General features: G+C 69.0%; 46 protein-coding genes and 3 pseudogenes (2 of these 49 only partly in view). 27 read left to right on the top strand and 22 right to left on the bottom strand.

Annotated elements, in window-relative coordinates:
* Together DID98_RS14360 and DID98_RS14355 are read left to right on the top strand one after the other, a co-directional pair.
* Positions 1-569, top strand: the 3' portion of a protein-coding gene (locus tag DID98_RS14360) for a MarC family protein (RefSeq protein ID WP_044843309.1). 106 nt of this gene lie to the left of the window's left edge; only the last 569 of its 675 coding nucleotides appear in the window; the start codon falls outside the window, past its left edge; it ends in the stop codon at positions 567-569.
* 324 nt (positions 570-893) lie between these two features.
* A complete protein-coding gene (locus DID98_RS14355) occupies positions 894-1874 on the top strand; it encodes an aldo/keto reductase (RefSeq protein WP_124570923.1) in 981 nt (326 codons plus the stop codon).
* A 46-nt stretch (positions 1875-1920) separates the two neighbouring features.
* Here DID98_RS14355 and DID98_RS14350 read toward each other — a convergent pair whose 3' ends face one another.
* From DID98_RS14350 to DID98_RS14340, 3 genes are all read right to left on the bottom strand, one after another.
* Positions 1921-2787, bottom strand: a complete 867-nt coding sequence (locus DID98_RS14350) for a CPBP family intramembrane glutamic endopeptidase (RefSeq protein WP_124570922.1) — start codon at positions 2785-2787, stop codon at positions 1921-1923.
* 94 nt (positions 2788-2881) lie between these two features.
* Entirely contained in the window at positions 2882-3538 is a 657-nt protein-coding gene (locus DID98_RS14345; RefSeq protein WP_124570921.1) for a VC0807 family protein, read from the bottom strand.
* Positions 3539-3750: 212 nt separating this feature from the next.
* The gene (locus tag DID98_RS14340; RefSeq protein ID WP_124570920.1) at positions 3751-4815 is read right to left on the bottom strand and encodes a 2,3-butanediol dehydrogenase; all 1065 of its coding nucleotides are present in this window, start codon (positions 4813-4815) and stop codon (positions 3751-3753) included.
* A 564-nt stretch (positions 4816-5379) separates the two neighbouring features.
* On the opposite strand from DID98_RS14340, the gene DID98_RS14335 reads away from it, so the two are divergent.
* The gene (locus DID98_RS14335) at positions 5380-5862 is read left to right on the top strand and encodes a DUF3331 domain-containing protein (protein ID WP_124570919.1); all 483 of its coding nucleotides are present in this window, start codon (positions 5380-5382) and stop codon (positions 5860-5862) included.
* Between the two features lie 21 nt (positions 5863-5883).
* On the opposite strand, the gene DID98_RS14330 is transcribed toward DID98_RS14335, so the two are convergent.
* Positions 5884-7083, bottom strand: a complete 1200-nt coding sequence (locus tag DID98_RS14330; protein ID WP_124522066.1) for a GNAT family N-acetyltransferase — start codon at positions 7081-7083, stop codon at positions 5884-5886.
* Between the two features lie 197 nt (positions 7084-7280).
* On the opposite strand from DID98_RS14330, the gene DID98_RS14325 reads away from it, so the two are divergent.
* A complete protein-coding gene (locus DID98_RS14325) occupies positions 7281-8753 on the top strand; it encodes a PLP-dependent aminotransferase family protein (RefSeq protein ID WP_124570918.1) in 1473 nt (490 codons plus the stop codon).
* A 75-nt stretch (positions 8754-8828) separates the two neighbouring features.
* Here DID98_RS14325 and DID98_RS14320 read toward each other — a convergent pair whose 3' ends face one another.
* A complete protein-coding gene (locus DID98_RS14320) occupies positions 8829-10082 on the bottom strand; it encodes an MFS transporter (protein WP_124570917.1) in 1254 nt (417 codons plus the stop codon).
* Positions 10083-10223: 141 nt separating this feature from the next.
* Here DID98_RS14320 and DID98_RS14315 point away from each other — a divergent pair.
* Positions 10224-11098 (top strand): annotated as a pseudogene (locus DID98_RS14315) (LysR family transcriptional regulator).
* Positions 11099-11342: 244 nt separating this feature from the next.
* Positions 11343-12929, top strand: coding sequence for a trypsin-like peptidase domain-containing protein (locus DID98_RS14310; protein WP_185640850.1), 1587 nt, complete (start codon positions 11343-11345; stop codon positions 12927-12929).
* A gap of 189 nt (positions 12930-13118) precedes the next feature.
* On the opposite strand, the gene DID98_RS14305 is transcribed toward DID98_RS14310, so the two are convergent.
* Positions 13119-14087, bottom strand: a complete 969-nt coding sequence (locus DID98_RS14305) for a GlxA family transcriptional regulator (protein WP_124570915.1) — start codon at positions 14085-14087, stop codon at positions 13119-13121.
* Between the two features lie 490 nt (positions 14088-14577).
* On the opposite strand from DID98_RS14305, the gene DID98_RS14300 reads away from it, so the two are divergent.
* Together DID98_RS14300 and DID98_RS14295 are read left to right on the top strand one after the other, a co-directional pair.
* Positions 14578-15663 (top strand): helix-turn-helix domain-containing protein, encoded by a 1086-nt coding sequence (locus DID98_RS14300; RefSeq protein WP_260428073.1) that lies wholly within the window; start codon positions 14578-14580, stop codon positions 15661-15663.
* A gap of 302 nt (positions 15664-15965) precedes the next feature.
* Positions 15966-16568: a J domain-containing protein gene (locus tag DID98_RS14295; RefSeq protein ID WP_124570913.1), complete on the top strand. Its 603-nt coding sequence runs from the start codon at positions 15966-15968 to the stop codon at positions 16566-16568.
* 183 nt (positions 16569-16751) lie between these two features.
* Here DID98_RS14295 and DID98_RS14290 read toward each other — a convergent pair whose 3' ends face one another.
* The gene (locus DID98_RS14290; protein WP_011549124.1) at positions 16752-16985 is read right to left on the bottom strand and encodes a hypothetical protein; all 234 of its coding nucleotides are present in this window, start codon (positions 16983-16985) and stop codon (positions 16752-16754) included.
* Positions 16986-17309: 324 nt separating this feature from the next.
* Between DID98_RS14290 and DID98_RS14285 the strand changes: the two are divergent.
* A pseudogene (locus tag DID98_RS14285) lies at positions 17310-17618 on the top strand (MFS transporter); the annotation flags it as partial.
* A gap of 188 nt (positions 17619-17806) precedes the next feature.
* Here DID98_RS14285 and DID98_RS14280 read toward each other — a convergent pair.
* The 6 genes from DID98_RS14280 to cobA form a co-directional block, all read right to left on the bottom strand.
* Complete coding sequence (locus tag DID98_RS14280; protein ID WP_124484634.1) at positions 17807-18505, bottom strand: fumarylacetoacetate hydrolase family protein; 699 nt, start codon at positions 18503-18505, stop codon at positions 17807-17809.
* Between the two features lie 129 nt (positions 18506-18634).
* Entirely contained in the window at positions 18635-19576 is a 942-nt protein-coding gene (locus DID98_RS14275) for a helix-turn-helix transcriptional regulator (RefSeq protein WP_044843331.1), read from the bottom strand.
* Between the two features lie 203 nt (positions 19577-19779).
* A complete protein-coding gene (locus tag DID98_RS14270; RefSeq protein ID WP_124570912.1) occupies positions 19780-20379 on the bottom strand; it encodes a uracil-DNA glycosylase family protein in 600 nt (199 codons plus the stop codon).
* A 119-nt stretch (positions 20380-20498) separates the two neighbouring features.
* Positions 20499-21542 (bottom strand): CmpA/NrtA family ABC transporter substrate-binding protein, encoded by a 1044-nt coding sequence (locus DID98_RS14265; protein ID WP_124522048.1) that lies wholly within the window; start codon positions 21540-21542, stop codon positions 20499-20501.
* 5 nt (positions 21543-21547) lie between these two features.
* Complete coding sequence (locus tag DID98_RS14260) at positions 21548-22144, bottom strand: ANTAR domain-containing response regulator (protein WP_124484638.1); 597 nt, start codon at positions 22142-22144, stop codon at positions 21548-21550.
* 171 nt (positions 22145-22315) lie between these two features.
* Entirely contained in the window at positions 22316-23077 is a 762-nt protein-coding gene (gene cobA, locus DID98_RS14255) for a uroporphyrinogen-III C-methyltransferase (RefSeq protein WP_124570911.1), read from the bottom strand.
* A gap of 703 nt (positions 23078-23780) precedes the next feature.
* Between cobA and DID98_RS14245 the strand changes: the two genes are divergently transcribed.
* From DID98_RS14245 to DID98_RS14230, 4 genes are read left to right on the top strand one after another with little or no spacing between them, the layout of a single operon-like run.
* Positions 23781-25106 carry an MFS transporter gene (locus DID98_RS14245; protein ID WP_124570910.1) on the top strand — a complete coding sequence of 442 codons (1326 nt, stop codon included), beginning with the start codon at positions 23781-23783 and terminating at the stop codon, positions 25104-25106.
* Positions 25107-25127: 21 nt separating this feature from the next.
* Positions 25128-27701, top strand: coding sequence for a nitrite reductase large subunit NirB (nirB, locus tag DID98_RS14240; protein WP_124570909.1), 2574 nt, complete (start codon positions 25128-25130; stop codon positions 27699-27701).
* A gap of 38 nt (positions 27702-27739) precedes the next feature.
* Positions 27740-28087 (top strand): nitrite reductase small subunit NirD, encoded by a 348-nt coding sequence (nirD, locus tag DID98_RS14235; protein ID WP_124570908.1) that lies wholly within the window; start codon positions 27740-27742, stop codon positions 28085-28087.
* A 16-nt stretch (positions 28088-28103) separates the two neighbouring features.
* Complete coding sequence (locus DID98_RS14230) at positions 28104-32291, top strand: bifunctional nitrate reductase/sulfite reductase flavoprotein subunit alpha (RefSeq protein ID WP_124570907.1); 4188 nt, start codon at positions 28104-28106, stop codon at positions 32289-32291.
* Positions 32292-32466: 175 nt separating this feature from the next.
* On the opposite strand, the gene DID98_RS14225 is transcribed toward DID98_RS14230, so the two are convergent.
* Together DID98_RS14225 and DID98_RS14220 are read right to left on the bottom strand one after the other, a co-directional pair.
* A complete protein-coding gene (locus tag DID98_RS14225) occupies positions 32467-33243 on the bottom strand; it encodes an SDR family oxidoreductase (protein WP_124484644.1) in 777 nt (258 codons plus the stop codon).
* A gap of 4 nt (positions 33244-33247) precedes the next feature.
* A complete protein-coding gene (locus tag DID98_RS14220) occupies positions 33248-33688 on the bottom strand; it encodes a heme-binding protein (RefSeq protein ID WP_124484645.1) in 441 nt (146 codons plus the stop codon).
* Positions 33689-33785: 97 nt separating this feature from the next.
* On the opposite strand from DID98_RS14220, the gene DID98_RS14215 reads away from it, so the two are divergent.
* The 3 genes from DID98_RS14215 (at position 33786) to DID98_RS14205 (ending at position 38967) form a co-directional block, all read left to right on the top strand.
* Positions 33786-34724 (top strand): LysR family transcriptional regulator, encoded by a 939-nt coding sequence (locus DID98_RS14215; protein ID WP_124570940.1) that lies wholly within the window; start codon positions 33786-33788, stop codon positions 34722-34724.
* A gap of 374 nt (positions 34725-35098) precedes the next feature.
* Positions 35099-37693, top strand: coding sequence for a bifunctional lysylphosphatidylglycerol flippase/synthetase MprF (gene mprF / locus DID98_RS14210; protein ID WP_124484646.1), 2595 nt, complete (start codon positions 35099-35101; stop codon positions 37691-37693).
* Positions 37690-38967 (top strand): virulence factor family protein, encoded by a 1278-nt coding sequence (locus DID98_RS14205; RefSeq protein WP_124522033.1) that lies wholly within the window; start codon positions 37690-37692, stop codon positions 38965-38967. The genes mprF and DID98_RS14205 overlap by 4 nt, the downstream gene beginning before the upstream one ends.
* 73 nt (positions 38968-39040) lie before the next feature.
* Here DID98_RS14205 and DID98_RS14200 read toward each other — a convergent pair whose 3' ends face one another.
* The 4 genes from DID98_RS14200 to DID98_RS14185 form a co-directional block, all read right to left on the bottom strand.
* Positions 39041-39505 carry a DUF934 domain-containing protein gene (locus DID98_RS14200; protein WP_124570906.1) on the bottom strand — a complete coding sequence of 155 codons (465 nt, stop codon included), beginning with the start codon at positions 39503-39505 and terminating at the stop codon, positions 39041-39043.
* Positions 39502-41286 carry a nitrite/sulfite reductase gene (locus tag DID98_RS14195; RefSeq protein ID WP_124570905.1) on the bottom strand — a complete coding sequence of 595 codons (1785 nt, stop codon included), beginning with the start codon at positions 41284-41286 and terminating at the stop codon, positions 39502-39504. Before DID98_RS14195 ends, DID98_RS14200 begins: the two co-directional genes overlap by 4 nt.
* Before the next feature lie 247 nt (positions 41287-41533).
* A complete protein-coding gene (locus tag DID98_RS14190; RefSeq protein WP_124570904.1) occupies positions 41534-41935 on the bottom strand; it encodes a hypothetical protein in 402 nt (133 codons plus the stop codon).
* Positions 41936-42036: 101 nt separating this feature from the next.
* A complete protein-coding gene (locus tag DID98_RS14185; RefSeq protein WP_124570903.1) occupies positions 42037-43470 on the bottom strand; it encodes a PLP-dependent aminotransferase family protein in 1434 nt (477 codons plus the stop codon).
* Between the two features lie 563 nt (positions 43471-44033).
* Here DID98_RS14185 and DID98_RS14180 point away from each other — a divergent pair.
* Both DID98_RS14180 and DID98_RS14175 read left to right on the top strand, forming a co-directional pair.
* Positions 44034-45155 (top strand): extracellular solute-binding protein, encoded by a 1122-nt coding sequence (locus tag DID98_RS14180; RefSeq protein WP_044845699.1) that lies wholly within the window; start codon positions 44034-44036, stop codon positions 45153-45155.
* A complete protein-coding gene (locus DID98_RS14175; RefSeq protein WP_124484653.1) occupies positions 45152-46927 on the top strand; it encodes a sensor domain-containing diguanylate cyclase in 1776 nt (591 codons plus the stop codon). Before DID98_RS14180 ends, DID98_RS14175 begins: the two co-directional genes overlap by 4 nt.
* A 100-nt stretch (positions 46928-47027) precedes the next feature.
* Here DID98_RS14175 and DID98_RS14170 read toward each other — a convergent pair whose 3' ends face one another.
* Together DID98_RS14170 and DID98_RS14165 are read right to left on the bottom strand one after the other, a co-directional pair.
* Positions 47028-47327 carry a DUF4148 domain-containing protein gene (locus DID98_RS14170; protein WP_124484654.1) on the bottom strand — a complete coding sequence of 100 codons (300 nt, stop codon included), beginning with the start codon at positions 47325-47327 and terminating at the stop codon, positions 47028-47030.
* Between the two features lie 273 nt (positions 47328-47600).
* Complete coding sequence (locus DID98_RS14165; RefSeq protein WP_006760082.1) at positions 47601-47861, bottom strand: hypothetical protein; 261 nt, start codon at positions 47859-47861, stop codon at positions 47601-47603.
* 265 nt (positions 47862-48126) lie between these two features.
* Here DID98_RS14165 and DID98_RS14160 point away from each other — a divergent pair, with 265 nt between their 5' ends.
* Both DID98_RS14160 and DID98_RS14155 read left to right on the top strand, forming a co-directional pair.
* Complete coding sequence (locus tag DID98_RS14160) at positions 48127-49023, top strand: LysR family transcriptional regulator (protein ID WP_124570902.1); 897 nt, start codon at positions 48127-48129, stop codon at positions 49021-49023.
* 136 nt (positions 49024-49159) lie between these two features.
* Positions 49160-49792: a LysE family translocator gene (locus DID98_RS14155; protein ID WP_124570901.1), complete on the top strand. Its 633-nt coding sequence runs from the start codon at positions 49160-49162 to the stop codon at positions 49790-49792.
* 204 nt (positions 49793-49996) lie between these two features.
* Here the strand turns inward: DID98_RS14155 and DID98_RS14150 are convergent.
* Positions 49997-51681 (bottom strand): annotated as a pseudogene (locus tag DID98_RS14150) (purple acid phosphatase family protein).
* 305 nt (positions 51682-51986) lie between these two features.
* Here DID98_RS14150 and DID98_RS14145 point away from each other — a divergent pair.
* From DID98_RS14145 to DID98_RS14115, 7 genes are all read left to right on the top strand, one after another.
* Positions 51987-52286: a YXWGXW repeat-containing protein gene (locus DID98_RS14145; protein ID WP_124484658.1), complete on the top strand. Its 300-nt coding sequence runs from the start codon at positions 51987-51989 to the stop codon at positions 52284-52286.
* A 217-nt stretch (positions 52287-52503) separates the two neighbouring features.
* Entirely contained in the window at positions 52504-53268 is a 765-nt protein-coding gene (locus tag DID98_RS14140) for an RNA polymerase sigma factor (protein WP_124570900.1), read from the top strand.
* Complete coding sequence (locus tag DID98_RS14135) at positions 53265-53684, top strand: hypothetical protein (protein ID WP_124484660.1); 420 nt, start codon at positions 53265-53267, stop codon at positions 53682-53684. Before DID98_RS14140 ends, DID98_RS14135 begins: the two co-directional genes overlap by 4 nt.
* Positions 53681-54184, top strand: coding sequence for a periplasmic heavy metal sensor (locus DID98_RS14130; protein ID WP_124570899.1), 504 nt, complete (start codon positions 53681-53683; stop codon positions 54182-54184). Before DID98_RS14135 ends, DID98_RS14130 begins: the two co-directional genes overlap by 4 nt.
* A 75-nt stretch (positions 54185-54259) precedes the next feature.
* Positions 54260-55105 (top strand): GNAT family N-acetyltransferase, encoded by an 846-nt coding sequence (locus DID98_RS14125; RefSeq protein WP_124570898.1) that lies wholly within the window; start codon positions 54260-54262, stop codon positions 55103-55105.
* A gap of 229 nt (positions 55106-55334) precedes the next feature.
* Positions 55335-56729, top strand: a complete 1395-nt coding sequence (locus DID98_RS14120; RefSeq protein ID WP_124570897.1) for a DUF1800 family protein — start codon at positions 55335-55337, stop codon at positions 56727-56729.
* A gap of 2 nt (positions 56730-56731) precedes the next feature.
* Positions 56732-57671 carry the 5' portion of a DUF1501 domain-containing protein gene (locus tag DID98_RS14115; RefSeq protein WP_124570896.1) on the top strand. 224 nt of this gene lie beyond the right edge of the window, so the window shows 940 of its 1164 coding nt (coding positions 1-940); its start codon is at positions 56732-56734; its stop codon lies beyond the right edge, outside the window.

The raw sequence follows: 57671 nt of genomic DNA, 5'->3' as shown, positions 1-57671 counted from the left end.
CGCTGACCGAGCACGAGCGCAACCTGCTCGCGAAGAAGGTGGCGTTCAACGCGTTCATCGTGTTGCTGGTCGCGTTCTTCGCCGGCACACCGGTGCTGCATTTCTTCGGGATCTCGATGGAAGCGCTGCGGATCGGCGGCGGCTTCGCGGTCGCCGTCGCGGGCTGGCAGATGCTGAACGAGCCGGACGGGCCGGCGGGCGGCGGCGATACGCCGATCAAGCCGATCGATGCGAACGCGATCATGACCCGCGCGTTCTTCCCGCTGACCGTGCCGCTGACCGTCGGCCCCGGCTCGATCGCCACCGCGATCGCGCTGAACGCGAACCGCACGCACAAGCTGTCGGAATTCATGCTGTCGAGCATCGTGTCGATCTCGGTGTCGGCGCTCGTCGCGGTCGTGATCTGGCTGACCTACAGCCGTGCCGCGCTGCTCTCCCGCTATCTCGGCACCGAAGGCACCAAGGTCGCGAAGCGCGTGTCGGCATTCCTGCTGCTGTGCATCGGCGTGCAGATCATGCTGACCGGCTTCTCCGAATTCCTGCAGCCGCTCGCCGACCAGATCAAGTAAGCCGTTCGTCGTTCGCGAGTAATCCGTTCGTTCGTCGACGCGGCAACCGGCGCGGCGCCACGCCGCGCATTCTGATCATGGATGCTGCGTGGCGCGCCGGTTTGCGCCGTCGAAGCCTTGCTCGAGTGCGATCGGGCTGCGGTTCCGGCGCGTCGGCGTTCCTGCGCGACCCGGCCGGGCAGCAGGCCGTCGCGTCGACTACGCGTTCGCGCGCTGCGCGATACCATGCGACGTCTGGCCGATGCAGCGCACGGCGTTCGTGCCCGGTGCACCGAACCGGGCCGCGCATCCGGCCGCAACTCCACTTCAATGACGAGGCGAGCGATGGAATACGTGAAATTCGGGTCGACCGGGATGGACGTGTCGAAGCTGGTGCTGGGCTGCATGACGTTCGGCGAGCCGTCGCGCGGCACCCACCCGTGGACGCTGCCGGAAGCGGAAAGCCGCCCGATCATCCAGCGCGCGATCGAGGCCGGCATCAACTTCTTCGATACCGCGAACATGTATTCGGACGGCACGTCCGAGGAGATCGTCGGCCGTGCGTTGCGCGACTTCGCGAAGCGCGACGACGTCGTGATCGCGACCAAGGTGTTCTACCGGATGCGCCCGGGGCCGAACGGCGCGGGCTTGTCGCGCAAGGCGATCATGACCGACATCGACCAGAGCCTGAAGCGGCTCGGCACCGACTACGTCGACCTGTACCAGATCCACCGCTGGGACTACGGCACGCCGATCGAGGAGACGCTCGAGGCGCTGCACGACGTCGTGAAGGCCGGCAAGGCGCGCTACATCGGTGCGTCGTCGATGTTCGCGTGGCAGTTCGCGAAGGCGCTGTATACGTCGAAGCAGAACGGCTGGACCCGCTTCGTCAGCATGCAGAACCACCTGAACCTGCTGTATCGCGAGGAAGAACGGGAAATGCTGCCGCTGTGCGAGGCCGAAGGCATCGCGGTGATTCCGTGGAGCCCGCTCGCGCGCGGCCGGCTGACGCGCAATTGGGACGAGTCGTCCGGCCGGCAGCAGAGCGACGAGGTCGGTCAGCGGATGTACGACGCGACGGCCGGTGCCGATCGCGCGGTCGTCGAGGCCGTCGCGGCGATCGCCGCCGCGCGCAACGTGCCGCGTGCGCAGGTCGCGCTCGCGTGGGTCGCACACAAGCGCAGCGTCACCGCGCCGATCGTCGGCATCTCGAAGCCGCATCATCTGGACGATGCGCTCGGCGCGCTGCAGCTGAAGCTGACGGACGATGAAATCGCGACGCTCGAAGGCCCTTACGTGCCGCACGCGGTAGCCGGCTTCAACTGAGTTCGACCGCGCGAAACCGGCGGGATGCCGCCGCCGCGCACGGCGTTCAGCGTGCGGCGGCGAGCATCGGATAGGTGAACAGCGCGAAGTGGATCACGTTCAGCCCCGCATGCGCGAGCGCGGATGCGAGCAGTCCGCCGCGCCGCCATGCGAGGCCGTAGCCGATGCCGGCCACCGTGCCGAGCACGATCCAGGGCCAGCCGCCGGCCGCGTGCGCGGCGCCGAACAGCCCCGCGCCGATCGCGAGCGCGGCCCACGGTCCCCAGCCGAACCGGCCGAGCACACGCGTGAGCCCGCCTTGCACGTAGCCGCGGAACAGCGCTTCCTCGGCGAGCGTGACGAGCAGCACATTGTTGACGAGCCACATCCAGCCCGACGCCGGCCATTTCGGCGCCCAGCCGACCATGCCGAACGCGAGCGCGCCGGCCAGGCAGGCCGCCGCCGTCGCGACGGCCGCCACGGCGCCGGTGCGCAGCGCGCGTGCCGGGGCGACGTCCGGCGCCACCCACGGCAGCACCCACAGCAGCCACAGGCCGACGAGCGGCTTGTCGAAATTCAGGTACATCGTGAACGGCACGGCATCCGGCGTGAAACGCGTCGGCTCGATCACGCGCGGATTGTGGAAGCCGGGAAGCAGGTGCAGGCTCAGCGCGATCGCGAGCGCGGCAAACACGACGTGCGCGACGATCCGCAGCGCGAGCGGGCGGCCCGGCGCGACGCCCCAGGCGGCGGCCGCGAGCAACGCGAGCGGCGCGAGCACGATCGGTTCGAGCTTGCCGAACGCCAGCGCGCCGGCATAGCCGAGCGCGGCAACGGCGATGCTCAGGCCATGCAGCGGGCGCTGCCACGCGAACGCGGCGGCCGCGAACAGTGCGAGCCAGATCGTGGCACACGGGAGAAGCGAGAGAGACATGGGGCGATGCAGGCGGCGAACGAGAGCCGCGCATCATACCCCAGCGGCCGTGACGGCCGCCGGGCCGGCCGCGCGGGGCGGACGGGGCGGGCGCTCAGCGGCCGGCGATCTCGGTGACGCCGTCGCGGGTCGGGATGTCGACGCTGTTGCGCTCGCGCATCCGCCGCCGGTACCAGAAGGTCCACAGCAGCAGCGTGCCGAACACCGTGTAGCCCATGATCGGCGACACGACGAGCACGCGCTCGACGGGCCAGGTGACGACCATCCACAGGCGCAGCAGCATCTCCAGCGTCATGCAGGCGCCCCACACGAAGGTCATCAGGCGCAGCATCAGGCGCAGCCCCGGCTGCTCGGCCCAGACCGTCTCGAAACGCGCGGCGCCGCCGGCCATCTCGCGGGCCACCGTCGCGCGCGCGAGATAGAAGATCAGCGGACGATCGCGGAACAACGACAGCAGGAACACGACGCCGATCGTGCCGGACGCGAGCGATTCGCGCATCAGCAGCGTGCGCGCGCTGCCGCCGAGCGCCATGCCGGCGATCGACAGCGCGATGCCGAGCAGCACGACGGCGGCCACCGCATCGATGCGGCGCGAGCGGATGAATTCGACGACGGACCAGACGATGGGCGGAATCGCCGACGCGTACAGCGCGCCGGTTTCGCCGAAATACGGATGCGCGACCCGGTACGCGACCCAGGGCAGCATCAGGTTGACGAAGAGTTCGAGGATCAGGCCGGCTCGTGGTTTCACGGAAGCGGGCGCGCGGGTGGCGCGCGGGGCGGTGATGTCGCTTCGAGTATATCGAAGTCCGACCCCGCGCGCCGCACCGGCGCGGTTGTGCACGCACCGAAAACGGGCGGAAACATGCGGCGGCCCGGGCGGGGCCGCGCCCGGGATGCCCCGGGACCGTTCGGCGCCGCGTCCGGCCGCCGCGCGGCCGTCATCGTCCGGTCAACGGTTCGTCAGGCGGCCGCGGGCTGGACGATGATCTTCACGTTCCGGTCCTTGTGTTTGACCAGCTCCTCGAAGCCGTGCGTGACGATGTCGCCGAGCGTGATCCGGCCGGTGATCAGCGGCTGCACGTCGATGCGGCCGTCCGCGATGAAGCGGATCACGTCCGCGAATTCGCCGTTGTACGCGAGCGAGCCGATCACTTCCTTCTCGGTCGACACGATGTCGAAGAAGTTGAACGACGTCGGCTCCTCGAAGATGCCGACCATCACCGACTTGCCGGCCTTGCGGATCACGTCGATCGCGAGCTGCGCGGTGGCCGTGTGCCCGATGCACTCGAACGACACGTCGGCGCCGTAGCCGCCCGTCAGCGCCTTGACTTCCGCGACCGCGTCGGACGCCTTCGGATCGATCACGATCGTCGCGCCGACCTCCAGCGCCTTCTGCTTGCGCGCGGCCGACATTTCCAGCGCGATCACGCGTCCGGCGCCCGCGGCCTTCGCGCACATGATCGTGCACAGGCCGATCGTGCCGGCACCGACCACGACGACGGTCTGGCCGACGATGTTGCCGGCCTTCTTCACCGCATGCAGCCCGACCGCGAGCGGCTCGATCAGCGCGCCGGCCTCCGTCGGGAAGTTGTCGGGCAGCTTGTACAGCAGCTCGGCCGGCACGTTCACGAATTCGGCGAACGCGCCGTTGTTCATCAGCCCGGTGAACGCGAGGTTCTCGCAGATGTTGTACAGCCCGTGCCGGCAATACCAGCAGGTGCCGCAATGCTGGCAGGCGTCGGCCGTCACGCGCTCGCCGACCGCGAAGCCCGTCACGCCGGCGCCGAGCGCCGCGATCTCGCCGCTGAACTCGTGGCCGAGGATGCACTGGCCCTTCAGGCCCGTCAGCGGATGCGGTGCGTCGACGGGAATGAACACGGGCCCGGCGACGTACTCGTGCAGGTCGGAGCCGCAGATCCCGCACCAGTGCACGCGGATCTGGACCCAGCCGGCCGGCGGATGCGCCGGAACGGGAACCTCTTCGACGCGGATGTCGTGGCGGCCATGCCAGACGGCGGCCTTCATGCTGGGAGCGGTGTTCGATGCCGGTGTACTCACGTTGCTGTCTCCGTCAGGTTGTCGTCGGACGCGCGACCCAGGGGGCCGGTTCGTCCGTCGCGCGATTGCGCGAGCGACCGACATGCAGGAACGGGGCCAGCTCGAATCGGCGCTCGGGTGGCGAAGGCGCCGGGCGGGCCGTGTGCGATGCAGCAGGCCGCGCTGCATCGACGTCAGCCGGGGCCGGGCGAGTCAAACGCGAAATTTGCTGCGATTGCGACGGGACGCGGCGGGTGAGACGCCGGGACATTCGTCTCAGCCGTTTGAGACGAAACGCGAGACGCGCGGTTCGGTCGTGGGCGTCGTAGCCGTGGTCGTTGCGGTCCATTGTGGCGATCAGCGAAACGCATCGTTGCGCATGTTTCCCCTTTACTTGAAGTTAACTTCAATTTGTATCATCTGCGGCAATGTCCGATCGCCATGCGTGCATGGCGGTTGCACCGGAGGCGGGGTGCATGACCGAATCGGTCGTTGCTGCCGTGCGAAGGGCCGAGCGCGGCTCGTCTCAATCTTCACGGAATGTCGTCAAGCATGCCAAACGTTATCGAATGCCTGATCTGCGAGTATGTGTCGTACCACATGCTGGTAGCCGAAGAGCGGGACGCGATGCCGTTACCGGCAGACGTCGGGATGGCGCGGCCACAGGAGCGTGCCGATCGCGCGCCGACTCCGGAGCCTGTCGCACCTGGCGTTTCACCGTTGCGGCCGCAACTGTTCGTGTCGGTTCTGGAAGCGGGCGACGACGGCTTGCTGGTGCGCTGGAGCGAAAGCGGGCGCTGCCATTACGGCGAGCAACGCTGGCGCTTGCGCGTCGCGTTGCAGGCGGGCCGCTGCGCGATCTCCGGGCAGGCGATCGAGCCGGGCGAACCGGTGTACCGGCCGGTGCGGCGGCCGGTGCCGGTCAACGGCGACGAGATGATCCACCCCGCGTCGGTGCCGCCTGCGGCTGGCGCCGCGTGTCGCGCGGCACCAGGCCGCGGCGAGGCGACGGATCCGGTCGATGCCCCGGGCTGAGCGACCGGTTGCACTCTCGCGTTACTTGAGATCCTTCCGGTACTGGATGAACCCCGCGTTGTTCGCGAGCTTGTCGTACAGCGCGCGGGCGGTCGTGTTGGTTTCGTGCGTGAGCCAGTACACGCGGCTTGCGCCGGCTTCGCGGGCCCGCTCGTACACGGCTTCGATCAGTGCGCCGCCCGCGCCTTGCCCGCGGGCGTCCGCCGCCGTGAACAGGTCCTGCAGATAGCAGTACGGCCCTTCGGTCCAGCACGAGCGGTGATAGATCGCGTGCACGATGCCGACCAGCGTACCCGACGCGTCGAAGGCGCCGAGCGCGAACATCGGTTCGGCGGGATCCATCAGGCGCGCCCATGTCGTCGCGAACACGGCGTCGCTCAGCGCGGTCTCGTAGAAAGTCTGGTAGCCCTGCCACAGCGGGCGCCACGCGGCTTCGTCGGAGGCCACGAGCGGCCGGACCGTGACGCGCGTCGCGTCGTTCGCGCGGCCGGCCGCGTCGCGCGCACGCGCCCGCGCGTGGCGGATCGCGACGAGCGTCTCGCGCTGCGTACCGCTGGCGTCGAAGTTCTCCGGCGCGAGCCAGGCTTCGAACGCGGCGCGCACGTCCGGCCATTCGCCGTCGACGATCGAGAACCATGCCGTGTCGCGGTTGCGGCCCTTGTAGATGATCGCCTGCCGGAACGTGCCTTCGTAACGGAAGCCGAGCCGCGCGGCCGCCTTGCGCGACGGTTCGTTGAGGTCGTCGCACTTCCATTCGTAGCGCCGGTAGCCGAGCGTGTCGAACGCGTACTTCATCAGCAGGTACTGCGCTTCGGTCGAAATCGGCGTGCGCTTCAGTAGCGGCGAGAAGGTGACGGAACCGACCTCGATCACGCCGTTGGCCGGGTCGATGCGCATCAGCGCGAGCGTGCCGACGGCGCGGTTCGTCGCGCGGTCGATCACCGTGTAGTGCAGCGGATCGGCGCTGGCCGCCGCGCCGCGCGCGTAGTCGCGGTAGCTCGACTCGTCGGCGTACGGCCCGTGCGCGAGATAGGTCCAGTCGCTGCCGTCCGGCGCCTGCGCGTACGCGGCGTACAGGTCGGCGGCATGGCGGTCGGCGTCGAGCGGTTCGAGGCGGCAGTAGCGGCCCTCGAGCACGATGCGCTCCGGGCGAGGGCGCGCGGACCAGTCGGGGACGGGGTGGCCGATGGGCTGCTGGAAGTCGTTGGTGAGCGTGGACAAGGTCGATCTCGCTTCGGTTGGCGGCCGGCGACATGCCGGCATGCAGACGATCGTAGTCCCGGCGAGGTACCATGAGAAGCGCCAGCCGACAGCAAATTTATGGTGCCACGAACGCGCCACGAACGCGCCACGCCGGTGCCATGCCGGCGCCGCGCTCGACGCGCCATGCCCCGAGGCTTCCACACTGCGATATCCCGATGACGACTGCCTTTTCTTCCGGCGACGCACCGCTGTTGCCGCTCGACGCGCCGCTCGCGCGCACGGCCGGCGCGCCTTCGTTGCAGCGGCAACTGCTGCGCCGCGTGCGCGACGCGATTCTCGGCGGCGCGATGCCGGCCGGCACGCGGCTGCCCGGCACGCGCGCGCTGGCCGAGACGCTCGGCGTGTCGCGCAACACGACGGCGGCCGTCTACGAGCAGCTCGTCGCCGAAGGCTTCCTGCAATCCGATCGCCGCGGCACGCGCGTGGTCGGCCTGTCGCGGCCGGCCGCGCCGCGCCGGCGGGCCGCACCGCCGGCCGTCGCGCAGCGGCTCGGCCGGATCCGCCCGAGCCTGATCGGCGCCGGCGAGTCGGAAGGCTTCCGGCCGGGCGTGCCCGCGCTGTCGCATTTCCCGGTGGATGCATGGCGGCATGCGATCGACCGCGCGCTGCGCCGAGCCGGCCACGACCTGCTCGCGTATGGCGACCCGCTCGGCGAACGCGCGCTGCGCGAGTCGATCGCGCGCCACCTGGCCGTGGCGCGCGGCGTGCGCTGCGATCCGGAGCAGATCGTGATCACCGAAGGCGCGCAGGGCGCGATCGCGCTGTGCGCGCAGTTGCTGACGAACCCCGGCGACACGGTCTGGGTCGAGGAGCCCGGCTATCGCGGTGCGCGCACCGCGATGCAGGCGGCCGATCTCGACGTCGTGCCGATGCCGGTCGACGCGGAGGGGCTGCGCGCGGCCGACACGGACTGGCGCGAACGGACGCCCCGGCTCGTCTACACCACGCCGTCGAACCAGTTCCCGACCGGCGCGGTGCTGTCGATCTCGCGCCGGCTCGCGCTCATCGACGCCGCACGCCGGCATCGCGCGTGGATCATCGAGGACGATTACGACAGCGAGTTTCGGCATACCGGCGAGCCGATCGGCGCGTTGCACGGGCTCGCGGCCGATTCGCCGGTCGTCTATCTCGGCTCGTTCAGCAAGACGATGTTTCCGGCCTTGCGGATCGGCTTTCTCGTGTTGCCCGACGCGCTGCTCGCCGCGGTGCGGCCAGCGTTGCCGGAGATGCTGCGCGGCGGGACGCGCCACGTGCAGCTCGCGCTCGCCGATTTCATCGAGACGGGGGAGTACGGGCGCCATCTCGGGCGGATGCGGCGGCTGTATCGCGACCGGCGGCGCTCGCTGCTCGCCGCGCTGGACGACGCGTTCACCGTGCCGCATCAGGTCGAGGGCGGGCCGTGCGGGCTGCATCTGGCGTTGCGGCTGCCGGCCCGTTATCGCGACCGCGTGATCGTCGAAGCGGCGCGCGCGCACGGGATCGGGCCGTTCCCGCTGTCGGGGTTCTCGATCCACGCGACGTCGCCGGCCAACGGGCTCGTGCTCGGGTTCGGCAATACGTCGGCCGATGCGTTCGCGCCGATGCTGCGGACGCTGTCGACGATCGCGCATCGGGTCGCGGGCGAGTGAGGCGCAGTCGCATCGCCGCGAATTCACCGCAAATCCGCCACAAATCGCCGGAAGGCGCAGCGGGCGAGCCGGTGCTTACCGCACGCGTTCTACGCGCATGATCCGGTGCGCCGCTGCAAGGCTGAGCACGAGCAGCACCGCGACATACGCGACGACCGCGCTCCACGCACCGTGTTGCCAGAACGAGCCGCCGATCGAGCCCAGCACGCTCGACCCGAGGTAATAGGCCAGCAGGTAGAGCGACGCGGCGTGCCCCTTCGCGGAACCGGCGAGATGCCCGACCCAGCCGCTCGCGACCGCATGGGCGACGAAGAAGCCGATCGTGATCAGCACGATTCCGACGATGATCGCGACGAGCGAATGCGACAGCGTCAGCGCGAGGCCGGCCGCGAACACGAGCATGCCGCTGACGAGGACGGGCGCGCGCCCGAGACGATCGGCGAGCGCACCGGCGCTCGACGAAGACACCATCCCGAACAGATAGGCGCCGAAGATCAGCCCGCAGGCGGTCGCACTCAGGTTGAACGGTGCGGCCGTCAGCCGGAATCCGGCGTAGTTGTAGACGGTCACGAACGCGCCCATCACGAGGAAGCCGATCGCGAACACGAACGGCAGCCGCGCGTGATGCAGCTGCGCGTTCCACAGCCGCAGATGGTGACGCAGCGTCAGGTCGGTGCGCTTCACGAAGCGTCGCGACTGCGGCAGCAGCATCACGAACGCGACCGCCGCGACGAGGTCGACCACGCCGATCGTCAGCATCGCGGTGCGCCACGAGAAATACTCTTCGAGCGCGCTCATCCCGATCCGCCCGATCATGCCGCCGAACGCGGTGCCGCCGACGTAGAGTCCCATCGCCAGGCCCAGCCCGTCGGCGGCGATTTCCTCGGCGAGATAGGCCATCGCCACCGCCGGAACGCCGCCGAGCGCGAACCCTTCGAGCGCGCGCCAGAGCAGCAGCAGGTTCCAGTTCGGCGAAATCGCGGCGAGCAGGTTGAACAGCGCGGCCAGCGTCATCGACGCGAACATCAGCCCGCGTCGTCCGACGCGTTCGGACAGCGCGCCGGCGCACAGGATGGAGACCGCCAGCAGCCCGGTCGACAGCGACAGGGACAGCGAGCTCGACGCCGCGCCGATGTTGAACTCGCGTGCGAACGCGGGCAGCAGCGGCTGCACGCAGTACAGCAGCGAGAAGGTGGAAAAGCCGGCGAGGAACAGCGCCAGCGCGATGCGCTTGTAGGCTGCCGAGCGCGGCGACACGCCGATAGGCAGCGCATCCGGCGCGGCGTTCGCGGCGCGATTCGTGGCGGGTGACATTGCGGGAGTGGACATGACAGGTGCCCGATGGGTCAGGGAATGCCCGAATTCTTGCGCACGCTCATGTATATGTCCAATATATGAAATGAACCGTAGCGATACGTTTTTCGACTGGCTCGAACGCCGCCTCCATCTACCCCGGGATCACGTCAACGCATGGAACTTCGGCATCTCCGATACTTTCTGGCCGTGGCGGCCACATCCAACTTCACGAAGGCCGCGGAAACGCTCGGCATGGGTCAGCCGCCGCTCAGCCAGCAGATCAAGGCGCTCGAGAACGAACTCGGCGTGGCGTTGTTCAAGCGGACCGCACGCGGTGCTGAACTGACCGTGGCGGGAGAGTGTTCGCGGAAGAGGCACGGCGCGTGCTCGACGACGCGGAGCGCGCGGCGCGGGCGGCAAGACGGGCGGCGCGCGGGGAGATCGGGCAGTTGCGGGTCGGGTTCACCGGGACGGCGGCCTTCAATTCGAAAGTAGCGGACCTGATTCGCCGCTTTCGCGAAGCGTTTCCCGATACGGATCTGACGTTGCAGGAGGCGACCTCCGGCGTGCTGCTCGACGCGCTGGCGGCCGGGCGGCTCGACGTCGCGATCGTTCGTCCGGAACGCCGCATCGCGGACACGCTGCAGGCAGCGGACTGGGACGAGGAGCCGATGTTCGTCGCGATGCCGGTCGCGCATCGGCTCGCGCAGCGGCGTCGGATCGATCTGGCGGAGCTGGCCGACGAGGCGTTCGTGCAGGTGCCGCGCGAAGCGGGCAGCGCGCTGTTCGACGACATCGTCGCCGCGTGCAATGCCGCCGGCTTCCAGCCGCGCATGGCGCAGCCAGCGCCGCAAATCGCTTCGGCGGTGACGCTCGTCGCGGCCGGGCTCGGCGTGTCGATCGTGCCGAAGGCGATCACGCAGGTGCAGGTCGCGGGCGTCGTGTATCGGCAGGTCGCGGGAAACGGGCTGCGCGCGAGGCTCGCGATTGCGTCGCGGCGCGACGATCCGTCGGCGGTGGTGCGCAATTTTCTGGCGCTGGCCTGGTAGCGCGGGACGCATTGCGTCGCGCCTCGCCGCCGCGTCGGGGGAATGTTCCGATTGACGAACCGCGAACTTTGTCCGGAACGAACGCTGTCGCGGTTCCGCCGCTGCCCGACCACCCGGCATGCGGGTTTCGATTCGTATGTTCCCGAGGTGGCGTGGACTATAAATGGAGGGGTGTACCGGTGCTTGTCGGGCGTCCGCGCGTCTCGCGCGGGTCGGCGCTGCGACTGCCCGGGGGAGGTGCACCGTGGTTCGCCAGACGCTTGCTCGCGCCGTGCTTCGCACCGCGTTGATCGGGGGCGTGTTCGCCCTGGTTTTGGCGGCGCCGCCGGCCGCTGCCGGGACCGTCGCGCCGCCCGCCACGCCACCGGTGATGAAGAACAGGCCTGCCGCACGGTCTTACTCGATGCCGGTCGACTTCTCGGCGATCGTCGATCGCTACGGCCCGACGATCGTGACCGTCATGACCGCGGCGACCGACCAGCAGGCCGGCGGGCCGTCCTTCGTGTACCTCGATCCCGACGATCCGCTTGCCGCGTTCTTCCGCCGCGGCGCGCCGCTGCCGCCCGCGCAAGGCGCGCAGGCGCCTGCGCCTGATACGTCGCCGCGCGCGATCGCGGGCATCGGTTCGGGCTTCATCGTCGGCGCCGACGGGGTGATCCTGACTTCCGCGCATGTCGTCGCCGACGCGACCGATGTGACGGTGCGACTGGCCGATCGTCGAGAGTTGAAGGCGACGGTGGTGACCGTCGATCCGCAGAGCGACGTCGCCGTGCTGCACATCGACGCGACAAAGCTGCCGGTCGTGCATATCGGCGATTCGTCGCGGGTGCGTGCCGGCGAACCGGTGATGACGATCGGCGCGCCGGACGGCTCGGGCAACACGGTCACGGCCGGCATCGTCAGCGCGACGTCGCATGCGCTGCCGGACGGCAGCGCGTTTCCGTTCTTCCAGACCGATATCGCGGTGAACCCCGACAACTCGGGCGGCCCCGTGTTCAATCGCGCGGGCGACGTGATCGGCATCGCGGTGCAGGTCTATACGGATGCCGACCGTTATGCGAGCACGACGTTCGCGATTCCGATCGCACTCGCCATCAAGGTGCGTGCGCAGGTGCAGGCGCAGATGCGGGCCAATGCTCAGGCGCAGCGTGCGTCGTCCGGCAATGCGCTGGGTGTCGACGTGCAGGATGTCGGCGTCGGGCTGGCCGCGGCGTTCGGCCTGCCGCGTCCGGCGGGCGCGCTCGTCAACGGCGTCGATGCCGGCTCGCCCGCCGCCGCGGCCGGCGTGAAGCCCGGTGACGTGATCGTGAAGTTCGGCGGCAAGCCGATCGGACGGTCGGCCGAGCTGAATGACCTGGCCGCCGCGTTGCCGCCCGGCGCAAAGGCGCCGCTGCGGCTGATCCGCAACCGCACGCCGATGATGCTGACTGTCACGGGAGCGGGAGTTGGGGCCGGCGACGCGATCGACAACGCGGCCGCGACGGGCAGCAGTGCGGGCAGCGCGGGCACGGTTGGCGTGGCCGGTGCCGCCGGCGTGGCGATGGCCGCCGCGCGGCCGGCAGACTCCGGCGATCGGCTCGGGCTGACGATGCATCCGCTGAGCGACGCCGAACGGCGTTCGACCGGGCTCGCGGTCGGGATGATGGTGGATGCGGTGCACGGGCCGGCCGCGAACGCGGGCATCCGGCCCGGCGACGTCGTGCTCGAACTCAACGACACGCTGCTCGAAACGCCGGACGACGTGCAGGCGCTCGAAGCGAAAGGCGGCGTGATCGCCGTGCTGATTCAGCGCGAGAACGCACGCAAGTTCGTGTCGGTGCGGGCGCGGTAGGGTGTCGACGGGGGCGCGGGGAAGAGCGGCGGCGCTCCGTCGATTCGTCATGTGGACGATGCAGCGCATGCGACGGCTTGACCGGAAACGGCGAACAGGTTGCGACGCGCTTCATGGGCGCCCCTGATCGCGACGACGCGCAACGCGTGGCACCGGAATCGAGCGCACGTCGGCCGATGTACGTTGCACTCACGCCATGCCGGTGGTCGCATCGTTACGCATGCGATATTCAGTCGGCGTTGTCGACAGGTATTTCCGGAACAGCCGCGCCAGTTGGGCGCCACTGTTGATGCCACAGCGACGCGCGACCTTGTCGACCGGCAAGCTCGATTCCACCAGCATCCTGCAGCTCATGTTCAAGCGCGCGCGCTGCAGGTAGTCGGATGGCGTCATGCCGATCTCGCTCTTGAACCTTCTCAGGAAGTTGCGCGCGCTCATGGCCGCGACTTGCGCCGCAGCATCGATCGAGACGGGCCGGTCGACGTTCGCCTCCAGCCAGCGCGCGGATGCCGTGATCTGCTCGCTCACACGTGGCGCGTTGCTCGCCGCAACGAACGCATCCGACGGTGCAGGCGCCGGCATCGCCAGAGACCCGGACACTTGCCGCGCGAGCTCGCCGCCCAAATCGTCTTCGACCACGCGCAACGCAATGCGAATGGCATCAGGCTCGCCGCCCGGCGATCTGGCGGCCTGCATGTCGGGCGTGTCGTTGGCGGCACGAAATCCGCTCGGAAGACCTGCCGCATCCAGGAGAAGCTTTCCGTCTGCGATCGGATGAACGGTTTCGCATAGCGGATGCTGGCGGCGCAGCCAATCGATCAGCCGCTTGTCGCGACAGGCCGGATCAGCAGCCGCTCCGCCTGCGACGAACATGATCTGCTTGCCTTCCACGCGCCGCCGCGAATCGATGCTTTCCGTCCAGACGAAGACCGATGAAGAGGCGGCAATTCGGCCGCCGGCAGCGGACACCAGCGATACGTCATAGCGCGCCTCGCCGGACTGGCGAGCTGTCGTCAGCGCACTTGCCTTATGAAAGATCTCGATGATCGCCGCGACGTCGTGCAGTGCAAATCCGTTGGACAGCACAATGTCGACTCGCGTCGGCGCCCCTGCGGTGGGCATCCGCGAGCGAGACATGGTGGAGTGCTCCGATTCCATCGGTGATTCCCCAAGGATGTTGTTGACCGGCAGCGGCCCGCTTCGGGCTCTGCAACTCGAAGCCGTTGACGCATGCCTTACAGGCGGCCTTCGACAACTATCGCGTGGCCGGATTCGACAGCCTGTGGCCGCCTGAAACAGGCAAGCACCCGCGGACATGCGGCCCCGAGAATTCTAGAAAGGGCGGTCGGGTCGGCTTGACACTCCGTCTCAAAAAAACGGAACTTCTATCGGATGCGCTGGGCCCGGTCGAATTGCCGGAAGCACGAGCGATCAGGCTCGCCTTCGCGCAGGTGGTGAAATCGCGATTCGCAAACGATTGCGTGATGCTGAAGAAGCGGGAGGGGACGCGCCGTGTGCTACGGCAAAGCACGTACTGGTATGCTTCCCATGCTGCACTAGCGCGTTCCGGGCGAGCGATTGGATCGATATGGCGTTCAGGAGTGCTGGGCAGATCAAAGCCGGACGAAAATCAGCGAAGAGCGCCGCATTGAACGACGACCCACTACACACTGCGATACCGCCAGGCCGCCTGTTGTTGCCGCCGGAGCGGCCGGTGCTCGCGCCCGGCATCGTGCACAGCAGTTTCAGCGTTCAAGGCGACGCCCGTCGAAGCTTGCTGGCCTGGCAAGAGCGCATGAGTCCCGTCTACGACATATTGCCTTCGTCGAAGCAAGCCGAGGATACGTTCGATGCATCGATGTCCCGTTACACGATCGACAATCTGAGCATCTTCGACTTTCGCACGGGGCCGAACCTGGCCGTGCGATCGTTGGGTCGGGTTTCGACCGAGAGCGTGCGGGACGTCTCGTTCAGCATATACCTTGAAGGATCGCCGGGGCAGTTCCTGGGCGGCAAACCACGGTCCGACGCGCCGCACGTGCCGCACGTGCCAAGTATCCTCGCCCTGGACATGGATCAGCCGTGCACGGTCCGGAGTTTTCATAGCCGGATACTTCTCCTGTTTGTGCCACGCGCACTGGTGGAAAAGTCATTCCCTGATGCGGCGTCGCTGCATGGCCGCTGGATTCACGCTACCGATCCTCTGACGCGCATGCTGATCGAGCATCTGGTGGCGCTCAATAAAACCATCGTCGGACTGAGCAAGGACGAAGCGCATCGGTCCTTGCTCACGGCGGTAGAGTTGATCGTTGCGGCCTTCTGCCGCCAGGCGGGTCTTGCCGGCAATGCCCGCGCGGCGGTCCGCGCTGCTGTATACGGGCAAGTGCGGCGGCACGTCGAGGCAAATCTGCATGATCCGAATCTGTCGCCCGACAGCGTGTTGGCGTCGCTTAATCTCTCACGCGCCAGCGTGTACCGAATATTCGAGCATGAAGGGGGCTTGGCCGCTTATATCCGCAACCGCAGGCTGCGAATGGCGGCCGATGAACTGGTGCGCTTTCCCAATGTGGAGGTACAGGACGTTGCCTCGGGGTTGGGCTTCAATGATGCATCAAGCTTTACTCGTGCATTCCGTCGAGCCTTCGACATCTCGCCGCGAGATTTGCACGAGTACGCACCGTTGTTCCAGCATGGAGATACAAAACGGGAGCGCTTCACGAAGAGGCAGGGTTGAACGGATTGGCTCGTCGACTACGACGAACCTGGGTGGCAGCCGTGTTTCGATAGCCGCTCGAAAGCGGCCACTGACCTTGGCCATCGGGGTGAACGATTGCTGCATGCTCATTCGGACACTCGCGCGACCGCTCCAGTCGGCAAACGGCCGTTCCGACGAGAATGATTCGGATCTCGTCATCTGCCAAAGCGCCCCTGACCTGCAGTCAGGATGTTCAGTACCTGGTGAATTCTCAACCCGGCGGATTGGCGCCGCGGCGACATGCTACGATCAATGCGATCCGACTTTCATCCCGACGCACCATGACGACAATGTATGAATTGCTCGGTGTGCGCGAGAACGCCACCGACGAGGAAATCAAGCGCGGCTACCGGAAAGCAGCGATGAAAGCACATCCCGACCGCAACGTCGGGTCCGAAGCGGACGCGCATGCGCGATTTCAGGAGATCAAGGAGGCATACGCGATTCTCTCGGACCCGAAGCTGCGCCGCGTCTATGACACCGTTTACGCAGAGGAAATGCGCCGTCACGCACGGCTTCGCGAAGAAGAGGAACGCCTGAAGGCAGAGCGCGAAGCGGAATATGCGCGGTTCGTGGCATTGGCGATGCGCTTCGCCGAGCAAGGGCACAACCGCGACGTCGTGTTCGGTGTTCTGCTCGGCCGTGATTGCGATGTTCAACTCGCCGAGCGCATTGCCGGCAGTGTGGTCGAGCTGCATGCGTCGCGCCAGCCGGGCGCATCGCGGGACGGGCAGCGTGATGAGCAGATGCCGCAAGGCGACGAGAGGGCGACACAGGAGGCATCGGAGCAGGCGCCAAAGAGCGACGCACGAAGGAGTGACGAACACGCGCATACGGATTTTTTCAGCGCTCTGTGGCACGGCGTGTTCGGGCTGCGCCCGTGAGTCCTGGTGGGGGACCGGTTTTGCAAACGCGGAACTTGGCCGCGGTCGGTGGCATCTTCGGCGGAGGTTCTTCGATCGACTGCTTTATGAATTGACGGCTAGTTGGGCAGTGTTCGGCCACAAACGGCCGTTCGACACAGCTTTTTAGATCGTCGACAATCGGTGCAGATAAGGGCGTGGTCTTTAGCGGTTACCGTCGATCAGATCGTTCAGCAGCGCATCGAACGCGGCCTGTGCGTCTTCAAGTTCCTGCAGGGCGGCATCAAAGGTTTGCAGCGCGAACGGCGAGGGCTCGCCGCTGCCTTGCGGCGGAAATTGCTTCTGCATCGAGGCGAACGTACTCTGCACGCGCAGCGTGGCGGCCACCATGCGCTCCATCGCCTGGGTTTCTTCGGCTCGGGCCTGTTCCGGATTCATTCCTCTCTCCTTGGATGGTTTTCTTGAAGACCAGATCGTACACGCTGTGTCCGTTCTTGCCGCCATTGGCAGAACGACTCCGTTGAAGGTTCCGACGGCACGCTGCGGGAGAAGCAATTTAATCGGGCATGATTCCGCAGTCGCGCCGAGGCCAAGATACTCATCGAGCGTGGCTACAAAATCCCGCTGCAGGTCACAACGATTGGCCGCTTTGGATGAATCTGAAGGGCCGTTCAGGGTCGACAACCGACCTCCCCGGAAATCCACGAAGAACGTCTTTTGCATTGCGCACGTCCACGCGACGCGTGCGGGGTGGGCACCCGCTTGCATCCAAACTTGCCGATCGCTTCCGAGCCGGCTGCACCGCGACACGCAACGCTGATCCTGCTGTGCGCGTTCTCGGTGCTGCCGTTGAGCCTGTTCCTGCCGTCGCTGCCGGCGATCGCGCGCGACCTGCGTGCCGACTATGCGCTCGTCGCGCTGTCGCTAGGCGGCTACGCAGCGGTCGCCGTGTCGCTCGAGTTCGTGATGGGGCCGCTCTCGGACCGGTCCGGGCGGCGACCGATCATGCTGACGCGCCTCGGCATCTTCACGCTCGGGTCGCTGGGCTGCGCGATGGCGACCAGTCCACGGCGATCGCGCTGGCGGCCGCGGTGTGCGTACGAATCTTCGACGCCCGCGAACGGCGCGCGTGATTGACGCGACAGGACCGGCATGCCGATCCGGCGCGATGCGATCGCTGCCCGGATCGACAAGGAGCGATACGACCCGACCCGACGTCCGTCGGACCGACTGCGCATCGCATGCGCCCGCACGATGCCTTACGGCTTCGCCCCCATCGTGAACTCGAACGTCGCGACGCCGTCGACGCCACCCGTCACGCGGTCGCCCGGCTGCAGCGCGCCGACGCCGGCCGGCGTGCCGGTGAAGATCAGGTCGCCGGCCTTCAGCTCGACCGAGCGCGACACGTACGCGATCACGTCCGGCACGGCCCAGATCATGTCGGCGAGATCGCCTTGCTGGCGCGTTTCGCCATTGACCGCGAGCCAGATCCGGCCGCTTGCCGGATGGCCGGTCGCGGTCGCCGCGCGCAGCGCGGTCACGGGGCCCGACGCGTCGAAACCCTTCGCCCAGTCCCACGGCCGGCTAAGCTTCTTCGCTTCGGCCTGCAGGTCGCGGCGCGTGAGGTCGACGCCGACGCCGTAGCCCCACACGTGCGACAGCGCATCGGCCGGGTCGATCGACCGGCCGTCCTTGCCGATCGCGACGACCAGCTCGATTTCATGATGGAGGTCGCCGGTCAGCGGCGGATACGGGACGGTGCCGGCGGCCGGGACGATCGCGTCGGCCGGCTTCGTGAAGAAGAACGGCGGTTCACGGTCGGGATCGGCGCCCATTTCGCGTGCGTGGTCGGCGTAGTTGCGGCCGACGCAGAACACGCGGCGCACCGGAAAGCGCGCGGACGACTGTTCGACTTCGACGGAAGGACGCTCGGAAGCGTCGATGACGTATGCGGACATCGGATGACCTCGTTCGATGAATAGACGGATGCCGTTGCCCGCGCAATGCGACGCGGGCCGGCATGCATGGAACGATACCCGACGCATGCGCGCCGGGATGCGACGCAACTGCGCTTTAACCGGACAAATCTACGCGTCGCCGGCCGTCGGCGCTGCGTCGGCGTCCGGCAGCGCGGCGTTGGCATCCCGGTACGCCTTCGGCGACACGCCGACCCGCGCGCGGAAGCGCCGCGCGAAATACCCTTCGTCGCGGAAGCCGACCGAGCGCGCGATGTCGGCGATGCGCCGGCTCGTATGCGCGAGCAGCGACTGCGCGAGCGCGATCCGGCGCTCGGTCACGAGATCGGTGAAGGTGCTGCCGGTTTCCTTGCGCACCAGGTGCGCGAGGTAGTTCGGCGACAGGAACGCGGCCTCGGCGGTGGCCGCGAGCGTGAGGTCCTCGCGGGTCAGGTTCGCGCGCACGTGGCGCAGCACGCGAGCGAGGGCGTCGCGCCGGCCCGCGCGCTGGGCGCCACGCTGCGCGAGCTTGTCGAGCGCGCCCGCGTACTGCGTGCAGACGAGGCCGATCAACTGCAGCAGGTAGCCGCGCAGCAGCGTGGTCGAGCCGAAGGTGCGCACGCGGTCGGCATCGAGCATGCACAGCGCGAGGCGCCGCGCCTCGTCGAACGCGTCGCCGGTCAGGATGAAGTCGAGATGTTCCTGGAAGCGGAACGGCGTCAGCTCCGGAAAGCGCTGCGCGGGGACATCCTCGAGATCGAGCGGATCGACGTCGAGATCGGCGCGCAGGAACGCCTGGCTGAAGTTGATGACGATGAAGTGCGCGCCTTCCGGATGCGGAATCAGGTGTTCTCGGTGCGGCAGCACGAACGCGAGCGCGCCGCGCGGAAACGGCCGCGTGACGCCGCCGATCCGCTGCTCGGTGTCGCCGCCGAGGTTGAACTGGATCTGGAAATACGCGTGCCGGTGCGGCTCGGTGATCGCCTGGCGCGACGCCTGGTCGCGGATGTAGAAATCGAGCCGGTCGCTGCGTTCGGGCATCCCGTACAGGCGCGGCGGGGCGGTGGAGGGCATGAAGGATTCTGCTGTTGGTGACGCGGTTGAGCCGCGATGGTACAGCGAACCGGGCGCGGCCGGAATCCGCGGGCCGATCCGCGCAGGCTGGGCGGGCGGGGACACGCTCCATCCGGCCCGGCGACACCGCAATCAGGCGGCCGAACAAAGTCGATGTCGTTCCGGTTCGTCGCGACAGGGAGCAGGGGCGCGCCCGGTTTCCGTCAGCCGGCGATCAGCGGCGCGACGCGCCGCCGCAGTTCCGGCACGACCTCGGCATCGAACCACGGATGGTGCTTGAACCACGCCTGGTTGCGCGGCGACGGATGCGGCAGGGGCAGCACGTCGGGGCCGTAGTCGCGCCACGCCTGCACGGTGTCGGTCAGCGTCGCCTGGCGCGTGTCGCGCAGGAAATGCCGCTGCGCGTACTGGCCGATCAGCAGCGTCAGCCGGATCGACGGCAATTCGGCGAGCAGCCGGTCGATCCACAGTGGCGCGCATTCAGGACGCGGCGGGTTGTCGCCGCTCGCGCCGCGGCCGGGGTAGCAGAAACCCATCGGCACGATCGCGAAGCGGGTCTCGTCGTAGAACGTGTCGGCGTCGACACCGAGCCAGTCGCGCAGCCGCTTGCCGCTCGCATCGTCCCACGGGATGCCGCTCGCATGGACGCGGGCGCCGGGCGCCTGCCCGACGATCAGGATGCGGGCGTCGCGATGGGCGCGCACGACGGGGCGCGGGCCGAGCGGCAGGTCGGCTTCGCAGGCGCGGCACGCGCGGATTTCGGTGAGCAGCACGTCGAGCGGTGTGCGCGTTCGTTTCGGCATCGATTCTGAACGGGGACGGACTGGCGGCGCGGCGAGCCGGAGCGGACCGGCGCATCGGGTCAGGCATTCCGCGGGGCGCGGCATGGTGCTGCGCGGCGGCCCCGGCATCCGTGCCGGGATCACCGGTCCGCCGCACCGCCTTCGGCGACCGCAGCATCATACAACGCCGTCTGCGCGATCGCCGCGGCGATGGCCGCGTCGTCGTGCGTGCCGTCGAGCATGCCCCAGCGCCGGTATTGCAACAGGAACCACCGGCCTTCCTGCGGATCCGGCCGGTTCACGGCGCCGCCGTCGTGGAAGCGGATCGGCAGCGGCGGCTGCGCGAACGGCCCCGGGCCGTAGTCGCCGAGCAGGCGCGGCGCGATCAGCCGGGCCGGCACGCCGAGCGCATCGGGCGACGCGAGCCAGCCGGCCGCGTCGCGACGGTGCGCGGCGCTGTCGAGCCACGCGCACGCATCGACGAGCGTGCGGATCAGCGCGCGCGCGGTGGCCGGATACAGCGCGACGAAATCGCGCCGGGCCGCGAGCACCTTCTCCGGATGATCGGGCCAGATCTCGCTGGTGACGGCGACGGTCCGGCCCGCGCCGCACGCTTCGGCCACCGCGTGCCACGGCTCGCCCGCGCAGAAGCCGTCGAGTTCGCCGCTCGCGAGCGCCGCGACCATCTCGGGCGGCGGAATCACGACGCTGCGCACGTCGCGCAACGGATCGATGCCGTGCGACGCGAGCCAGTGGTTCAGCCACATCGCATGCGTGCCGGTCGGGAAGGTCTGCGCGAGCAGCGGCTTGCGTCCGAGCGTCGCGAGCGCCGCGCGGACGTCGCCGCTTGCGCGGTAAGCGTCGGCGAGGCCGCGGGCGAACGTGATCGCCTGGCCGTTGCGGTTCAGCACCATCAGCGCGGCCATGTCGGCCTGCGGGCCGCCGATGCCGAGCTGCAGCCCGCACACGAGCCCGTACAGCGCGTGCGCGGCGTCGAGTTCGCCGCTCAGCAGCTTGTCGCGCACGGCGGCCCAGGACGGCTGGCGGCTCAGTTCCAGCGTCAGGCCGTGGCGCGCGCCGAGATTCAGCTGCTGCGCGACGATCAGCGGGGCCGCGTCGCTCAGCGCGACGAACCCGAGACGAAGATGCGCGCGTTCCGGCGCGGCGGGAGGCGAAGGGTTCATGGCATTCATGACGGTTGGGTCGCATCGAGCAGTTGCCGCGCGACGTCGACGATGCGCAGGCCCTGGTCCATCGCGCGCTTGCGCAGCAACGCATACGCATCGTGCTCGGACAGCCTGCGCTGATCCATCAGCAGGCGCTTCGCGCGATCGATCAGCTTGCGTTCGGCGAGCTCGCGCTCGACGTCGGCGAGCCGGCGGCGCAGCGCATCGTCGTGCGAGAAGCGCGCAAGCGCGACTTCGAGGATCGGCGCGAGGCGCTCGGCCGACAGGCCCTCGACGAGATACGCGCTGACGCCGGCGCCGACCGCCGCGTGAATCAGCGCCTGGTCGGCATCGTGACTGAACATCAGCACGGGGCGCGGCGCGGTCGCGTGCATCACGGCCAGTTGCTCGAGCGTGTCGCGCGACGGCGAATCGGTATCGATGATCACGACGTCGGGGCGCTGCTCCTCGACGGCCGCGGGCAGGCGCGCGGGCGTCGCGACGTCGTTGAGCATCTCGTAGCCGAGGCGCGCGAGCGCGTCGCCGAGTTCGCCGATCGGCTTGTCGGTGTCGGTGACGAGCAGCACGCGCAGGCGTGCGGGCGGGACGGACGAACTCATGACGCGAACGGGGACGGACCGGCTTCGGTGCAAGGGTTGAACGGGGGTTGCGGGGTGCGGGCGGAAGTCGATGTGCGCGGAACCTCGCGCATGCATCCCCGGCAGCCGGCGTGAACGCGGCCGCGGTGAGCGGAACGGGCGTGCGGACGGTGCCGCGTGACGTGACCCATGCTACGCCGCCCGCGACAGGAGCGCCTCGCCGGCGACATCGGTGCACCGCACGGCGGTTTCGCCGATCGCCGCGCCGACCAGCATCACGGCCGGGCTGCCGAGCCGGGCCGCCGCGACGCCGCGCGCGAGGCCGCCGAGCGTGCCGGTCCAGCGGCGCTCGTGCGGCGTGCCGGCCCACTGCACGGCGGCGGCCGGCGTCGACGCGGGCAAGGCGGCGAGCAGGCCCGCCGCGATGCTGTCGACGCGGCTCATGCCCATGTAGATCGCGAGCGTGGTGCCGGTCGCCGCGAGCGCCGCCCAGTCGGGTTCGCCGTGGTCCTGGCGGTGTGCGGTGACGAACGTGACGCCCTGGCAGTGCTCGCGGTGCGTGAGCGAGATGCCGAGGCTCGCGGCGGCCGCGAAACCCGACGAGATGCCGTTGACGATGTCGACGGGAATCGCGGCGGCGCGCAGCGTCGCGAGTTCCTCGCCGGCGCGGCCGAACAGCAGCGCGTCGCCGCCCTTGACGCGCACGACGTGCGCGCCGCGCAGCGCGTAGCGGCGCATCAGTTTCTCGATGAACGCCTGCGGCGTGGAGCGGCAACCGCCGCGCTTGCCGACGCGGATCACGCGCGCGTGCGGCGCGAGTTCGACGATGCCGGGCGCGACGAGATCGTCGAGCAGCAGCACGTCGGCGGCCGCCAGCGCCTTCACGGCCTTCAGTGTGAGGAGATCGGGATCGCCGGGCCCGGCGCCCAGCAGCGTGACTTTTCCAGTCGTCATGTCGTGTTCCAGTGCCGCGTGCGTGCGGCGGTCGATAGCGCATTGTTGCTTGCGGCGGCGGCGAGCGGTCGACGCGATCGCGACATCCGGCCGTGCCGGGCACGGGGGGACGTCGTTGTCCTGATCTGTTGCGCCCGCCTGCAACGGCGGGCCCGACTTGCGGGGACTGCCCACCGGCGCCGTTGCCGGTGTGGTCCGGAATCAGCAATATCCGGGCCAACCTGCTCGAACCGGGCGGCGAGCGCGGCAACAGACGTGGCGACAAATGCGGCAATAAGTGCGGCGATACACACGGCGCGACCGCCACGACGGACGCCGGCCCGCATGCGGCCGCGGGGCCGCGGCGCACGCGATGCCGCATCGGCGTGCATCGCGGCCCCGTCCACGCGCACCGCGATGTCGCACGGCGACAGTGCTGCAGCGCACCGTATCTGTGCCTCGCTGCATCCCGACGCATCATGCGCGGCGTCGTGCAGCGACGCGTGCAACGGCCGGCGAGCCTTGTGCGGCGGGGCTGCAGGTGCGATTCGGGCCGATATGGCACGGCGTTTGCGTAAGCTGGCTCGGGCGGGTCAATGGCGATTCGTCCGCAGTACCGATTACCGACGCGCCCGGAAACGGGCTTCATGGGCAACGGCGTCCTACACATCGGGTCTCGACGAGACCGGGTGTGCAGGACGCCGTTTTTCGTTTGGCGGATGACATGACCGACAAAGCTACCCGTATCGATCTCTTCAGCTTCCGCACCGCGCCGATGCGCGCGTTCCACATGACGTGGATGGCGTTCTTCGTATGCTTCTTCGCGTGGTTCGCATGCGCGCCGCTGATGCCGCTGATTGCACGCGAGTTCCATCTCACCGCGGCACAGGTCGCGAACATCAACATCGCCGCGGTGGCCGCGACGATCGCCGTGCGGCTGCTGGTCGGCCCGATGTGCGACCGCTTCGGCCCGCGCCGCGTGTATGTCGGGCTGCTGGTGCTCGGCGCGATTCCGGTGTTCGCGGTGTCGTTCTCGCACGACTATGTGACGTTCCTGATCTGCCGGCTCGGCATCGGCGCGATCGGCGCGGGCTTCGTGATCACGCAGTACCACACGTCGGTGATGTTCGCGCCGAACGTGGTCGGCACCGCGAACGCGACCACCGCCGGCTGGGGCAACGCGGGCGCGGGCGCGACGCAGGCGATGATGCCGCTGCTCGTCGCGGCCGGCCTGATGCTCGGCTTCGGCGACGACGCGTCGTGGCGCATCGCGCTCGTCGTGCCGGGCGTCGCGATGCTCGCGATGGCCTGGGCGTACTGGCGCTTCACGCAGGACTGCCCGCAAGGCGACTTCGTCGCGCTGCGCAAGCAGGGCGTGACGGTCGACAGCGGCAAGAAGGGCGGCTGGGCGAGCTTCTTCGCCGCGTGCGGCAACTATCGCGTGTGGATGCTGTTCGTCACGTACGGCGCGTGCTTCGGCGTCGAGGTGTTCATCCACAACATCGCCGCGCTGTACTACGTCGATCACTTCAAGCTGTCGCTGAAGGACGCGGGCTTCGCGGTCGGGATGTTCGGGCTGCTCGCGCTGTTCGCCCGCGCGCTCGGCGGCTGGCTGTCGGACAAGATCGCCGCGCGCCGCAGCCTCGACGTGCGCGCGACGCTGCTGTGCGCGCTGATCGTCGGCGAAGGGCTCGGGCTGGTCTGGTTCTCGCATGCGCAAGGCATCGGCATGGCGCTCGTCGCGATGCTGACCTTCGGCCTCTTCACGCACATGGCTTGCGGCGCGACCTATGCGCTGGTGCCGTTCATCGACCGCAAGGCGCTCGGCGGCGTCGCGGGGATCGTCGGCGCGGGCGGCAACGTCGGCGCGGTGGCCGCGGCGTTCCTGCTGAAGGGCGTCGGCGACGTGCAGCACACGCTGAGCCTGCTCGGGCTCGCCGTCACCGCGACCGCGCTGTGCGCGATGGCCGTGCGCTTCAGCGAGGAACACAAGGCACGCGAGGCCGAGCTGCGCGACCGCGCGCTCGCCGCCGCCGGCGCCGCGAACTGATCGACCGAAGGAAACGTCATCATGAAACTCATCGTCATCGGCCACGGGATGGTCGGCCACAAGCTCCTCGAATGCGTCGCCGCGCAAGCCGGCGCGGCGGGCGCGCTGCAGGTCACTGTGCTCGGCGAGGAACCGCGCCCGGCGTACGACCGCGTGCACCTGTCGGAATTCTTCGCGGGCAAGTCGGCCGACGACCTGTCGCTCGTCGAACCCGGCTTCTTCGAGCGTCATCCGCAGTTCGACCTGCGCCTGAACGCGTGCGTCGCGTCGATCGATCGCGACGCGCACACGGTCACGCTCGCGTCCGGCGAAACGCTCGCGTACGACAAGCTGGTGCTCGCGACGGGCTCGCGTCCGTTCGTGCCGCCGGTGCCGGGGCGCGATCGCGCGGGCTGCTTCGTGTACCGGACGATCGAGGATCTCGAAGCGATGCAGGCGTGCGGCACGCACGCGAAGCGCGGCGTGGTGATCGGCGGCGGACTGCTCGGCCTCGAATGCGCGAAGGCGCTGCGCGACATGGGGCTCGACACGCACGTCGTCGAATTCGCGCCGCGGCTGATGGCGGTGCAGGTCGACGACGGCGGCGGCCGGATGCTGCGCGCGAAGATCGAGGCGCTCGGCGTGACCGTGCATACGGGCAAGAACACGCTCGAAATCGTCGACGGCGAAGAAGGCACGCACCGGATGGCGTTCGCCGACGGTTCGCATCTCGATGCCGACATGATCGTGTTCTCGGCGGGCATCCGCGCACGCGACGAACTGGCGCGTGCGTGCGGCCTCGAAATCGGCCCGCGTGGCGGCGTCGCGATCGACGACGCGTGCCGCACGAGCGACGCCGACATCTACGCGATCGGCGAATGCGCGGCCTGGAACGGGATGGTGTACGGGCTCGTCGCACCGGGCTACGACATGGCGCGCGTGGTCGCGAAGCAGCTCGGCGGCGCCCCGGAAGAAGCGGCCGACGCCGCATTCGCGGGCGCCGACATGAGCACCAAGCTGAAGCTGATGGGCGTCGACGTCGCGAGCATCGGCGACGCGCACGGCGCGACGGCCGGCAGCCGCACCTACCAGTACGCGGACGAGCGCCGCCAGGTCTACAAGAAGCTGGTGGTGTCGGACTGCGGCAAGTTCCTGCACGGCGCGGTGATGGTCGGCGACGCGACCGAATACGGCACGCTGCTGCAGATGATGCTGAACCGCATCGAGCTGCCCGAGTCGCCGGAATTCCTGATCCTGCCGTCGTCGGACGGCGCGGCGAAGCCCGCGATCGGCGTCGACGCATTGCCGGACGGCGCGCAGATCTGCTCGTGCAACAACGTGTCGAAGTCGCAGATCTGCGCGGCGGTGGCCGACGGCGCGACGAGCCTGGGCGCACTGAAGTCGTGCACGGGCGCGGGCACGTCGTGCGGCGGCTGCGTGCCGCTCGTCACGCAGATCATGAAGGCCGAGATGAAGAAGCAGGGCCTCGCGGTCAACAACCATCTGTGCGAGCACTTCCCGTATTCGCGCCAGGAGCTGTTCCACCTGATCCGCGTCGAGCGCATCACGACCTTCGACGCACTGCTCGCGAAGCACGGCCACGGGCTCGGCTGCGACGTGTGCAAGCCGGCGGTGGCGGGCATCCTCGCGTCGTGCTTCAACGAGTTCGTGCTGAAGAAGGAGCATGCGGGGCTGCAGGATTCGAACGACTACTACCTCGCGAACATCCAGCGCGACGGCACGTACTCGGTCGTGCCGCGCATGCCGGGCGGCGAGGTGACGCCGGAAGGGCTGATCGCGGTGGGCCAGGTCGCGAAGAAGTACGGGCTCTACACGAAGATCACCGGCGGCCAGCGCGTCGACCTGTTCGGCGCGCGCGTCGAGCAGCTGCCGTCGATCTGGGAAGAACTGATCGCGGCCGGCTTCGAATCGGGGCATGCGTACGGCAAGGCGCTTCGTACCGTGAAGTCGTGCGTCGGCTCGACGTGGTGCCGCTACGGCGTCGACGATTCGGTCGGCCTCGCGATCGACCTCGAGAACCGCTACAAGGGCCTGCGCGCGCCGCACAAGATCAAGTTCGGCGTGTCGGGCTGCACGCGCGAGTGCGCGGAAGCGCAAGGCAAGGACGTCGGGATCATCGCGACCGAGAAGGGCTGGAACCTGTACGTATGCGGCAACGGCGGGATGAAGCCGCGCCACGCGGAACTGCTCGCGTCCGACCTCGACCGCGCCACGCTGATCCGCTACATCGACCGCTTCCTGATGTTCTACGTGCGCACCGCCGACCGGCTGCAGCGCACCAGCGTGTGGCGCGACAACCTCGAAGGCGGGCTCGACTACCTGGCCGACGTCGTCGTGCGCGACACGCTCGGGATCGCGGCCGAACTCGAAGCCGACATGCAGAACGTGGTCGACACCTACGAATGCGAATGGAAGAAGGCCGTCACCGATCCGGACACGCGCAAGCGCTTCCGCCACTTCGTGAACAGCGACGCGCCGGACACGACCATCGCATTCGTCGAGACGCGCGGCCAGATCCGGCCTGCCACGCCGGCCGAGCGCGCGGGCGGCAGGCCCGTCGCGATCCCCGTCGTCGCCGAACCCGCCACCGTGTGACTTCGACCGACACCAGCGTCTTTTCCAAGGAGCCCATCATGAACGATCGTCATCCCCTGTCCTGGACTCGCGTGTGCCCGCTCGACGACATCGTGCCGAACACCGGCGTGTGCGCGCTCGTCAACGGCGAGCAGGTCGCCGTGTTTCACGTCGCGCATGCCGAGGAAGGCGGCGTGTTCGCGATCGGCAACGTCGACCCGGTGTCGCAGGCGGCGGTGATGTCGCGCGGGCTGATCGGCAGCCTCGGCGAGCGCGTGGTGGTCGCGTCGCCGCTGTACAAGCAGCATTTCGACCTGCGGACCGGCGAATGCCTCGAAGCGCCCGAGCAGTCGGTGAACGCGTATCCGTCGCGGGTCGAGGACGGCTTCGTATGGATTGCCGCCTGAACGCCCCGGAGCACGCATGAGCGCGACCCCTGTCAAGAGCGTGTGCCCATACTGCGGCGTCGGCTGCGGGATGGTGCTGCACGTCGAGGATGACGAAGTCGTCAAGGTGTCGGGCGACTCCGACCATCCGGCCAACTTCGGACGGCTGTGCACGAAGGGTTCGTCGGCGCATGTCGCGCTGCGCCGCTCGGGGCGGCTCGACCGCGCGTTCGCGCGGCGCGCGCGCGAGGACGACCTCGTGCCGCTGCCGGCCCGCGACGCGATCGCCGAGACCGCGCGGCGGCTGCGCGCGGTGCTCGACGCGCACGGGCCCGACGCACTGTCGTTCTACGTGTCGGGGCAGATGTCGATCGAGGCGCAATACCTCGTGAACAAGCTCGCGAAGGGCTTCGTCGGCACCAACAACATCGAGTCGAACTCGCGCCTGTGCATGGCGAGCGCGGGCACCGGCTACAAGCAGTCGCTCGGCGCGGACGGCCCGCCGGGGTCGTACCAGGACTTCGATCGCGCGAACCTGTTCTTCGTGATCGGCGCGAACATGGCCGACTGCCACCCGATCCTGTTCCTGCGGATGATGGATCGCGTGAAGGCCGGCGCGAAGCTGATCGTCGTCGATCCGCGCCGCACCGGCACCGCCGACAAGGCCGACCTGTTCCTGCAGATCCGGCCGGGCACCGATCTCGCGCTGACCAACGGATTGCTGCACCTGCTGCACGCGAACGGCCGCACCGATGCCGCGTTCATCGATGCGTACACCGAAGGCTGGGACGCGATGCCCGCGTTCCTCGCCGACTACACGCCCGAGCGCGTCGCCGAGATCACTGGCCTCGCCGAAGCCGACATCCGCACGGCCGCGCAATGGATCGGCGACGCGCAGGAATGGATGAGCTGCTGGACGATGGGGCTCAACCAGAGCACGCACGGCGTGTGGAACACCAACGCGATCTGCAACCTGCATCTCGCGACGGGCACGATCTGCCGGCCTGGCAGCGGGCCGTTCTCGCTGACCGGCCAGCCGAACGCGATGGGCGGGCGCGAGATGGGCTACATGGGGCCCGGGCTGCCGGGCCAGCGCTCGGTGCTGTCCGACGACGACCGGCGCTTCGTCGAGCACCTGTGGCGCGTGCCGGCCGGCACGCTGCGCAAGGACGCGGGCCGCGGCACCGTCGACCTGTTCGAACGGATGGCGGCCGGCGACATCAAGGCGTGCTGGATCGTCTGCACGAATCCGGTCGCGACGGTGCCGAACCGGCAGAACGTGATCGCCGGGTTGCAGGCCGCGGAGCTCGTGATCGCGCAGGACGCATTCCTCGACACCGAGACCAACCGCTACGCGGACATCCTGCTGCCCGGCGCGCTGTGGGCCGAGGGCGACGGCGTGATGATCAACTCCGAACGCAACATGACGCTGATGCGTGCCGCGGTTGCGCCGCCCGGCGACGCGCTGCCGGACTGGCGCATCGTCGCGGAAGTCGCGCGCGCGATGGGTTTCGGCGATGCGTTCGACTATGCGTCGGTGGCCGACGTGTTCGACGAGATCGTGCGCTTTTCGAATCCGGCGACCGGCTACGACCTGCGCGGCGCGAGCCATGCGGCGCTGCGCGAGGGCCCGGTGCAATGGCCGGTCGCGCCGGGCACCGCGCGCGAGCGGCACCCGGTCCGCTACCTGAACGACGGCGTGAGCCAGACGCCGCGCGCGGCAGCCGACGGCGGCGCTGCGCCGCGCCTCGCGTTCCCGACGCCGTCGGGCAAGGCGCGCTTTTTCGCTCGGCCGCACGTCGATCCGGCAGAGCTGCCGGACGATACGTTCCCGATCGTGCTGAACACCGGCCGGCTGCAGCATCAATGGCACACGATGACGAAGACGGGCAAGGTCGCGATGCTGAACAAGCTCAATCCGCGCCCGTTCGTCGAACTGCATCCGGACGACGCGAGCGCGCTCGGCATCGCCACGCAGGACAGCGTCGAGATTCGCTCGGCGCGCGGCCGCGCCGTGCTGCCGGCCGTCGTGACCGAGCGCGTGCAACGCGGCAACTGCTTCGCGCCGATGCACTGGAACGACGTGTACGGCGAGGACCTGTGCATCAACGCGGTGACGAACGACGCGATCGATCCGGAATCGCAGCAACCCGAACTGAAGTATTGCGCGGTCGCGCTCGCGCGCGTCGACACGGACGCGTTCGCGTCCGCCGCCGACGACACGGCGCGACCCGATGCCGCCGCCGGCGACGCGCGGCCCGTGCCGGCGGCGGCGCAGATCACGGCTTCACAGGAATCCGACATGGCAGACCTCGACACTTTCGCGGCCGCGCTCGGCGTGGCCGATCTCGCGCCGCCGCCGCTCACCGACGCGGAGCGCCTGTACGTGGCCGGCCTCGTCAGCGGGCTGAAGGCGAGCGCCGGCCGGCGCGATGGCGGCGTGCCGGTGCTGCCGGCCGGCGCGCCGCTCACGCCGCCGGTGCGGTTCTGGCTCGACGGGATGCTGGCGGGGCTGTTCAGCCGAGCGGTGCCGGCCCACACCGCGGAAGGCGCTGTGCCCGCACTGTCGGCCGAGGCCGCCGCGCCCGGCGGCGTGCGGATCGTGCGCACGCGCCCGAAGGTCGTGCTGCTGTGGGCGTCGCAGACCGGCAACATCGAATCGCTGACCGAGGACTACGCGACGCAGCTGATGAACGCCGGCTTCGAGATCCGCACCGCGTGCATGTCCGACTATCCGGTCGCGTCGCTGGCCGGCGCGCAATACGTGCTGCTGATGACGAGCACGTTCGGCGACGGCGACGCGCCCGACAACGGCAGCGAGTTCTGGGACGCGCTGCAGGCCGGCAGCGCCGCGCGCCTCGACGGCGTGCACTTCGCGGTGCTCGCGTTCGGCGATCGCAACTACGACCAGTTCTGCGGGCACGGCCGCCGGCTCGATGCAAGGCTCGCGGAACTCGGCGCGGCGCGCCTGTGCGCGCGCGTCGATTGCGACGTCGAGTTCCAGCGCGATGCCGACCAGTGGCTCGAACGCGTGGTCGCCCGGATCAAGGAAGCGGATGCGGCGCTGCATGCGGTGCCGACCGCCGGGATGAGCGCGTCGGGGCTGCTGCCGACCAAGGCGCATCCGGCGCCGTCGAAGCTCGTCGCGAACCTGCGGCTCAACCGGCCGGGCGCCGCGAAGGACACGCGCTACGTGTCGCTGTCGACCGAAGGCGCGAACCTCGAATACGAAACCGGCGACGCGCTCGGCGTGTGGCCGACCAACTGCCCGGAGCTGGTCGACGAGCTGCTGTCGGTCACCGCGCTGAAGGCCGACGCCCCCGTGTCGGTCGCGGGCGTCGGCGACATGCGGCTCGGCGATGCGCTGGCGCGCCACTTCGACATCACGCGCCCGCACCCCGACACGCTCGCGTTCATCGCGTCGCGCAGCGCGAACGGTGCGCTGAAGGCGCTGCTCGGCGACGATCGCAAGGCCGACCTGAAGCAATGGTTGTGGGGGCAACAGCTCGCGGACGTGCTGCACGAATTCCCGGTCGAGCTGTCGGGCGCGGAGCTGGTCGGGATGCTGAAGCGGCTGCAGCCGCGCCTGTATTCGATCGCGTCGAGCCCGAGCGCGCACCCGGGCGAGATTCACCTGACGGTGTCGGCCGTGCGTTATCACAATGGCCGCCGCGCGCGCAAAGGCGTCGCGTCGACGTTCCTCGCCGATCGCGCGGACGACGGCCGCGTGCCGGTGTTCGTGCAGAAGTCCGCGCATTTCCGGCCGCCGGTGAACGGTGACGTGCCGGTCGTGATGGTCGGGCCCGGCACCGGCGTCGCGCCGTTCCGCGGCTTCCTGCACGAGCGGCAGGCGCGCGGCGCGCGCGGCCGCAACTGGCTGTTCTTCGGCGAGCAGCACGCGCAGACCGACTTCTACTATGGCGACGAACTGAGCGCGATGCGCGACAGCGGTTTCCTCACGCGGCTCGATCTCGCGTTCTCGCGCGACCAGGCCGACAAGATCTACGTGCAGGACCGGATGCGCGAGCAGGGCGCCGAGCTGTACAAGTGGCTGGAGGAAGGCGCGCACTTCTACGTGTGCGGCGACGCCGCGCGGATGGCCAAGGACGTCGATACCGCGCTGAAGGCGGTCGTCGCCGAGCACGGCGGGATGTCGGACGAAGCCGCGAACGACTACGTCGCGAAGCTCTCGAAGGCGCGGCGCTACATGCGGGACGTGTACTGAGCGCGCTCGGCGCGGCTCGACGCGGCCCGCCCTGTTGCGAGCCCGGCTTCGGCGATGCGTTGACCCGCGACGGTTCGCGCCGTCGGGAAGGTCATCGACGGCGAACGTCGTACGCGACAGGCCGGGCGGCGGGCAGGGCGTTCCTGCGTGAACCGCCGGCCGCCGCCGGTTTGCGTCACTGCTGCCGGTCCCACGCGCGCGCCTGCTCGGCGCGCACGAACGCTTCCGACGACTGCGGCAGCAGGTTGCGGAACGCGCCGCCGTCGTTTTCGATCACGTCGACCATCTTCGCGATCATTTCCTCCGGATCGTGCTGCTCGAGCGGGAAGGTCAGGCGCTCGGGCGTCACCGTGTGGACGGCCGGATCGCGCCAGCGCCGTGGCGTTTCCATCATGCGGTCGTTGAAGCCGGTGCTGTACGGGCCCGGGTTCACGACCGCGACACGGATGCCGTGCGGCGCCAGCTCCGCGTGCATCGCCTCGGCGACCGATTCGACCGCGTGCTTCGACGCGCAATAGGCGCCCGTGAACGGCCCCGTGATCAACCCCGCGATCGACGACACGAACACGATCTTGCCGTGCCCGCGCGCGAGCATGCCGCGGGCGATCTGCTGCGTGAGTTCGAGCGGCCCGAACAGGTTGACGTCGAACAGCTCGCGCACGATCTCGACCGGCAGGTCGACCAGCGCGCCGGCTTCGCCGACGCCCGCGTTGTTCACGAGCACGTCGACTTCGAATTCGGCCGCGCGGGCGCGGTCGTAGGCCGAAGTCACGTCGAGTTTCACCGCGCGCAGTGCCGTGCCGCGCTGCGCGGCGGCGTCCGTCAGCGCGTCGATTTCTGCGGTCGTGCGGACGCCGGCCGTGACCGCGTGACCGTGTTGCGCGAGCCGCAGCGCGACTTCGCGGCCGAAGCCGCTGCCCGCGCCGGTGATGAGGATGCGTTTCTGTGCCATGTGCTTACCTCGAGGTGGGAAAGGTTGCGTGAAAGCGATCGCGGCAATGCCGCGCGATCGCGTCGTCCTGCTCGACGCTGCCGCCCGATATGCCGATCGCGCCGACGCAGCGCCCGTCGCCGTCGACGAGCGGCTCGCCGCCGCCGAACGTGACGAGCCCGCCGTGACTGTGCTCGATCCCGCGCAGCGGGCCGTCGCCGGACATCGCGCCGAGCGAGGCGGTCGATGCGCGGAAGCGGATCGCCGTCAGCGCCTTGCGTTGCGCGAGGTCGATCGCACCGAGAAAGCAATCGTCGGTGCGGATGAATGCGAGCAGGTTCGCGCCGGCGTCGACGATCGCGATCGACACACCGGCGACCTGCAGCGACGCGGCCTGCGCGAGCGCGGCTTCGATCGTCTGCCGGACAGCTGCGAGCGGCAGGGCGGGGCTGTGATGCGGATTCATTCGATGCTCCGGTGGAAGACGACGGGGCCAGTGTAGGTAGTTCTTGTATATGGGAGAATCGGCATTCCACTCGAAGGAGTTTCAAGTTTTTTTAATGATGAGCAGACGCGATCCGATGGCCGGGCTGCACGTGTTCATGACGGTCGCGACGGCCGGCAACTTCACGCGTGCTGCCGCCGCGCTCGGCCTGACGCCGGCTGCCGTCAGCCTTGCGATCGGCCAGCTCGAAGGCGAACTGAACGTGAAACTGTTCAACCGCAGCACGCGCGGCGTGAGCCTGACCGAAGCCGGCCAGCATTACCGGCAGCAGACGGAGCCTGCGTACCGGCAGGTCATGCAGGCGCGCGACGCGCTGAAGGAGGTGCGCAGCGAGCCGGGCGGGCTGCTGCGCGTCACGGCGCTGCCGCTCGCGCGTTCGCTCGTGATCGCGCCGATACTGGCCGCGTTCCGCGCGCGCTATCCGAAGGTCCGGCTCGAAATCCGCTACGAGAACGAGCTGGTCGATATCGCGAAGGAGGGTTTCGACGCGGGGATTCGTCTTGCCGACCGGCTGCAGCCCGGCATGATCGGTGTGCGGATCGCGCCCGCGCTGACCTGCGCGCTGGTCGCATCACCCGGCTATCTGGCGCGGCACGGCACGCCCGCGTCGATCGCCGAGCTGGCGCGCCATGCGTGCATCCGGTTCCGGTTCTCCGAGAGCGGGCGCCTGCACAAGTGGCTGCTGCGCGACGGGCGTCACGACGTCGATCTCGACCCGGAAGGCGTGCTCGTGACGAACGACGCGGATGCGGTGATCGATGCCGCGCGCGAGGGCGTCGGCATCGCGTTCGCGTTCATGCGCGAGCGCATCGACGCGGACCTGCGCGACGGCACGCTCGTCGAGGTGCTGCCGGGCGCGTGCCGGACGCTGCCGCCGATGTGGCTCTATTACGTGAATCGCAAGCACGTGCCGGCGAAGCTGCGCGCATTCATCGACATACTGCGGGAGCGGGCCGGCGCCGACTGGCACGATGACGGAGCGACAAAGGGCCCATGACGCGGGCACGGCAATCCGTCCCCATTCCCCGAATCCCGCGCTGGTCGCGGGTTTGCTCTCGCGGGCTCGGCCGGGCCGGGAGAATTTCTCCCAAAAGCGTCGCAAGTCATTCATTCGATGAAAAATTCCCGGCGGTTCCCGGTATGATGCGCACCTTGCGCATGAATTTGACGCGTCGTTGATGCGACCGCCGCGCCCGAACCGCTCAGTACGGGATCGAAAGATTCTGTAATATAAAATCCGTATACTCGTAATTTCTGATTCAGGCGCCGCCTGGCTTCGTCCCAGGCCGACCGCCCACGCAGAACAACCAGATTCGTCGCCGCGAGGCCACCCTGCGCCGCGACAAGCTACGCACCACCACTGAACACTCTATGTCTTCCCGCCACCCTGGCCAGCCCGGCCGTGCCGCGGCAGCGATCGCCCGTGTCGCGACGCTGATCCGCAATGAGCGCGTGCTGTCGCCGCTGCTCGCGCTCGGCATCGGCCTGCTGCTGATCGTGGTGTTCCAGCACCTGTCCGAATCCGTCGACTACCGGTCGGTGATCCGCCAACTGCGCCACCTGTCCGTGGGCGAGTGGGGCGCGTCGCTGGCCGCGACGGCCCTCAGCTATCTCGCGCTCGTCGCCCGCGATGCGGTCGGCCTGCGCTACGTCGCCGCGAAAGTGCCGCGCGCCGCGCTGTGGATCGGCGCGATCGCCGGCTCCGCGCTCGGCAATGCAACCGGCTTCGGCGCGCTGACGGGCGGCGCCGTGCGCGCGCGCGTGTACGGCGTGTCGGGCGTCACCCCCGCGCAGATCGGCCGGATGACCGTCTTCACCAGCGGCACGCTCGCACTCGCACTGGTGCTGATGACGGCGGTCGGCATGGTCTGCGTGCCGCAGACGCTCGCCGCGATGCTGCATGTCGCGCCCGGCGTGCTGACGTGGAGCGGCGCCGCGCTGCTCGTGGTGCTGGCCGTCATGACGATGCTGTGCGGCAACGTCGCGCGCCCGGTCGTCACGCGCTTCAAATGGCTCGCGTTCGACGTGCCGGCGCGGCGCGACCTCGTCGCCCAGGTCGTCTATGCGGTGCTCGACGTCGTGGCCGCGGGCCTGACGCTGTGGGTGCTGTTGCCGTCCGCTCCAGTCGGCTTGCCGACTTTCATCACCGTGTACGCGGCCGCGCTGCTGCTCGGGATGATCGGCCATACGCCGGGCGGGATCGGCGTGTTCGAGGCCGCGATGGTCTTCACGCTGGGCCGCGAAGTGCCGGCGCACGCGATGGTCGCCGCGCTGATCGCCTATCGCGCGATCTACTTCGGCGTGCCGCTCGTGCTGTCGGCCGGCCTGCTGGCCGGGTTCGAGGGCCGCGCGCTGCGCCGCCGGCTCGTGACGCGGCAGGCCGCGCGCGTGTCGCAGCTGGCGCCGCTGTTCCTTAGCCTCGTGACCTTCGCGGTCGGCGGGATGCTGGTGATCTCGAGCGCGACGCCCGCGTTCTGGCACCGGATCGCGATCCTGCGCAACATCGTGCCGCTGTGGGTGCTCGAAGGCTCGCAGGTGATCTGCAGCGTGCTGGGCGTCGCGTTGCTGTTCGTCGCGCGCGGGCTGTTGCGCCGGCTCGACGGCGCATGGTGGATGACTTTCGCGCTGACGCTCGCGAGCCTCGCGCTGTCGCTGGCCAAGGGCCTCGCGTTCGTCGAGGCCGGCGTGCTCGGCACGCTGCTGGTGCTGCTGCTCGTCAGCCGCCGCCGCTTCAACCGGCATTCGTCGCTGCTCGCCGAGCGCTTTACGGTGAGCTGGTTCGTGTCGGTGACGATGGTGCTCGTGCTCGCCGTGTGGGTGCTGTGCTTCGCGTTCCGCGACGTGCCTTACACGCGCGATCTGTGGTCGCATTTCGCGTTCGACGAGCGCGCGCCGCGGGCACTGCGCGCGACGCTGGCGGCCGGCGTGTTCGTCGCGATGTTCGCGCTGTGGCAACTGCTGCGGCCGGCGCCCGGGCGTTTCGTGAAGCCCGCCGAGCAGGACCTGATCGACGCGGAGCAGATCATCCGCGCGCAGGAGTGCAGCGATGCGGGCCTCGCGCTGATGGGCGACAAGTCGTTCCTGTTCTCCGAATCGCGCCGCGCGTTCCTGATGTATGCGAAGAACGGCCGCACGTGGGCCGCGCTGCACGATCCGGTCGGCCCGCGCGAGGAATGGCCGGCGCTGATCGGCAAGTTCATCGCGCTGGCGCATGCGCACAGCGGCCGCGCGGCGTTCTACCAGGTGCGCGCGAACGCGCTGCCGCTGTATCTCGACGCGGGGCTCACGCTGATGAAGCTCGGCGAGGAAGCGCACATCGCGCTCGACCGCTTCGACCTGAAGGGTTCGAACCGGTCGCACCTGCGCTATGCGCTGCGCCGCGGCGACAAGGACGCGCTGACGGTCGAGGTGATCGCGCCGCGCGACGTGCCGGCCGCGCTGCCGTCGCTGCGCGACATCTCCGACGGCTGGCTCGATAGCCGCGACGCGCGCGAGAAGAGCTTCTCGGTGGCCGCGTTCCACGACGGCTATCTCGCGACGCAGTCGGTGATGCTCGTGCGCCAGGCCGACAAGCCGATCGCGTTCGTCACGTTCATGACGACCGACCTCAACACCGAGGCGACGGTCGGCGTGATGCGTCATCTGCCGGACGCGTCGCCGTATGCGATGGAGTATCTGTTTACGCAGCTCGCGCTGCATCTGAAGGAAGCGGGGTTCCGCAAGCTGAGCCTGGGCATCGCTCCGTTCTCGGGGATGGGGGCGGCGAAGATGCCGTCGCCGTGGCACCGGTTCGGGCTGATGGTCTGGCGCTTCGGCGGCCGCTTCTACAACTTCCGCGGCTTGCGTGCATTCAAGAGCAAGTTCGAGCCGCACTGGGAGCCGCGCTATCTCGCGGCCTCGGGCTCGGTCGGCGTGTTCGTCACGCTCGCGGATCTGTCCCTGCTGGCTGGAGGTCGGCGTTCATGATGTTGAAGAAGGGTATCGCGCGGGCGGCAGTCGCCTGCGCGGGAATGATGCTGGCCGGCGCGGCGTTCGCGGCGCAGGCCGCGGCGCAACCGGAAACCGTGTCGGGCGGCCGCTACGGCCCCGTGACCGTGACGAAGCCGGGCGGCCCGCTGCGCGGCTTCGTCGTGCTGTTTTCGCGCGGGCGGGGCTGGGGCGCCGCCGACCAGCAGGCGGCCGACGCCCTCGCTAAAGCGGGCGCGATGACGGTCGGGGTGGATTCGGAGCGCTATGCGGCGAACCTCGCCGCGAAGCAGGAAACCTGTCACCACCTCGACGGCGATGCCGAAGCGGTCAGCCACCAGCTCGAACGCCTCGCGCAATCGGCGCGTTACTACACGCCTATCGTCGCGGGCGTGGGCCAGGGCGGCGCGATCGCGAAGCAGATCCTGTCGATGGCGCCGGAAAACACGATCGCCGGTGTCGCGTCGGTCGCGCCGGCGGCGAAGCTCGATGCGCGCTTCAAGCCGTGCCCGCCCGATCCGACGATCGTGCGCCGCGCGATGCCGGGCTTCGTCGAAACGGCCGCGGCCGGCGACACCGCGAAGCTCGTGTCGCTCGTCACGTCGCACCTGCACGACACCAGCAGCACCGACGAGCTCGACGTGTCGGACCTGCCGCTCGTCGAGTTGCCGGCCAAGGGCGGCAGCGACCGCCTCGCGATCGTGATCTCGGGCGACGGCGGCTGGCGCGATCTCGACAAGACGATCGCCGAGGCGCTGCAGCGCGACGGCGTGGCGGTGGTCGGCATCGACAGCCTGCGCTACTTCTGGAGCGAGAAGCCGCCTGCACAGGTGAGCCGCGACCTGGCGCGCGTGATGCGCACCTACATGGCGCGCTGGCATGCGAACCGCGTGGCGCTGGTCGGCTACTCGTTCGGCGCGGACGTGATGCCGTTCGCGTACAACCGGCTGCCGGCCGACCTGCGTGACAAGGTGGCGGTGATGTCGCTGCTCGGCTTCGCGCCGGCGGCGGATTTCCAGATCCGCGTGACGGGCTGGCTCGGGATGCCGGCGAGCGACAAGGCGATGAAGGTCGCGCCGGAAATCGCGAAGGTGCCGCCGCAGCTCGTGCAGTGCTTCTACGGCGCGGAAGAGAAGGACACGATGTGTCCGGCGCTCGCGAACACCGGTGCCGACGTGATCAAGACGGGCGGCGACCACCACTTCGGCCACGACTACATCGCGCTCGAGAAGAAGATCCTCGGCGCGTTCGGCAAGCCGGTGGCGGCGCGCTGAACGCCGGCGCCCGCTGCGTGGCGGGCGCGGCGCTTGCGGTTCATCGGACGGGCGGCCTGCGGGCCGCCCGTTTTCATTTCCCGGCTTGCGTCTCGACTTGCGGCGCCGCGTCCTGCCGCGGCGCCGCCGTTCTCGCATCGCGCTGATAGAAGCCGGGAAACCGGTCGAGCTGCCGGCGCGCGGCGGCCAGATCGGCATCGGCGCCGAGCACCGCGCTCGAAAACCCGGTGCGCTCCATCAACAGCAACTGATCGACCAGCACGTCGCCGGTCGCGCGCAGGTCGCCGGCGAAACCGAAGCGCTTGCGCAGCAGATACGCCTGGCTGTATGCGCGGCCGTCGGTGAATGACGGGAAGTGCAGGTCGATGCGCGCGGCCTGCGCGATGCGAGCGGCGAGCGGCCGCAGTTCCTCGTCGTTGCCGATCGTCAGGATCGTGCGGGTCGCGGTGTCCGGCGCATTCGTATCGTCGGCGTGTTCGGCCGGCGTCAGCAGGCGGATGCGTACGTTCGTGCTGGCGTGTGCGTCGGTCGGTGTCATGCGTGCTCCGCCTGGTGACGGGCGTCGTTGGCCGCGGCCTTGAAGGGCTCGGCGCCGATGCGGCGCACCGTGTCGATGAATCGTTCGCTGCGGCCGTCGGCGTCGAGCCGCGCGTCGAGATAGACATTGACGAGCGCGTCGACGACATCGACGATCTCGTCCGCCGAGAACGACGGGCCGATCACCTTGCCCGGCCGAGCGGGGCCGCTCGCGCTCGAGCCGTCCGAACCGCCGAGCGTCACCTGGTACCACTCGGCGCCGTCCTTGTCGACGCCGAGGATGCCGATGTGCCCGCTGTGATGATGGCCGCAGGAGTTGATGCAGCCGCTGATGTGCAGGTCGATGTCGCCGACGTCGTGCAGCATGTCGAGATCCTGGAACCGCTCGGCGATCGCATCGGCGATCGGGATCGAGCGCGCGTTCGCGAGCGCGCAGAAATCGCCGCCCGGGCACGCGATCATGTCAGTCAGGAGTCCGACGTTTGCGCTGGCAAGGCCGATCGCGCGCGCTTGCTCCCACAGCAGGAACAGGTCGTCGACGTGCACCCACGGCAGCACCACGTTCTGAGTATGCGTGACGCGTGCCTCGCCGGCCGAGAAGCGCTCGGCGAGTTCGGCGAGCGCGTCGAGCTGCTCGGGCGACGCGTCGCCGGGCGCCTGCAGGCGGCGCTTGAACGACAGCGTGACGATGCGCAGCGCCGGGTCGCGATGCGCTGCGACATTGCGCGCGAGCCAGCGCGCGAAGGCCGGATGGCGGCTGGCGTGTGCGGCCATGCGCGCTTCGATGTCGTGCAGGTCGAGCGTGCGGGGCGCGAGGCGCGGCGGCACGAACGATGCGGCGATCCGGTCGAACTCGGCCTGCGGGATCGTGTGCGGGCCGCCGTCATGCTCGACGATCTGGCGGAATTCTTCCTCGACGTCGTCGATATAGCGCTGTCCCTCGCTCTTCACGAGGATCTTGATGCGCGCCTTGTACTTGTTGTCGCGCCGCCCGTAGCGGTTGTACACGCGGACGATCGCCTCGATGTAGTTCATCACCTGCTGCCACGGCAGGAACGCGCGCAGCAGCGTCGCGATCAGCGGCGTGCGGCCCATGCCACCGCCGGCGCTCACGCGAAAGCCGAGTTCGCCCGCGTCGTTGCGCACGAGTTTCAGCCCGACGTCGTGCCAGTCGGTCGCCGCACGGTCCTCGGCCGCGCCGGTGATCGCGATCTTGAACTTGCGCGGCAGGAACGCGAATTCCGGATGCAGTGTCGTCCACTGGCGCATCACCTCGGCGAACGGGCGCGGATCGGCGATCTCGTCCGGCGCGACGCCCGCACGCTCGTCGCATGAAATGTTGCGGATGCAATTGCCGCTCGTCTGGATCCCGTGCATGTCGACGGTCGCGAGCAAGTCCATCACGTCGGCCGCCTTCGCGAGCGGAATCCAGTTGAACTGCACGTTGGTGCGGGTCGTGAAGTGCGCGTTGCGGGTCGGCAGGCGCAGCGTGCCGAGCTGCGCCTGCGCGTCGCAGGCGGCGCGGTAGGTGGCGTCGTCGGGCACGTCGTAGTCGCGTGCGATCCGGGCGAGCACGCGCAGCTGCGCGCTCGACAGTTCGCCGTACGGCACGGCCACGCGCAGCATCGGCGCATGGCGCTGCACGTACCAGCCGTTCTGCAGGCGCAACGGCCGGAACGCATCCTCGCTCAGCGTGCCGTGCTGCCAGCGTTCGAGCTGGTCGCGGAACTGGGCGGCGCGGCTGTGCACGAGCGCCCGGTCGAAATCGGTATATCGGTACATGACGTGATACGCGAGAGGAGCGGCGGCGCAGAGGCGCGCGCCGCTCGGGAGGGGACGTTGCGACGGGTGTCGGGCAACAGGGACAGCGTAGGGAACGCGGGGCGGCGGGACAAGCAGCAGATCGGAGCGGAAACGGCGCAGCAGATCGGAGCGGAAACGGCGCAGATCGGAATGGAAACGGCGCAGCAGATCGGCGGAGCGCGCCGTTGTGTGCCGGGGCATGCATTGCGCATGCCCCGCGTCGGGTTCAGGTTTGCGCCGGCGCGTCGACGATCAACGTCGGATCGAGCGCGCGGATGCGCTGGTCGATGAAGTAGCCGCCGCCTTCCTGATAGCGCAGATAGAGCCGGCCGCACGATACGCAGCGGCTGACGTTGCAGCGGTTGTACGGAAAGTGGCGCGGTGCGATCGGCGCGTCGTCCGACGCATAGCGCGTGCCGGCCGGATGATATTCGTCGTAGGTCGGCTCGGTCTCGCCGGGCGGCGCAAGCGTGGCCACTTCGGTCAGTTGCGTGTCCTGCAGCGACAGCGGCAGGGTCGTCCAGCCGGCGAGCGAGGTTCTCGTGCACGTGCACGGCTGCGTAACGTGTGCCGCTTCGGCCGCCAGTTTCAGCAACGCGTCGTGATCGAGGTAGGGCAGTTGGCTCATGGGCAATCGTGAAGGAGCGGCGGGACCAGCAATGTAACCCGCGCGCGGCTTCGCTGCATGGACGTGATGCGCGCGGCGCGCAGCGTGCGCACGAGGCGCGATCAGCCCGACTTGCGTACCGCCGGCCCGGCGACCAGCTCGCCGAGCACGCGGATCGCGCGCTCGATGTCGCGGCTCCACGGATGGCCGAAGTTCACGCGCACGCAGCGCTCGAAGCCGTGCGCGGCCGAGAACAGCGGCCCCGGTGCGAAGCTGATGCCGCGCGCGATCGCCTGGCGGTGCAGTTCCATCGCGTCGATCGCGTCGGGAAACGACAGCCACAGGAAATACCCGCCGTCCGGCCGCACCCACTCGACGCCGGGCGGCAGCCAGCGCCGCAGCGCGTCGTCCATGCGCGCGAGCTGCGCCTGCAGGGTGCCGCGCAGCTTGCGCAGGTGACGGTCGTAGCCGCCGTGCTCCAGATAGTTCGCGATGCCGGCCTGCGCGGGAATGCTCGCCGACAGCGTGGTCATCAGCTTGAGCCGCTGCACCTTCTCCGCGAACCGGCCGGCGGCGGCCCAGCCGATCCGGTAGCCGGGCGCGAGCGTCTTCGAGAACGAACTGCAATGCATCACGAGGCCGTGCCGGTCGAATGCGCGCGCGGGCAGCGGGTAGTCGGGGCCGAAATGCAGCTCGCCGTATACGTCGTCCTCGATCAGCGGCACCTCGCGTGCGGCCAGCAGCTCGACGAGCGCGCGCTTCTTGTCGAGCGACAGCGTGACACCGGTCGGATTCTGGAAATTGGTCATGAACCAGCACGCGCGGATGTCGTGCCGGTCCAGCGCGTTCGCGAGCGCATCGAGATCGAGGCCCGTGCGTGGATCGACGGGAATCTCGACCGCGCGCAGGTCGAGCCGCTCGATCGCCTGCAGCGCCGCATAGAAGCCGGGAGACTCGACCGCGACGACGTCGCCGGGCCGCGTGACGGCCATCAGGCACAGGTTCAGCGCTTCGAGCGCACCGTTGGTGACGACGATCTCGTCGACGGGCTGCGCGACACCGGTTGCCAGATAGCGCCGCGCGATCTGCTGGCGCAGCGCCTCGCTGCCGGGCGGCAGGTCGACGACCGTGCTCCACGGGCTGACGAGCCGCGTCGCCTGTGCGAGCGATTTCGCGAGGCGCGGCAGCGGAAACAGCTGCGGCGCGGGAAATGCGGAGCCGAGCGGCACGATGCCGGGCTGCGTCGCGGCGTCGAGCACCGAGAACACGAGGTCGCTGATGTCGACCTTGCGCGTGGCGCCGGCACGGCTCGCGCGGCGTTTCGCGGGCGGGTTCGCCGCCGGGCCCGCGCCGGGCGCGACGAAATAGCCGGAACGCTCGCGTGCGCGGATCAGCCCCCACTGTTCGAGCAGGTAGTACGCGCGAAACACCGTCGACTGGCTCACGCCATGCTGCGCGATGATCCGCCGCAGCGACGGCAGGCGTGTGCCGACCGCGAGGTTGCCGTTGCGGATTTCGTCGGCGATCGTCTGGGCGAGGGTTTCGTAGCGTTTCATCGGCGCGGGCGGAGCATGCTTGGTGCCGCTCGCGCGGGGCCGATGCGGCGCCGCGCCGGCGGGCGCGCGTCATTGTCCGACGAGCGGCCCGAAAAGGAAAGCGCGACGGCCGCGGCCGGTCGCGCTGTCGTGGCGATGCCGATGCGTGCGCATCCGTCGCGCGCGATCGCGGCGTTCATGCCTGCGTGGCGCGGATGCGCATGCGATGGCTCGACGCGCATGCAGGCGGAGGTGGTGACACGACGCGATGGATGACGCGCGTCGCCGAATGCATCGAATGCACCGAACGCTCCGAACGCTCCGAACGCATACGCAGTACATACCGCGTGGCGCCGTGGCTGCAAGCGGAGTCGGCACACGTCGCGTCTTGCCTTTCACCTGATGATTCTCCGTTCGCGTGGCCGGGTTCGAGCGCGTGCAGCGACGTGCGATCGAACGCGTACACGGATGACGCGCTCCGAATAGGCGGATGCAGTGCGCGTGCGGCTTGTTCCAATTGCGCGGCGATATTTTTTGTGGTCTTGTTGCACGATCAAGCATCGACTCGAAAAAAGGACAGTCGAATGCATACGGGGAATTCGGACGAGGACCGATTGATCAGGGGAATCGGCGCGCGCCGTGCGCGCCGCGCCGCGTGCCGGTGGCTTGTCGTCCTGACGCTGGGCTGGCAGGGCCTGCCTGCCTGCGCCGCTTCCCCCGAGACCGTCGGCGACAACGTACTGCGTGTCCTTGCGTGGCCCGGCTACGCGGACAACGATGTCGTCAATGCATTCGAGACGCACTTTCATGTGCACGTCGAAGTAACCTTCGTCGATTCCGACGAAGCGTTGTGGACACGGATGCACAGCGCGTCGCCGCCGCCGTACGACGTGCTTGCGGCCAACACGGCCGAGATCCAGCGCTATGCGAGCGACGGCCTGCTCACGCCGATCGACCTGTCGCAGATCCCCAACCGCCGGCGGCAACTGCCGAATTTCCAGCAGCTCGCGACGATCGGCGGACTCGTGCGCAACGGCTCGACCTATGCGATTCCGTTCACGTATTCGTCGATGGGACTGATCTACGATCGCAAGCAGGTGCCGGTCGCGCCGCGCTCGATGCTGGAACTCTGGAATCCGCGTTACCGCGGCAAGGTGCTCGACTTCAACAGCGCGCCGCATAATTTTTCGTTCACCGCGCTCGCGCTCGGCTATCCCGACCCGTTTCGCCTGTCGCCCGCGCAAACGCTTGCCGTCGCGCACAAGCTGGTCGAACTGCGGCGCAACCTGCTCACGTATTACACGCTTCCGGACGAGGCGACCACGCTGTTCGTCCAGCATCGCGCGGCGCTGATGTTCGGCAACTATGGCACGCAACAGGTCGAACAGCTGCGTCGCGCCGGTGCGGATGTCGGCTACGTGATTCCGGACGAAGGCGCGCTCGCGTGGCTCGACTGCTGGGGCGTCACGCGCGGCGCGGAGCATCGCGAACTGGCGTTCGCGTGGATCAACTACATGCTCGAACCGGCGATCGGCGTGCTGCTGACCGAACGCCAGGGGCTCGCGAATACGCTCCAACCGCCACCCGGTCTCGAGGCCGGCCACCAGCACCTCGTCTGGATCCAGCCGGTCGAGGACATCGCGCGGCGTGAGTCGCTATGGAGCCGCATCGTGTCGGGCGACCGGCCGGAGCGGTTCGAAAAATGATCAGGCTCGGGCTCACGTGGAAGCTGTCGATGCTGTTCGCGTGCATCGGCGTGATCGCGTCCGGCACGACCGGCTACTACACCTACCGCGCGAACCGGACGATGCTCGTGCAGGAAGCGCAGCACAGCCTGCTGATGTCGACGCACTTGCTCGGACAGCGCTTCACGACCGCGCTGTCCGACGTGGCCGACGATGTGCTCGTGCTCGCGCAATTGCCGGCGTCGGCGTCCGTCGCGAGCGGGGAAGGCGCCGATCGCGCGCCGCGCACGCGGCTCGAACAGGTGTATTACAGCTTCATGAAAAATCACCCCGAGTACCTGCAGATCCGGCTGATCGCGCGCGGGGATTTCGGGCTCGAGCGGATCCGCGTCGATCGCGACGCGCACGGCATCGTCGTGTTGCCGGAGAGTGCATTCCAGGAAAAAGGGCAGTTTCCTTACGTATTCGATACGCTTGCGACGGCGCCCGGTCATATCTACCTGTCGCCGATCGCGATCAATCACGAGACCGGCTCGCATGCGGCCGAAGGGCTGCCGATCCTGCGCGTGGGCACGCCGGTGGTCGACGAAGGCGGCCGGGTCGTCGGCGCGCTGGTCGTCGACGTCGAGCTGACGCGCATGTTCGACCGGCTTGAACGCGATCTGCCGCCAGACTACGTGGTGTATCTCGCGAACAAATGGGGCGATTTCCTCGTGCACCCCGATCCGTCGCAGATCTTCGGCTTCGATCGCGGGCACCGCGTGCTGATGCAGGACAGCTTCCCCGACACGCGGCTGCTGTTCGTCGGGGCGCGCACGAACGTGGCGCTCAACGGTCTCACGCAGCCCGACGCCGCACCGGGCCAGATGTTCGCGTTCGTGCGCACGCCGTTCGGCAACAACGAGGGCAACCGCTTCGTGGTGCTCGGCATGGCGCGTCCGCTCACGGACGTGCTGGCGCCGGCCGGGATGCTCGGCGAGCGGATCATCCGGATGGTGCTCTTGATGAGCGTGGCGGCGGTGATTCTCGCGATCCTGTTTGCGAGCGCGATCACGCGGCCGTTGCAGATGCTCGCGCGCGCGGCGACCCACGTGTTCGACGATCCGGCCGCCGAACGGTTGCCGGTCGCGCGGGCCGACGAGATCGGCGTGCTGGCGCGCTGTTTCGACAGCATGCGCGTCGAGATTCGTACGCAGGTCGCGATGCTGCGCGCGAAGCAGCTGGAACTCGCGCACCTCGCCGGTCACGACCCGCTGACCGGCTTGCCGAACCGCCTGTTGTTCATGGAGCATCTCGATGCCGCGATCCGGCATGCGGCCGCGGTGCGCGAGGGGCTGGCGGTGATGTTCGTCGATCTCGATCGCTTCAAGCAGATCAACGACCAGCACGGGCACGCGGCCGGCGATCGCACGCTCGTCGCGGTCGCGAAACGGCTGAGCCTCGCGCTGCGCAGCGGCGACATGGCCGCGCGGCTCGGCGGCGACGAATTCATCGTGCTGATTTCGGACGTGCGATCGCCCGCGGTGATCGGCGATATCGCGTCGCGTATCCAGATCGTGATGGCCGAGGAACTGGAATTCGGCGACCGGCACCTGGCCGTGGGCGCGAGCATCGGCGTGAGTGAATATCCGGCGGATGGCGCGTCGGCCGAGGAACTGCTGGTCAAGGCCGACGCGGCGATGTACGCGGCGAAGGCGTCCGCGCAGTGCGCGTGCGTGCGTTACCAGGAACTGCTCGGCGGCGGTATCGCCACCGACGACGGCGGCCGCGTGGCGGCGGAGGGCAGCCGCTGACGGCGGGCCGGCCCGGCGCGTGGCAAAAACGCGGCGAGCCCGTCACGGGACGGGCTCGCTGGATCCGGGCGGACCGCGCGCGATGCGCGCGGCGGCGGACTTAGTGGCCGAAGTAGACCGAGTCGCGCGCGTTGCGCACCTTGACCGCCGGTGCGCCGCCCTGGACGACCGGGGCCGGCTGCGCGCCGTAGCCGCTGTTGTCGGCAGCGTGTGCGCGCGCTTGCGCGGCCTGGATGTCGGCCGGGTAGTACGGGCTCGACTGGCTCGGCTTGTAGCCGGCATTTTCGAGCTGAACCAGTTCGTTGCGGACTTGAGCACGGGTCACGGTGCTTTGTGCGAAAGCGCCGAACGAAGCGGACAGGGCGACAGCGGCGACGACTGCGGAAACGAGCGATTTCATGATGACCTCCGATGTTCTATTGGGTTCGCCGGCGACACCATGTCGTAAGCGATTGATTACATCGTAGGCGTCGGTGGATTCAGGGTAAACGTGGATTCCGGCGAAAGATCATTGTCGGTGAGGCAACAATTCCAACATAAGGTCGATCCGTCCCCGTTCCGCGTTGCGGGAATTGCAAACTGACGGCGGACGGGCGGCGAGACATCGCGCACGGGCGAACGCCCGGTGGCGGGGCACCGGCAGGTGCGGCGGCTGGCGGGGGGCGTTGGCGGGTCAGACGCCGTCGGCGTCGTCGATTTCCTTGCGCTCGCGGCGTTCCTCGTTGCCGCGGCGCGCCCGCAGGCGCTGGCGCGACAGGACCGCGATCACCTGCTGGGTGGGCGCGCCGGACGGCAGCTCGTTGCGGATGCGATCGGGAACCATCGGCAGGCCCGCGCGCTGCCGGCGCAGTGCCTTCGCGATTGCCCGGCGGCATTCGTCCCCGTGGCAATCCCATTCATCGCGGATTCTCTGGCAATAACGGCATTGTTCCATCGGGACAGTCTAACGCGTCTTGGCGATCGGAGCTGAAGGCGCGACGGACGGGGCTTGGACGGGCGCGGGCGCCGGCGCAATCGCGCGCGTGTCCGGCGACGGCGTTCGACATGATTCGAGGCTGAATCTTGCCCGAGCGCGGCGCGGGGCATCGGGTGAGGTCACGCGATGGCGCGCAATCGAAGCGCATGACACCGGATCAATCAAATTCATGATGCGTCGCTCTATCATGTGAAAAATACATGCATCGCAACAAGGAGGCGAGATGACGCTTGCGCAGTTGCAGGCCCTGGCTGCCGTGGTCGAACTCGGCTCGCTGACGGCCGCGGCCGACCGGCTCAGTCGCAGTCAATCGGCGATCAGCCACGCGTTGACCGAATTGGAGGACATCACCGAGGTCAAGCTGCTGTTGCGCGACCGCCAGCCGGTCGTCCTGACCGCTGCCGGCGAACGCCTGTGGCCGTACGTGCAGAACGTCGTCCGGGAAGCGCAGACGCTGCGCCAGCAGTTCGGCCTGGCGCGCGGCAAGCTCGAGGGTCGGCTGGTGGTGGCGTCGCTGCCGAGCGTCTCGCTCGCGTTCGTCGTACCCGCGCTCGAAGCGTTGAAGGCGGCGCATGAGGGCGTGACGGCCGTGCTGCTCGAAGGCACGGACGCGGAAGTCGAAGGGTGGCTCGACGACGGCACCGCCGACATCGGCGTGGTCGCCGGCACGAAGACTTTCGCGAACAACCTGCCGTTGCTCGACGAGGATTTCGTCGCGGTGGCGGCGAACGGCATGTTCGACGGGCGCGAGAGCGTGTCGGCGAAACGGTTGGCCACGATGCCGTTCATTTTTTCGAAGGCGGGGTGCGGGCCGGTCATCGCGGATTACTTCGCGCGCAACGGTGCATCGCTTCGCGCCGCGTTCAACGTGGTCGAGATGCGGACCATTCTGTCGATGGCGGAGGCGGGAATGGGCGTGTCGATCGTCCCGCGCATCACGCTCACCTATACCCGGTTCGGCGGCCGGGTGCTGGCGTTGTCGCCCAGGCTGCATCGTTCCGTGCGACTGGCGTGGAACGCGAGCGGCAACGCGGTCGCCGACGCATTCGTGAAACTGGTCGACGCGCAACGCGCGAAGGCCGGAAAGGCGATGCAGGCACGCGCGAAAAAGGGCAAGTAGCGGGCCGGCGGAACGACGCGATGACGGGGTGAAGCGCGCTCATGCATGACTTGCAGTTTATTCATGCCGACAGACGCCGACATGCAATACATTGCTGGACACTCGCCCCGACTTCATCGCGCCGAAGGAGACTGCCGTGCCGGCCTTGCCCACCCTGATTGCTTTCGGACTCGTATCGCTCGGCATGGCCCTGACGCCCGGCCCGAACATGCTTTACCTGATCTCCCGCTCGATCTGTCAGGGCCGCCGTGCGGGGCTGGTGTCGCTCAGCGGCGTCGCGCTGGGGTTCGTGTTCTACATGTTCTGCGCGGCATTCGGCATTACCGCGCTGGTGCTGACCGTGCCGTACGCGTATGACGCGCTGCGTTTATCGGGCGCGCTGTACCTGTCGTATCTCGCGTGGCAGGCGCTCAAGCCGGGTGGCCGCTCCGCGTTCCAGGTGCGGCAACTGCCGCACGACAGCGGCGCACGGCTCTTCACGATGGGCTTCGTCACCAACCTCGCGAACCCGAAGATCGCTGTGATGTACCTGTCGCTGCTGCCGCAGTTCATTGCGCCCGGGCACGGCAGCGTGCTCGTGCAATCGCTGGCACTGGGCTGCGTGCAGATCGCGGTCAGTGTCTGCGTGAATGCGCTGATCGCGAGCATGGCCGGCTCGATCGCGGGGTTTCTTGCCGGTCGGCCCGTCTGGGCGCGGGTGCAGCGCGGGTTGATGGGCACCGTGCTGGCCGGACTGGCCGTGCGTATCGCGCTGGAATCGCGAAGCTAGGGGCACGGTGGCGGCAACGCGGCTTGCGGTGGAAACCGGCGTGCCGATGCGCATGCAAGGTGCGGCGGTCGAATGGACGCAGCCGCTCCGCATGGCGCAGCCGTCACGTATTCGCCGTATCCATCAGCGCGTCGCGCGCGCCGTCCCGCACGCGCCAGCCCCGGCCGCCCGCCGCGCGATCATGCGTTGCGGGCGGCCGTCGCATCAGCGCTCGCGGCGCTTCTTGCTCAGCTCGATCGTCTCGAACAGCTCGTACTGTGCGCTCGGGTGCTGATCCGCGCCCGGCGCATGGTAGTAGCGCATCGTGATCGTCGTGTGGCCGCCCGGCTTGCCCGGATCGTGGTCGAACACGGCGATCCCGTAGCCGGTGCCCGTATCGCGGCGCGCGGACCAGATCGCATCCTCCAGCGCATCGGCCGGCTTGCGCACGAACGTGTTCGGCGCGGCGCCCGGCACCGGCCGGTTCGGCTTCGTGAAGACCTTGGCCTGCGCGAAGCCGGTCGCCGGGTTCTCGCCGTATACGTCGAGCGGCGCACTGGTGCCGCCGCCGCCGAGGATCAGGTGGATCGTGCCGTGGCTCGTGTCGAAGGTCGTGCGCTCGGGATCGGTCGACCCGACCGGACGCGGCTGCAGCGTCTCGACGACTTCGCCGGTCGATGCATCGACGCCCGCGCGGTGATTGCAGCCGCGCACCGGGTAGCTGCGCTCGTAATCGTGATCGTGACCGCACAGCACGAGGTCGACGCCGTAACGGTCGAACAGCGGCAGCCACGCCTCGCGGATGCCCTTGTCCGAGCCGTTGCCCGTCTTCGACGAACTCAGCGCGTCCTGGTGCATCTGCACGACGATCCAGTCGATGTCGTCATCGTGCGACGCTTGACGCAGCGTGTGCTCGAGCCAGCGCGTCTGCACGCCGTCGCTGTAGCCGCGCACGTAGAACGACGTGCCCGGTTCGATCGGCGCGCGGCCGGTGCTCGCGGCCGGCACCAGCGGAGCGGGGCCGCCGACGAACGCGGCCGCATCCTGGTACACGACGTCGTCGGCGTCGAGCGAGATGAACAGCACCGAGCTCACGCGGAAGCTGTACCAGCGGCCCGGAAAGCGCGTGCCGTTCTCCGGCAGCGTGTAGCGCGCGAGGTACGAGTCGAGCCCCTGCGGGCCGTTGTTGAATTCGATCTCGTGATTGCCCGGGCACGGCATCCACGGGCGGTTCGCGGCCGACGTCTGGTTGTTGTTGCCGAAGTCGCGCCACACCTCCGGCTGATGCGCGGGGTTCAGGTTCGCGTAGCAGAGGTCGCCGTTCAGCAGGTGGAACAGCGGCTGGAACTGCTCGACGGCCTGCACCGCGAAGCGGCTTTGCGGCGACGACAGCACCCATGCGCCGTTCGGCGTCGCGAGGTCGCCGTAGCTCGTGAAGCGGAACGGTGCGCGCCCGCGCGGCGCGGTCGTGAAGGTCGCGGCAAACGGCTGCGCGGCGTTGCTGTCGTTGTCGGCCGTCAGTTCGTAGCGGTAGCGCGTGTTCGGCTTCAGGCCGTGCACGCGTGCGTGGTACGTGAACACCGTTTCGCCGTTCAGGCCGTCGGTGTAAAGGCGCTGCACGCCGTGCACGGTGCGTGCCGGTTCGCCGTCGGCGACGATCCGCGCCCGCGGATTGACGGCCGGCGCGAGCGATGCCCACGAGATCGCGACTTCCGACGCCGGGTCGCTGCCCCATGTCAGGTGCACCTGTTCGGGGTGCCGTCCGGGTTCGACCCGGCGGCACGAGCGGCCGCGAGCCCGCCCGCGGCGGTGGCGAGGCCGGAGACGCCGGCCAGTTTCAGGAAGCCGCGACGCGATACGGAAGCGGCCGGCTCGTTCGACTCGGCGGGGAAGTTGTCCTGGTTCGACATGATCGTATTTTCGTTGAGTGACACGCGAAATGCGGAACCGCCCGGCCGTGCGCGAGCGCGTCCGGGGCGTGGGCCGGAAACGAGCGGGATCCCGGTGACATGCATTGTCGAAGCGCAGTTTTGCCGGGTTGTGACAGACGGTCGTCCACGCCCGGGCCCGATGCGTCGCCGGATGAGCGCGGCGTCGCCGGTGCGGCGGAATTTTATTTGCGCGCGTCGCGACGGATTTTTCCGCATGCGTCGTTTAACGAACGAACGGCCACTTCCGGCCATCACGTTCGCTACACGACGCTTCGGAGTCTTTCATGAAACTTTCCATTTCATTACGGGTTGCCGCGGGATGCGTGGCCGCGCTGGCGACCTCCGCTGCATTCGCGCAGGCCGTCATCGTCGCGCCGGTCGCGCCGCCGCCGCCGCGCGTCGAAGTGATGCCGGCGCCGCGCGCGGGCTACGTGTGGGATCAGGGCCACTGGCACTGGCGGCAGGGCCGCTACGTGTGGATCCCCGGGCATTGGCAAGCGGTGCGCGTCGGCTATCGCTGGGTGCCCGGGCACTGGGCCGCGCGCGGCCCGAACTGGCGCTGGGTGCCGGGTCACTGGGCGTGACGCGCAGGGTGCCGCGCGGCGCGCAGCGCCGGTGCGGCGGGACTTCCACACAACTTCATCCGTCGAGCCATGCCTTTTCGAACCATCGTGATCCTGACAGCCGCGGCCGTCGTGCTGGCCGGCTGCGTCGTGGTGCCGGCGCGTCCGGTGTATTACCGGCCCGCGCCGGTCGTCGTATATTGATCGCGCCGGCCGGCTGGCGATCGACAGGATCGATATGCCGTTCGAACCGGATGTCGACGAAACCGGCCGGGCGGATGCCGGGCACGGCGCGCGATGCGCCGTGGACGCGCCGGCATGGCGCCGTGCGGTGCCGGCCCGACGCATGCAAGGAGAGCACGACGATGAGCTTCAGCCGGACGGCGGGCACGCTCGCCGGCAGCATGCGGCGGGCGCGCCGCGCATGGCGGAGCAGCCCGCGTTGAGCGACGCCGATCCGGACGCGGAACTCGTCGCGCGGGTCGGCGCGCGCGACACGTCGGCCGTGCGCGTGCTCGTCGCACGCAAGCTGCCGCGCCTGCTTGCGCTCGCGACGCGCATGCTCGGCGACCGGACCGAAGCCGAAGACGTTGCGCAGGAAACCTTCCTGCGGATCTGGCATCACGCGCCGCGCTGGCGGGATGGCGAAGCGCGCTTCGACACGTGGCTGCATCGCGTGGTGCTGAACCTGTGCTACGACCGGTTGCGCGGGCGGCGCGAGGAGCCGGTCGACACACTGCCCGACGTGCCCGACCCGCAACCCGAGCCGGCCGCGCACGCGGAGTTGCGCGCGCGCGATGCGCGCGTGCGCGAGGCGCTCGCCGCATTGCCGCCCAGGCAGCGGGAAGCGCTCGTGCTCCAGTACTATCAGGACATGTCGAACGTTGAAGCGGCCAACCTGATGGGCATCACCGTCGATGCGCTGGAAAGCCTGCTCGCGCGCGCGAGGCGCAACCTGCGCGCGCAACTGGCCGGCGACCCACCTAGCGAGGACAAGCGATGACACCCGAACGATTCCGTACCATCGTCGCCGCGTACGGCTCGGATGCGCGGCGCTGGCCGCGCGACGAACGCGCGGCGGCCGAAGCGTGGGCGCAAGCGCATCCGCGCGACGCGCTCGCGGCGCTCGACGATGCCGCCGAGCTCGATGCCTGGCTCGTGCAGGATACGGTCGCGCCGCCCGCGCCGGCGCTCGTCGAACGCATCGTCGCGTCGGCGCCCGCGCCGCAACGTGCGCGGCGCCGGGGCACGGTGTGGTGGTCGGGCGCGGCGTTCGCGGGTGTCGGGCTCGCCGGCGCGCTGGCGGGCGCGGTGGCCGTGTCGATGCTGATGCTCGGCAGCGCGCCGATCGCGCAACACGAACCGGGATACCTGACGACGACGTTCGGCGGCCCGGGCATCGACGGAGGCGACGAATGAGCGAACGCGGCTGGAAATTCATGCTCGTCGGGTCGGTCGTGTTGAACGTGTTCATGCTCGGCGCGATCGGCGGCGGCGCGTATCAATGGTTTTCTACGCATCGAGGCCTGGATGGGGGCGGGATGCCCGGACAGCGCACGGCATTGCGGTTCGCCGCGGACGAATTGTCCGACGCGCGTCAGCAAGCGTTTGCGGCGGCGCTGAAGGCGGCGCGCAAGGAAGGTCGGGATTTCGCGCGGGAAGGGCGTGACGGGCGGATCACGGTGCTGGATCTGCTGGCGGCGCCGCAGCTCGATCGTGCGGCGATCGACGCGGCGCTCGATCGGACGCGGGCGGCCGATAGTGCATTGCGGGGGCAGGTCGAGCGCAGCGTCGTCGATTTCGCGGCGACGCTGACGCCCGACGAGCGCGTGAAATTCGTCGACGGGTTGCGACGCAGCGGGAACTGGCGGCTGCCGGCGAGGTTTCAGAGGAAGCACGACGCGGCGGGGAGCCAGTAACTGGCGTGGCGTGACGACGCGTCACGCTCGCGAATCGGTTGGCGGCGATCTCGAGTGCCGCGACGGAGGCAAACCATGGATCGAAGCGAAGACTTGATCGTGCGCACCATGTCGGCCGACGAGGTGGCCATGTCGGTCGAATGGGCGGCAGCCGAAGGGTGGAACCCCGGCCTGCATGATCCGCCGTGTTTCAGGGAAGCGGACCCGGCCGGTTTTTTCGTCGGCGTGTGGCGTGGCGAGCCGGTCGCGTGCCTTGCTGCCGTCGCGTATGACGAACGCTTCGGCTTCATCGGTCTGTACATCGTGAAACCCGGGTTTCGCGGCAAAGGCTTCGGCATGCGAATCTGGCAGCACGGCATGCGTTACCTGGGAGACCGCAATGTCGGTCTCGACGGTGTCGTGCCTCAACAGGCGAACTACCGGAAGTCGGGGTTCCGGCTCGCGTATCGCAACATCCGTTATCAGGGGCGCGTCGACGGCATCGGATGCGCGCACGCGGCCGCGGCGGCCGAGGTCCCGTTCGAGCAGTTGCTGGCGTACGATCGCCAGTGTTTTCCTGCGCCGCGCGCGCGTTTCGTTTCCGCGTGGCTCGCGCAACCGGATTCCGTTGCGCTCGCAACGGTCGACGCGGGTCGCATCACCGGATACGGCGTCGTGCGCCGCTGCAACGCCGGCTGCAAGATCGGCCCGCTATTCGCCGATGACGCCGGCGTCGCCACGGGGCTGTTTCGCGCGCTGGCGGCGCGCATGCCCGGCGAGATGATCGTGCTCGACGTGCCGGAAACGAATCCCGCGGCCGTCGCGCTGGCGGAACGGCACGGCATGTCGAGCGTGTTCGAAACCGCGCGGATGTATACGAAGGAAGCGCCGGCGATCGCGATCGACCGCGTGTTCGGCGTGACGTCGTTCGAGCTGGGGTGACGGTCACGAATAGGCTCGGAGGATTGCCGTCCGGCAGCTCGTGATGGAGGGAACACCAGTGCTGTGGAAATCTGACGATCGGGCGCGGCACGCGCGCAGCTCGCCGCTGCTTGAAAGCCGACCGCAAGCTATACATCCCCGCGCCGAACCCGAAATATTTCGCTCATCCCGCGACGGATTTCCCGCCACCCTCCGTTAAACACGGGTACGCATCGCGAGAGCCCCCGTCATGGACCACCCGAACGACATCTCACCGGCCGCCATCGCGCTGAACCGCTTCGGTCTCGGCGCGCGGGCCGACGAAGCGCCGCCTGCCGATCCGAAGGCCGCGCTGGTCGCCCAGCTCGATCGTTACGACCCGAGGCCGGCCGCATGGGCCGGCGAACCGGACGCGATCACGCTCGCCACGCGCTTTGCGACGACCCGCAACACGATGACGAGCGACGACGCGGCAGCCAGGCGCGCAACCGCGCAGTCGATCCGTCGCGACGGCTACGACGCCTATCGCAGCGCCGTCACCGCGCGGTTGAACAGCGCGCTCGCCACGTCCACGCCGTTCGTCGAGCGGCTCGTGCATTTCTGGTCGAACCATTTCGCGGTGTCGGTCGACAAGGGGCCGGTTGCCGCGTATGCGGGCGCATTCGAGCGCGATGCGATCCGCCCGCACGTGCTCGGCCGCTTCGAGGACATGCTCGTCGCCGTCGAGCAGCATCCCGCGATGCAGCTGTTCCTCGACCAGGCGCGCTCGGTCGGCCCCGACAGCCCGGCCGCGCTGCGCGCCGAAGCCCGCCAGCCGGCGGCACGGCGCGGCCTCAACGAGAACCTCGCGCGCGAAATCATGGAACTGCACACGCTCGGGGTACGCACCGGTTACACGCAAACGGACGTGACGGAATTCGCGCGTGCGCTGACCGGCTGGAGCATCGCCGGCGGCCGCGGGCCGCAGCCCGGCGATGTGGCGCCCGGCGCGTTCGTGTTCCGCCCGAAGCTGCACGAACCGGGCGCGCGCACGGTGATGGGCCGCACCTACGATCAGCCGGGCAACGCGCAAGCGCGCGCGATCCTGGGCGATCTGGCGCGTTCGCCGGCGACGGGCCGGCATGTCGCGTTCCAGCTCGCCCGTCATTTCGTCGCCGACGATCCGCCGCCCGCGCTCACCGACCGGCTCGCCCGTGCATTCGATACGAGCGGCGGCGATTTGCCGACCGTCTATCGCGCGCTGGTCGATGCGCCAGACGCATGGTCGCCGGTCAATCGCAAGTTCAAGACGCCGTGGGAGTGGGCCGCGTCGTCGCTGCGCGGGCTCGGCTGGCGCGATACCGGCGATCTGAAGGCCGCGCCGCTGCTCGCGCAGCTCGGCCAGCCGGTGTGGCGGCCCGGCTCGCCGGCCGGCTACGACGACGTCGCCGCGAGCTGGGCCGCGCCCGACGCGCTGGTGCGTCGCGTCGAGATCGCGCAGCGGTTTGCCGCACGCACGGGCGACCGGCTCGACCCGCGCACGCTCGGCAAGACGCTGCTGGCCGGCTCGCTGAGCGCACCGACGGCGACGGCACTCTCGCGTGCCGAGAGCGCGACCACGTCGCTTGCACTGCTGCTCGTGTCGCCCGATTTTCAACGGAGATGAACATGGCCCGATCCCTTACCCGTCGACATTTCCTGAGCATCGCCGCCGCCGGTGCGGGCGCGATCCTCGTCGCGCCGCGCATCGTGTTCGCGAACGTCGAAACCGACCGGCGCTTCGTGTTCGTGATCCAGCGCGGCGCGGCCGACGGGCTGAACATCGTCGTCCCGTATGCGGAACCCGCGTATGCGTCGTTGCGCGGCCCGCTGGCGATCGACGCGTCGACGGCGACCCGCATCGACGGCACGTTCGCGCTGCATCCGTCGCTCGTTCGGACCGCGCAAATGGTTCGCGACAAAGAGGCGCTGTTCGTCCACGCGATCGCGTCGCCGTATCGCGACCGCTCGCATTTCGACGGCCAGAACGTGCTCGAGACGGGCGGGCGCGCGCCGTACCAGGTGAAGGACGGCTGGCTGAACCGGCTCGCCGCGATGTTGCCGGCGACGCGGGACAACGCGATCGCGTTCGCGCCGACGGTGCCGCTCGCGTTGCGCGGCAGCGTGCAGGCCGCGTCGTATGCGGCGTCCGGGTTGCCGGCCGCACCGGACGACCTGCTCGCGCGCGTGTCGGCGCTGTACGAGGCCGACGCGCAGCTCGGGCCGCTGTGGCAATCGGCGATGGCCGCGCGCGGTCTCGCCGGCGACGCGCATGCGCGCCAGGATCCGGCGGGCGTCGGCAAGCTCGCGGCGACGTTTCTCGTGCGCGACGACGGCCCGCGGATCGCGATGATCGAGACGGGCGGCTGGGACACGCACAGCGCGCAGAACGCGCGGCTCGCGAATCAGTTGAAGGCGCTCGACACGATGCTCGCCGCGTTGCGCGACGGTCTCGGGCCCGTGTGGCAGCGGACCACGGTGCTCGTCGCGACCGAGTTCGGCCGCACGGCCGCCGCGAACGGCACGGGCGGCACCGATCACGGGCAGGCGTCGGTCGCGATGCTGGCGG

The sequence above is a fragment of the Burkholderia sp. Bp8984 genome, assembly GCF_003853755.1.
Taxonomy (GTDB): Bacteria; Pseudomonadota; Gammaproteobacteria; order Burkholderiales; family Burkholderiaceae; genus Burkholderia.
Note: the sequence above shows the minus strand (reverse complement) of the source record. Positions and strands in the feature narration are given on the sequence as shown.

Excerpts from the sequence above, each read along its gene's own strand:
- DID98_RS14260 (WP_124484638.1), bottom strand. The coding sequence starts at position 22,144 with ATGAGTTCGTCCGTCCCGCCCGCACGCCTGCGCGTGCTGCTCGTCACC.
- DID98_RS14350 (WP_124570922.1), bottom strand. The coding sequence starts at position 2,787 with ATGTCTCTCTCGCTTCTCCCGTGTGCCACGATCTGGCTCGCACTGTTC.
- DID98_RS14135 (WP_124484660.1), top strand. The coding sequence starts at position 53,265 with ATGACACCCGAACGATTCCGTACCATCGTCGCCGCGTACGGCTCGGAT.
- nirB (WP_124570909.1), top strand. The coding sequence starts at position 25,128 with ATGAAACTCATCGTCATCGGCCACGGGATGGTCGGCCACAAGCTCCTC.
- DID98_RS14275 (WP_044843331.1), bottom strand. The coding sequence starts at position 19,576 with ATGCCCTCCACCGCCCCGCCGCGCCTGTACGGGATGCCCGAACGCAGC.
- DID98_RS14355 (WP_124570923.1), top strand. The coding sequence starts at position 894 with ATGGAATACGTGAAATTCGGGTCGACCGGGATGGACGTGTCGAAGCTG.
- DID98_RS14215 (WP_124570940.1), top strand. The coding sequence starts at position 33,786 with ATGAGCAGACGCGATCCGATGGCCGGGCTGCACGTGTTCATGACGGTC.
- DID98_RS14145 (WP_124484658.1), top strand. The coding sequence starts at position 51,987 with ATGAAACTTTCCATTTCATTACGGGTTGCCGCGGGATGCGTGGCCGCG.
- DID98_RS14335 (WP_124570919.1), top strand. The coding sequence starts at position 5,380 with ATGCCAAACGTTATCGAATGCCTGATCTGCGAGTATGTGTCGTACCAC.
- DID98_RS14125 (WP_124570898.1), top strand. The coding sequence starts at position 54,260 with ATGGATCGAAGCGAAGACTTGATCGTGCGCACCATGTCGGCCGACGAG.
- DID98_RS14295 (WP_124570913.1), top strand. The coding sequence starts at position 15,966 with ATGACGACAATGTATGAATTGCTCGGTGTGCGCGAGAACGCCACCGAC.
- DID98_RS14195 (WP_124570905.1), bottom strand. The coding sequence starts at position 41,286 with ATGTACCGATATACCGATTTCGACCGGGCGCTCGTGCACAGCCGCGCC.
- DID98_RS14185 (WP_124570903.1), bottom strand. The coding sequence starts at position 43,470 with ATGAAACGCTACGAAACCCTCGCCCAGACGATCGCCGACGAAATCCGC.
- cobA (WP_124570911.1), bottom strand. The coding sequence starts at position 23,077 with ATGACGACTGGAAAAGTCACGCTGCTGGGCGCCGGGCCCGGCGATCCC.
- DID98_RS14175 (WP_124484653.1), top strand. The coding sequence starts at position 45,152 with ATGATCAGGCTCGGGCTCACGTGGAAGCTGTCGATGCTGTTCGCGTGC.
- mprF (WP_124484646.1), top strand. The coding sequence starts at position 35,099 with ATGTCTTCCCGCCACCCTGGCCAGCCCGGCCGTGCCGCGGCAGCGATC.
- DID98_RS14165 (WP_006760082.1), bottom strand. The coding sequence starts at position 47,861 with ATGGAACAATGCCGTTATTGCCAGAGAATCCGCGATGAATGGGATTGC.
- DID98_RS14170 (WP_124484654.1), bottom strand. The coding sequence starts at position 47,327 with ATGAAATCGCTCGTTTCCGCAGTCGTCGCCGCTGTCGCCCTGTCCGCT.
- DID98_RS14180 (WP_044845699.1), top strand. The coding sequence starts at position 44,034 with ATGCATACGGGGAATTCGGACGAGGACCGATTGATCAGGGGAATCGGC.
- DID98_RS14280 (WP_124484634.1), bottom strand. The coding sequence starts at position 18,505 with ATGTCCGCATACGTCATCGACGCTTCCGAGCGTCCTTCCGTCGAAGTC.
- DID98_RS14190 (WP_124570904.1), bottom strand. The coding sequence starts at position 41,935 with ATGAGCCAACTGCCCTACCTCGATCACGACGCGTTGCTGAAACTGGCG.
- DID98_RS14220 (WP_124484645.1), bottom strand. The coding sequence starts at position 33,688 with ATGAATCCGCATCACAGCCCCGCCCTGCCGCTCGCAGCTGTCCGGCAG.
- DID98_RS14130 (WP_124570899.1), top strand. The coding sequence starts at position 53,681 with ATGAGCGAACGCGGCTGGAAATTCATGCTCGTCGGGTCGGTCGTGTTG.
- DID98_RS14230 (WP_124570907.1), top strand. The coding sequence starts at position 28,104 with ATGAGCGCGACCCCTGTCAAGAGCGTGTGCCCATACTGCGGCGTCGGC.
- DID98_RS14120 (WP_124570897.1), top strand. The coding sequence starts at position 55,335 with ATGGACCACCCGAACGACATCTCACCGGCCGCCATCGCGCTGAACCGC.
- DID98_RS14265 (WP_124522048.1), bottom strand. The coding sequence starts at position 21,542 with ATGAACCCTTCGCCTCCCGCCGCGCCGGAACGCGCGCATCTTCGTCTC.
- DID98_RS14225 (WP_124484644.1), bottom strand. The coding sequence starts at position 33,243 with ATGGCACAGAAACGCATCCTCATCACCGGCGCGGGCAGCGGCTTCGGC.
- DID98_RS14325 (WP_124570918.1), top strand. The coding sequence starts at position 7,281 with ATGACGACTGCCTTTTCTTCCGGCGACGCACCGCTGTTGCCGCTCGAC.
- DID98_RS14320 (WP_124570917.1), bottom strand. The coding sequence starts at position 10,082 with ATGTCCACTCCCGCAATGTCACCCGCCACGAATCGCGCCGCGAACGCC.
- DID98_RS14200 (WP_124570906.1), bottom strand. The coding sequence starts at position 39,505 with ATGACACCGACCGACGCACACGCCAGCACGAACGTACGCATCCGCCTG.
- DID98_RS14290 (WP_011549124.1), bottom strand. The coding sequence starts at position 16,985 with ATGAATCCGGAACAGGCCCGAGCCGAAGAAACCCAGGCGATGGAGCGC.
- DID98_RS14160 (WP_124570902.1), top strand. The coding sequence starts at position 48,127 with ATGACGCTTGCGCAGTTGCAGGCCCTGGCTGCCGTGGTCGAACTCGGC.
- DID98_RS14140 (WP_124570900.1), top strand. The coding sequence starts at position 52,504 with ATGCCGTTCGAACCGGATGTCGACGAAACCGGCCGGGCGGATGCCGGG.
- DID98_RS14305 (WP_124570915.1), bottom strand. The coding sequence starts at position 14,087 with ATGGAATCGGAGCACTCCACCATGTCTCGCTCGCGGATGCCCACCGCA.
- DID98_RS14205 (WP_124522033.1), top strand. The coding sequence starts at position 37,690 with ATGATGTTGAAGAAGGGTATCGCGCGGGCGGCAGTCGCCTGCGCGGGA.
- DID98_RS14270 (WP_124570912.1), bottom strand. The coding sequence starts at position 20,379 with ATGCCGAAACGAACGCGCACACCGCTCGACGTGCTGCTCACCGAAATC.
- nirD (WP_124570908.1), top strand. The coding sequence starts at position 27,740 with ATGAACGATCGTCATCCCCTGTCCTGGACTCGCGTGTGCCCGCTCGAC.
- DID98_RS14340 (WP_124570920.1), bottom strand. The coding sequence starts at position 4,815 with ATGAAGGCCGCCGTCTGGCATGGCCGCCACGACATCCGCGTCGAAGAG.
- DID98_RS14245 (WP_124570910.1), top strand. The coding sequence starts at position 23,781 with ATGACCGACAAAGCTACCCGTATCGATCTCTTCAGCTTCCGCACCGCG.